The 56,911-nt window shown below is 61.5% G+C and carries 52 protein-coding genes, 1 tRNA gene, 3 rRNA genes, 1 other RNA gene and 1 riboswitch (2 of these 58 cut by a window edge); of the genes, 29 read left to right on the top strand and 28 right to left on the bottom strand.

Features of this window, described 5'->3' with window-relative positions; translation table 11 throughout:
• On the bottom strand, positions 1–691 hold the 5' portion of the coding sequence (locus tag KBP54_RS03565; protein WP_256000360.1) for a DNA-formamidopyrimidine glycosylase family protein. Its footprint begins 137 nt before the window's first position; only the first 691 of its 828 coding nucleotides appear in the window; it begins with the start codon at positions 689–691; the stop codon falls past the left edge of the window.
• Positions 692–701: 10 nt separating this feature from the next.
• On the opposite strand from KBP54_RS03565, the gene KBP54_RS03560 reads away from it, so the two are divergent.
• Both KBP54_RS03560 and KBP54_RS03555 read left to right on the top strand, forming a co-directional pair.
• A complete protein-coding gene (locus KBP54_RS03560; RefSeq protein ID WP_256000359.1) occupies positions 702–929 on the top strand; it encodes a hypothetical protein in 228 nt (75 codons plus the stop codon).
• 75 nt (positions 930–1,004) lie between these two features.
• On the top strand, positions 1,005–2,435 hold the full coding sequence (locus tag KBP54_RS03555; RefSeq protein WP_256006349.1) for an HNH endonuclease signature motif containing protein: 1,431 nt from the start codon (positions 1,005–1,007) through the stop codon (positions 2,433–2,435).
• 14 nt (positions 2,436–2,449) lie between these two features.
• Here the strand turns inward: KBP54_RS03555 and KBP54_RS03550 are convergent, their stop codons facing one another.
• Positions 2,450–7,081, bottom strand: coding sequence for an ATP-dependent helicase (locus tag KBP54_RS03550; protein ID WP_256006347.1), 4,632 nt, complete (start codon positions 7,079–7,081; stop codon positions 2,450–2,452).
• 77 nt (positions 7,082–7,158) lie between these two features.
• Here KBP54_RS03550 and KBP54_RS03545 point away from each other — a divergent pair, with 77 nt between their 5' ends.
• The 5 genes from KBP54_RS03545 (at position 7,159) to KBP54_RS03525 (ending at position 9,654) form a co-directional block, all read left to right on the top strand.
• Positions 7,159–7,935, top strand: a complete 777-nt coding sequence (locus KBP54_RS03545; protein ID WP_070976106.1) for a 3'(2'),5'-bisphosphate nucleotidase CysQ — start codon at positions 7,159–7,161, stop codon at positions 7,933–7,935.
• The gene (locus KBP54_RS03540; protein WP_070976104.1) at positions 7,932–8,732 is read left to right on the top strand and encodes a thymidylate synthase; all 801 of its coding nucleotides are present in this window, start codon (positions 7,932–7,934) and stop codon (positions 8,730–8,732) included. The genes KBP54_RS03545 and KBP54_RS03540 overlap by 4 nt, the downstream gene beginning before the upstream one ends.
• A complete protein-coding gene (locus KBP54_RS03535) occupies positions 8,732–9,223 on the top strand; it encodes a dihydrofolate reductase (protein ID WP_256006345.1) in 492 nt (163 codons plus the stop codon). The genes KBP54_RS03540 and KBP54_RS03535 overlap by 1 nt, the downstream gene beginning before the upstream one ends.
• Positions 9,220–9,501, top strand: a complete 282-nt coding sequence (locus KBP54_RS03530) for a mycoredoxin (RefSeq protein ID WP_070362845.1) — start codon at positions 9,220–9,222, stop codon at positions 9,499–9,501. Before KBP54_RS03535 ends, KBP54_RS03530 begins: the two co-directional genes overlap by 4 nt.
• A gap of 80 nt (positions 9,502–9,581) precedes the next feature.
• Positions 9,582–9,654 (top strand) — tRNA-Arg (locus tag KBP54_RS03525).
• Positions 9,655–9,732: 78 nt separating this feature from the next.
• On the opposite strand, the gene KBP54_RS03520 is transcribed toward KBP54_RS03525, so the two are convergent.
• Together KBP54_RS03520 and KBP54_RS03515 are read right to left on the bottom strand one after the other, a co-directional pair.
• Entirely contained in the window at positions 9,733–12,099 is a 2,367-nt protein-coding gene (locus KBP54_RS03520; protein ID WP_256006343.1) for a bifunctional lysylphosphatidylglycerol flippase/synthetase MprF, read from the bottom strand.
• A 50-nt stretch (positions 12,100–12,149) separates the two neighbouring features.
• Positions 12,150–13,367: an alpha/beta hydrolase gene (locus KBP54_RS03515; protein WP_256006341.1), complete on the bottom strand. Its 1,218-nt coding sequence runs from the start codon at positions 13,365–13,367 to the stop codon at positions 12,150–12,152.
• Between the two features lie 20 nt (positions 13,368–13,387).
• Here KBP54_RS03515 and KBP54_RS03510 point away from each other — a divergent pair, with 20 nt between their 5' ends.
• The 5 genes from KBP54_RS03510 (at position 13,388) to KBP54_RS03490 (ending at position 18,216) form a co-directional block, all read left to right on the top strand.
• Positions 13,388–14,026, top strand: coding sequence for an esterase/lipase family protein (locus KBP54_RS03510; protein WP_256006340.1), 639 nt, complete (start codon positions 13,388–13,390; stop codon positions 14,024–14,026).
• Between the two features lie 95 nt (positions 14,027–14,121).
• Complete coding sequence (locus KBP54_RS03505) at positions 14,122–14,661, top strand: YceI family protein (RefSeq protein WP_256006338.1); 540 nt, start codon at positions 14,122–14,124, stop codon at positions 14,659–14,661.
• A gap of 21 nt (positions 14,662–14,682) precedes the next feature.
• Positions 14,683–16,173 (top strand): gluconokinase, encoded by a 1,491-nt coding sequence (locus KBP54_RS03500; RefSeq protein WP_256006337.1) that lies wholly within the window; start codon positions 14,683–14,685, stop codon positions 16,171–16,173.
• Positions 16,174–16,223: 50 nt separating this feature from the next.
• Positions 16,224–17,390: a YibE/F family protein gene (locus KBP54_RS03495; RefSeq protein ID WP_256006335.1), complete on the top strand. Its 1,167-nt coding sequence runs from the start codon at positions 16,224–16,226 to the stop codon at positions 17,388–17,390.
• A gap of 19 nt (positions 17,391–17,409) precedes the next feature.
• The gene (locus KBP54_RS03490) at positions 17,410–18,216 is read left to right on the top strand and encodes a DUF1906 domain-containing protein (RefSeq protein ID WP_256006333.1); all 807 of its coding nucleotides are present in this window, start codon (positions 17,410–17,412) and stop codon (positions 18,214–18,216) included.
• 88 nt (positions 18,217–18,304) lie between these two features.
• Here KBP54_RS03490 and KBP54_RS03485 read toward each other — a convergent pair whose 3' ends face one another.
• From KBP54_RS03485 to KBP54_RS03475, 3 genes are all read right to left on the bottom strand, one after another.
• Positions 18,305–19,141, bottom strand: coding sequence for an aldo/keto reductase (locus KBP54_RS03485; RefSeq protein WP_256006331.1), 837 nt, complete (start codon positions 19,139–19,141; stop codon positions 18,305–18,307).
• A 9-nt stretch (positions 19,142–19,150) separates the two neighbouring features.
• Positions 19,151–19,510, bottom strand: a complete 360-nt coding sequence (locus KBP54_RS03480; RefSeq protein ID WP_070362854.1) for an FKBP-type peptidyl-prolyl cis-trans isomerase — start codon at positions 19,508–19,510, stop codon at positions 19,151–19,153.
• Positions 19,511–19,609: 99 nt separating this feature from the next.
• Entirely contained in the window at positions 19,610–20,905 is a 1,296-nt protein-coding gene (locus KBP54_RS03475; RefSeq protein ID WP_070362855.1) for a citrate synthase, read from the bottom strand.
• Positions 20,906–21,174: 269 nt separating this feature from the next.
• On the opposite strand from KBP54_RS03475, the gene serC reads away from it, so the two are divergent.
• The 3 genes from serC to KBP54_RS03460 are packed head-to-tail and all read left to right on the top strand — an operon-like array spanning position 21,175 to position 24,141.
• On the top strand, positions 21,175–22,302 hold the full coding sequence (gene serC / locus KBP54_RS03470; protein WP_070362856.1) for a phosphoserine transaminase: 1,128 nt from the start codon (positions 21,175–21,177) through the stop codon (positions 22,300–22,302).
• 54 nt (positions 22,303–22,356) lie between these two features.
• Positions 22,357–23,283, top strand: a complete 927-nt coding sequence (gene sepH, locus KBP54_RS03465) for a septation protein SepH (RefSeq protein ID WP_070479219.1) — start codon at positions 22,357–22,359, stop codon at positions 23,281–23,283.
• A 9-nt stretch (positions 23,284–23,292) separates the two neighbouring features.
• Positions 23,293–24,141, top strand: a complete 849-nt coding sequence (locus tag KBP54_RS03460; protein ID WP_256006329.1) for a DUF6928 family protein — start codon at positions 23,293–23,295, stop codon at positions 24,139–24,141.
• Here the strand turns inward: KBP54_RS03460 and KBP54_RS03455 are convergent.
• The gene (locus KBP54_RS03455) at positions 24,101–24,946 is read right to left on the bottom strand and encodes a TrmH family RNA methyltransferase (RefSeq protein WP_256006327.1); all 846 of its coding nucleotides are present in this window, start codon (positions 24,944–24,946) and stop codon (positions 24,101–24,103) included. The genes KBP54_RS03460 and KBP54_RS03455 overlap by 41 nt on opposite strands.
• A 3-nt stretch (positions 24,947–24,949) precedes the next feature.
• A complete protein-coding gene (locus KBP54_RS03450; protein ID WP_256006324.1) occupies positions 24,950–26,407 on the bottom strand; it encodes an NCS2 family permease in 1,458 nt (485 codons plus the stop codon).
• Between the two features lie 180 nt (positions 26,408–26,587).
• Here KBP54_RS03450 and KBP54_RS03445 point away from each other — a divergent pair, with 180 nt between their 5' ends.
• Positions 26,588–27,244 (top strand): hypothetical protein, encoded by a 657-nt coding sequence (locus KBP54_RS03445; RefSeq protein WP_256006322.1) that lies wholly within the window; start codon positions 26,588–26,590, stop codon positions 27,242–27,244.
• A gap of 4 nt (positions 27,245–27,248) precedes the next feature.
• Here KBP54_RS03445 and KBP54_RS03440 read toward each other — a convergent pair whose 3' ends face one another.
• On the bottom strand, positions 27,249–27,920 hold the full coding sequence (locus KBP54_RS03440) for a DUF3027 domain-containing protein (RefSeq protein WP_369822037.1): 672 nt from the start codon (positions 27,918–27,920) through the stop codon (positions 27,249–27,251).
• Positions 27,921–27,967: 47 nt separating this feature from the next.
• Here KBP54_RS03440 and KBP54_RS03435 point away from each other — a divergent pair, with 47 nt between their 5' ends.
• Together KBP54_RS03435 and KBP54_RS03430 are read left to right on the top strand one after the other, a co-directional pair.
• Entirely contained in the window at positions 27,968–28,753 is a 786-nt protein-coding gene (locus KBP54_RS03435; RefSeq protein ID WP_070976442.1) for a glutaminyl-peptide cyclotransferase, read from the top strand.
• 10 nt (positions 28,754–28,763) lie between these two features.
• Complete coding sequence (locus tag KBP54_RS03430; protein ID WP_070362862.1) at positions 28,764–29,270, top strand: DUF2771 domain-containing protein; 507 nt, start codon at positions 28,764–28,766, stop codon at positions 29,268–29,270.
• A 3-nt stretch (positions 29,271–29,273) separates the two neighbouring features.
• On the opposite strand, the gene KBP54_RS03425 is transcribed toward KBP54_RS03430, so the two are convergent.
• Positions 29,274–29,657 (bottom strand): cold-shock protein, encoded by a 384-nt coding sequence (locus KBP54_RS03425; RefSeq protein WP_070362863.1) that lies wholly within the window; start codon positions 29,655–29,657, stop codon positions 29,274–29,276.
• Between the two features lie 237 nt (positions 29,658–29,894).
• A riboswitch (cyclic di-AMP (ydaO/yuaA leader) is annotated at positions 29,895–30,068 on the top strand.
• 11 nt (positions 30,069–30,079) lie between these two features.
• On the opposite strand from KBP54_RS03425, the gene KBP54_RS03420 reads away from it, so the two are divergent.
• Positions 30,080–30,730, top strand: a complete 651-nt coding sequence (locus KBP54_RS03420; protein WP_070362865.1) for a resuscitation-promoting factor Rpf1 domain-containing protein — start codon at positions 30,080–30,082, stop codon at positions 30,728–30,730.
• A 120-nt stretch (positions 30,731–30,850) separates the two neighbouring features.
• On the opposite strand, the gene KBP54_RS03415 is transcribed toward KBP54_RS03420, so the two are convergent.
• Complete coding sequence (locus KBP54_RS03415) at positions 30,851–31,045, bottom strand: hypothetical protein (RefSeq protein WP_070362866.1); 195 nt, start codon at positions 31,043–31,045, stop codon at positions 30,851–30,853.
• Between the two features lie 53 nt (positions 31,046–31,098).
• Here KBP54_RS03415 and KBP54_RS03410 point away from each other — a divergent pair, with 53 nt between their 5' ends.
• The 4 genes from KBP54_RS03410 (at position 31,099) to KBP54_RS03395 (ending at position 36,141) form a co-directional block, all read left to right on the top strand.
• On the top strand, positions 31,099–33,174 hold the full coding sequence (locus KBP54_RS03410) for a helicase-associated domain-containing protein (RefSeq protein ID WP_256006320.1): 2,076 nt from the start codon (positions 31,099–31,101) through the stop codon (positions 33,172–33,174).
• Between the two features lie 16 nt (positions 33,175–33,190).
• Positions 33,191–34,843, top strand: a complete 1,653-nt coding sequence (locus KBP54_RS03405; RefSeq protein WP_256006318.1) for a DNA repair helicase XPB — start codon at positions 33,191–33,193, stop codon at positions 34,841–34,843.
• Between the two features lie 10 nt (positions 34,844–34,853).
• Positions 34,854–35,504, top strand: coding sequence for a DUF3239 domain-containing protein (locus tag KBP54_RS03400; protein WP_070976074.1), 651 nt, complete (start codon positions 34,854–34,856; stop codon positions 35,502–35,504).
• 130 nt (positions 35,505–35,634) lie between these two features.
• A complete protein-coding gene (locus KBP54_RS03395) occupies positions 35,635–36,141 on the top strand; it encodes a GNAT family N-acetyltransferase (RefSeq protein WP_256006316.1) in 507 nt (168 codons plus the stop codon).
• A 152-nt stretch (positions 36,142–36,293) separates the two neighbouring features.
• Here KBP54_RS03395 and rrf read toward each other — a convergent pair.
• The 8 genes from rrf to KBP54_RS03355 all read right to left on the bottom strand — a co-directional run bounded on the left by rrf (position 36,294) and on the right by KBP54_RS03355 (position 45,968).
• Positions 36,294–36,412: ribosomal RNA gene (gene rrf / locus KBP54_RS03390) — 5S ribosomal RNA — on the bottom strand.
• Between the two features lie 159 nt (positions 36,413–36,571).
• A 23S ribosomal RNA gene (locus KBP54_RS03385) occupies positions 36,572–39,651 on the bottom strand.
• 435 nt (positions 39,652–40,086) lie between these two features.
• Positions 40,087–41,603, bottom strand: a 16S ribosomal RNA gene (locus KBP54_RS03380).
• Together the 16S, 23S and 5S rRNA genes form the textbook arrangement of a ribosomal RNA operon.
• A gap of 42 nt (positions 41,604–41,645) precedes the next feature.
• Entirely contained in the window at positions 41,646–41,807 is a 162-nt protein-coding gene (locus KBP54_RS03375; RefSeq protein WP_256006314.1) for a hypothetical protein, read from the bottom strand.
• Positions 41,808–42,204: 397 nt separating this feature from the next.
• Positions 42,205–42,960 (bottom strand): iron ABC transporter ATP-binding protein, encoded by a 756-nt coding sequence (locus KBP54_RS03370; RefSeq protein ID WP_070362871.1) that lies wholly within the window; start codon positions 42,958–42,960, stop codon positions 42,205–42,207.
• On the bottom strand, positions 42,957–43,979 hold the full coding sequence (locus KBP54_RS03365) for an iron chelate uptake ABC transporter family permease subunit (protein WP_256006312.1): 1,023 nt from the start codon (positions 43,977–43,979) through the stop codon (positions 42,957–42,959). The genes KBP54_RS03370 and KBP54_RS03365 overlap by 4 nt, the downstream gene beginning before the upstream one ends.
• Positions 43,972–44,946 carry an ABC transporter permease gene (locus tag KBP54_RS03360; RefSeq protein WP_070476993.1) on the bottom strand — a complete coding sequence of 325 codons (975 nt, stop codon included), beginning with the start codon at positions 44,944–44,946 and terminating at the stop codon, positions 43,972–43,974. The genes KBP54_RS03365 and KBP54_RS03360 overlap by 8 nt, the downstream gene beginning before the upstream one ends.
• Positions 44,946–45,968 carry a siderophore ABC transporter substrate-binding protein gene (locus KBP54_RS03355; protein ID WP_070362874.1) on the bottom strand — a complete coding sequence of 341 codons (1,023 nt, stop codon included), beginning with the start codon at positions 45,966–45,968 and terminating at the stop codon, positions 44,946–44,948. The genes KBP54_RS03360 and KBP54_RS03355 overlap by 1 nt, the downstream gene beginning before the upstream one ends.
• Positions 45,969–46,232: 264 nt before the next feature.
• On the opposite strand from KBP54_RS03355, the gene KBP54_RS03350 reads away from it, so the two are divergent.
• Both KBP54_RS03350 and KBP54_RS03345 read left to right on the top strand, forming a co-directional pair.
• A complete protein-coding gene (locus KBP54_RS03350) occupies positions 46,233–46,376 on the top strand; it encodes a hypothetical protein (protein WP_256006310.1) in 144 nt (47 codons plus the stop codon).
• A complete protein-coding gene (locus tag KBP54_RS03345) occupies positions 46,373–46,519 on the top strand; it encodes a hypothetical protein (protein ID WP_256006308.1) in 147 nt (48 codons plus the stop codon). Before KBP54_RS03350 ends, KBP54_RS03345 begins: the two co-directional genes overlap by 4 nt.
• 289 nt (positions 46,520–46,808) lie before the next feature.
• Here KBP54_RS03345 and KBP54_RS03340 read toward each other — a convergent pair whose 3' ends face one another.
• The 7 genes from KBP54_RS03340 to prfB form a co-directional block, all read right to left on the bottom strand.
• A complete protein-coding gene (locus tag KBP54_RS03340) occupies positions 46,809–47,495 on the bottom strand; it encodes an NAD(P)H-binding protein (RefSeq protein WP_256006305.1) in 687 nt (228 codons plus the stop codon).
• A gap of 520 nt (positions 47,496–48,015) precedes the next feature.
• Positions 48,016–48,407: a transfer-messenger RNA gene (gene ssrA, locus KBP54_RS03335) on the bottom strand.
• 67 nt (positions 48,408–48,474) lie between these two features.
• Positions 48,475–49,119 (bottom strand): SDR family oxidoreductase, encoded by a 645-nt coding sequence (locus KBP54_RS03330; RefSeq protein WP_256006303.1) that lies wholly within the window; start codon positions 49,117–49,119, stop codon positions 48,475–48,477.
• Between the two features lie 12 nt (positions 49,120–49,131).
• Positions 49,132–49,626, bottom strand: coding sequence for an SsrA-binding protein SmpB (gene smpB / locus KBP54_RS03325; RefSeq protein WP_071572931.1), 495 nt, complete (start codon positions 49,624–49,626; stop codon positions 49,132–49,134).
• A 15-nt stretch (positions 49,627–49,641) separates the two neighbouring features.
• Entirely contained in the window at positions 49,642–50,544 is a 903-nt protein-coding gene (ftsX, locus tag KBP54_RS03320) for a permease-like cell division protein FtsX (RefSeq protein WP_256000959.1), read from the bottom strand.
• A 2-nt stretch (positions 50,545–50,546) separates the two neighbouring features.
• On the bottom strand, positions 50,547–51,239 hold the full coding sequence (gene ftsE, locus KBP54_RS03315) for a cell division ATP-binding protein FtsE (protein ID WP_070362879.1): 693 nt from the start codon (positions 51,237–51,239) through the stop codon (positions 50,547–50,549).
• Between the two features lie 25 nt (positions 51,240–51,264).
• Positions 51,265–52,368 carry a peptide chain release factor 2 gene (gene prfB, locus KBP54_RS03310; RefSeq protein ID WP_256006300.1) on the bottom strand — a complete coding sequence of 368 codons (1,104 nt, stop codon included), beginning with the start codon at positions 52,366–52,368 and terminating at the stop codon, positions 51,265–51,267.
• 57 nt (positions 52,369–52,425) lie between these two features.
• On the opposite strand from prfB, the gene KBP54_RS03305 reads away from it, so the two are divergent.
• Entirely contained in the window at positions 52,426–53,238 is an 813-nt protein-coding gene (locus KBP54_RS03305; RefSeq protein ID WP_256006298.1) for an inositol monophosphatase family protein, read from the top strand.
• The gene (gene hisN, locus KBP54_RS03300) at positions 53,222–54,010 is read left to right on the top strand and encodes a histidinol-phosphatase (RefSeq protein ID WP_256006295.1); all 789 of its coding nucleotides are present in this window, start codon (positions 53,222–53,224) and stop codon (positions 54,008–54,010) included. The genes KBP54_RS03305 and hisN overlap by 17 nt, the downstream gene beginning before the upstream one ends.
• Positions 54,011–54,032: 22 nt before the next feature.
• Here hisN and KBP54_RS03295 read toward each other — a convergent pair whose 3' ends face one another.
• Positions 54,033–54,890 carry a S1 family peptidase gene (locus KBP54_RS03295; RefSeq protein WP_240492730.1) on the bottom strand — a complete coding sequence of 286 codons (858 nt, stop codon included), beginning with the start codon at positions 54,888–54,890 and terminating at the stop codon, positions 54,033–54,035.
• Positions 54,891–55,012: 122 nt separating this feature from the next.
• Between KBP54_RS03295 and KBP54_RS03290 the strand changes: the two genes are divergently transcribed.
• Both KBP54_RS03290 and KBP54_RS03285 read left to right on the top strand, forming a co-directional pair.
• Positions 55,013–56,215, top strand: coding sequence for an amidohydrolase (locus tag KBP54_RS03290; protein ID WP_256006293.1), 1,203 nt, complete (start codon positions 55,013–55,015; stop codon positions 56,213–56,215).
• 22 nt (positions 56,216–56,237) lie between these two features.
• Positions 56,238–56,911, top strand: partial view of a DUF418 domain-containing protein gene (locus KBP54_RS03285; RefSeq protein WP_256006291.1) — the 5' portion only. The gene runs 532 nt beyond the window's last position; only the first 674 of its 1,206 coding nucleotides appear in the window; its start codon is at positions 56,238–56,240; its stop codon lies beyond the right edge, outside the window.

The following is a 56,911-nucleotide window of genomic DNA, read 5'->3' as shown; positions in this document are numbered from 1 at the left end:
CAAATACGTAGCTGGTCTCCCCGGCGCGTTTGATCCCTGTGGTCACTCGCACCGGGGAGTCTTTGTTTGCCCACATGAGGCGCCGCGCGATCGCCACATGCTTTTCGACGTCCACTTCACCCACCGTGCGCGACGGGTGCGTACCAGCGATGAAGTGAATTTCTGCGCGGTACTCATTGCCGATGCCCGCGACGAAACGCTGATTGAGCAGCGCGCGCCCCATCTCGAGGTGCGGGTGCTCGCTGATCCTACGCACGACCTCTTCCTGGTCGAAGTCGCGTGCCAGCATGTCCGGGCCCAGGTAGCCCATCCGCTGCGGGTAGTCGCGCGCGGGGAACACCTCAACGAGGCCTAACGAATGCCCGACGAGCTCGATATCAGGCTTCGGCGCGTCCGCGAGGCGCAGCACCACCCGGGCGGTGTGGCCAGGCTTGCGCCAGCGGGTGCCCGCACGATGGATCGCCCATGTGCCTTCCATCTTGAGGTGCGTGTGTAGCACTTGTGATTCGTGGCCTTCGCGGGAAAACTCCATGAAGAGGTGCTTGCCGTAGGGCCAGACGCGCTCGCAGGTCATGCCGGTGAAATCGACGGTGGCGAAACGCGGCACGCGGATGCTCGTGGCAGTGACTTCACGGTGTTGCATCCACTGCAGGCGCTTCGACAGCTGATAGACGGAATCCCCTTCAGGCATAGTGGTATCCATGTTCCGCTTCTTACAAAACCTTTTCAACTACGGCCCCACGCCGGAAGAGTCGCTTATCGGCTTCTTCCCCGACATGGATGCCGCCACCGAGTGGGCGCGGGGTGTGCTGGCAGAGACCGGCACCGACCCCGAAGCCGAGTTTGTTCGCGCCGTGAAAGACGTGCGCGTGGCGAACCCGCGCATCGGCCTGGCCGCGGCAGCACACCTGGTCAAGCAACTGCTTTAGAATCTTTGTTCGAATCTCATTTTTTCATGTCTGACACGTCTGTATAGTCGCCCTTAGCTACTTGAAGGAGGGGACATGAACGACGTGACCAAGCTCGTTGACCAGGTCATTAACGGCCTGGATCAGCTGCGCACGCTTTTCGACGACCCCTCCTCCCTCCGCCTTTCCGCCATCGCCGAAGACATCGCACGCCTCGAACACGCGATGGACAAGAAGGCCTACATCGATGCCGCCTTCGCGCAGGTCTGCGCTATCGCCGACGCCGGCAAACTCGTCGGCGCCAACTACCCGGATACCTACCTCATGGAGAAGTTGGGCATCTCCAAGGGTGAGGCATATAACCGGCTCGCGCGCGCCAAAGCGATGTTCGCTCCGGTGACGGAGCCGGACCGTGGTGGCCTGCTCGATGTGGAGGAGGCGGAGCGCCGTCGCAAAGACCAGGTCCAAGCTCGCCGCCACGCCGACGCGGTTCCCGCGGCCAAGCAGGACATCATCCGGCGCGAGACCGACAGGCTGCTCAAGGCCGCCGAGGGCGAGCACATGAGCATTTACGCCCACGCCATGGAGGAAGCGAAGACCCGAGACGAGCAGGACCTGCGCCTCACGGTCAAGCGCCTCGTGGATAAGGCGAACCGGCCACACGCGAAGAAGAACCCCAACGCGGGCTTTGAGAAGCGCGAGGCCACCCTGGGCAGGGAAAACTCCGACGGCACCTACCACGTGCGCCTGGACATGACCGCAGGCGACTACGCCCTCTACAAAGCGCTGACCGACAAGGGGCTTGCGCCAAACTCCAACATCCCGCCCGAACACCAGCAGGACCGCGACCCCCGCACCCGTGGCCAGCGCCGCTACGACCAGTTCATGGCCATCATGCGCCAATACGAGCACGGCGAGCAGACCACCAACGGTGGCGCCGCCTCCGTGGTGGTCTCAGTAACGCTCGACGACCTCGCCGACGCCGACGCCACCACACTGTTCCAAACCAACGTCGGCGTGGAGCTGGACGCCTTCGAACTCGTGCGCCTCGGCATGGATGGCACGTCTGACTTCCTGCTCACCGTCGACGGAATCACCGGCGTGCCGCTGCATCTGGGCAGGTCCAAGCGGCTCGCCTCTGTTGGGCAACGCATCGCCATGTTTGCTATCCAGGGCGTGTGCTCCTGGGCCGGCTGCACCACCGCAATGAGCGAGTGCGAAGCCCACCACATCATTTCCTGGCTGCGCCACGGCGGAACCGACATCACCAACCTCACCGGCCTGTGCCCCACCCACCACCGGTGCAACAACGACCACCGGGACGGCTCCTTCAACAAGGGCTACATGGACTACGACTCCACCACCGGCACCGCGTTGTTGGTCAAGGCCGACGGCACCCGCCACACCAACACCTCGGACCCCGCCATGCACTCGGCGGTGAATCGGATCCGGAACAAACGGGCGATGCGGGCAGGGCCACCGGGGACTACTCACCGGCCGGTGCCTCGCGTGATACTGCGACCCTAAACCCAGCCGAAACACTAATCGTCGAAGGAGAGCCCGTCCAGATCCCCTAGGGCCTCCGTCATGCTGCGCCCGCGCCGCTTCGGGGGCGCGGCCTGCTTGCCTCCGATTCTTACGCCCTTGTGCGTCACCGCCACGCCAAGATCGCGGAGCCGGAACGCGGGCTCGCCGTTGACGGTTTCGACGTTGAGCGGGCGCATCCTCACGGCGGCGACGGCATCCGATAGTGCGTCGATGACAAGTGGTAGCGGATCTTCGATGCCTTCCGGGAAGGTCTCGAAGAAGGTGGTGAGCTTCTTGCCGCCACGGGTGATGTGGGCCGCCAACAGCCCGTCCACGAGCACCACCATCGCGCCTGCCGATCTGGTCGGGCCGGTCACGGGCCACGGCAGCGCGGCCCCGTAGGGGTTGGCCGGGTCGGTGGCGGCGAGCACGTACACCTTTGGCTCACGCGCACCCGATGGCCAACCGGCGACGTCGTCGCTGTCCTGCTGGCCACGCAGCCGATCAATCGTCGCAGGGGTGGAGAACTGCGCTGCGCCAAGCCCCTCGATGAGGTAGCCGCGCAGCGCCTTGCCGGAGTCCTCGAACCCGGAGAGCACCTTGTACGCCAACGCGAAGCCGCCGATGACATTCTCTGCGACGACGGCGCCCTTGGTCACCACCCCGTAGCGGTCCAGCCATGCCTCCCCAAGCGCGAGCGAGCGCCGGGTCGGGTCGGTGTCGGGCTGCGGGGTGGCGGCCCAGCGTCCCACCATGTCTGGCGGGGCGGTTTGCGTAAACGAGGTCCTGCCGGAGCGGATGCGGGAGCGGGACGGTCGCCGCTTCGCGCGGTGCGCGGCCTTACCACCGGCAAGGCGTGCGCGCAGCGGCGCGAAGGAATCCGGTGAAACGTGGCCGGCCTCGACAAGGTCCCACATGGATTCGCGTAGCTCTTCGGCAGTCGTCGCTGGCGTGAGCAGGTCGCTGAACAGGTAGCCTCCACCTGCTGCGAGCGTGTCCATGATGTGCTGCTGCGTGAGCGAGAGCAACGGCGGGTCGACTTGCGGCAAGAGCTGCGCGGCGTAGTCACTCGGCAGCAGCATGATCCACGGATCGTTCGCCCCCGCCGACCCAGCGCCCACAATGATGACCTCGCCGGAGGCAGTCAGCTCATCCAACATGATCGGCGAGTAGTCCCCCACTCGCGACGGCAAGATGTGGGACTCCCACGCAGAGGCCGGCAGCCGCACGCCCGCGAGCTGCTCGATGACGGAGTACACCCCGTCGGCGCCGCGTAAGGGAGGCACCGTTCCCGCCGCGGCGACGTTACTCCACGCTGGCAGGAAACGCCCGTACGCCGACGAAGACACCGGCCGGGCCTGCGCCCGCGCGACCGCCAAGGAGCGGGAGCGGATCACGCGCAGGACCTCGTGCGCGACGTACTCCTGGTCGTCAACGCCTTGGCGGAAGCGCCCCTCGATGACGGAGTTGGCGTCGACAAGCGGTTGGAGCACCGCGTAGGCAGCGCCGAGCGCGAGCCCGAAGGCGTCGGCAAGCGCGCGCAGCGTGAAAGGGCCGCGGGTGCGCACCCAGCGACGCACGAGCTGGGCGAGCGCATCGGGGATGGTGGCCACCTGCGCTGCCACCCCGGGCGGAACCGGCACGCCAAGGCCGTCGCGCAGCAGCGGTGCGTCGAGCGCCTGCGCAACGTGTTCCCTGCCGCCGATGCGCACCCGCATCACGCGTGGCCCGAGCGACGCCTCCACTCCCGCGAGCGGCACCGAGGTGTACACCGCGAGCTCGTCCACAGGCACCGGGCCGGTCAGGCGCAGGGTGTCGGCGAACTGCTCCGGTGTCTCGGCGCGGCCGACCCGGCGCAGCGACGCGTCCACCTCGGCGATCACCTCCGGGTCCAGCAGCTCGCGCAGCTCCACGGTGCCCAACAGTTTGGCTAGCAGTGACGGGTCCAGCGCGAGCGCCGCCGCCCGCTTCTCCGCGAGCGGGGTGTCGCCTTCGTACATGAACGCGCCGGTGTAGTTGAACAGCAGCGATGAGGCGAACGGGCTCGGCTGCTGCGTGGTCACCTCCGCGATGCGCACCCGGCGCGTCTGCAGGTCACGGATGACTTCTTGCAGCGCTGGCAGGTCGTAGACGTCCTGGAGACACTCGCGCACCGTTTCCAGGATGATCGGAAACGACGGGTAATTCCGGGCCACATCCAACAACTGCTCGGCGCGCTGGCGCTGCTGCCACAGGGGCGCGCGCTTGCCGGGGTTGCGGCGCGGCAGCAAGAGGGCGCGGGCGGCGCACTCGCGGAACCGGGAAGCGAACAGAGCGGAGTTTCCCACCTGCTCGGTGACGATGTCGGTGATCTCGTCGGCGTCGAATTGGAACAGGGCCCCGGAGGGTTCGTGGTCGCCTTGGGGCAGGCGCAGAACGATGCCGTCGTCGCCGGCCACGGCCTGGGCGTCCATCCCGGTCTCCTGCGCGATCCGCCACCCGGCGGCCAGCGCCCACGCGGCGTTCACACCCTTGCCGAACGGCGTGTGCAGCACCACGCGCCAGTCCCCGAGCTCGTCGGTGAAGCGCTCGAGCACCAGCGTCGTCTCGTCTGGCAGCACGCCGGTGGCCTCCTCTTGCTCCTCAAGGTAGGCCCGCAGATTGTCGCGCGCGTACGCATCGAGCGAATTATCGACGCCCGCTCCGCCGCGCACCTCCCTCCTGAACGCGCCGAGCGCCTTGCCGAGTTCGTACGGGCGCCCGACGCCCTCTCCCGACCAGAACGGCAGCCTGCCGGTATGCCCCGGCGCGGGCGAGACCTGCACTTGGTCGCGCGTGATGTTTTCAATCCGCCAGCTCGTCGCTCCGAGCGTGAACACGTCGCCGACGCGGGACTCGTAGACCATTTCCTCGTCGAGCTCGCCGACGCGGCGCGGCGCCCCGCCCTCTGCTTCGGAGCCGACGAGGAAGACGCCGAACATCCCGCGGTCCGGGATGGTGCCGGCGTTGGTGACCGCGACGCGCTGCGCGCCCTGCAACGCCTTGAGGACGGTGCCGTCGAGCCAGGCGCGCGGTTTCAGTTCCGCGAAGTCCGTCGAGGGGTACACGCCGGTGACCAGGTCGATGACGGCGTTAAAGACATCCCGGTCGAGTGACCGGTAGGGCCAGGCGCGGGTGACGGTCTCGTACCAGTCATCGAGCTCGAGGTCCTCGACCGCCACTGCAGCCACCGTCTGCTGGGCCAGCACGTCCAGCGGGGAGCGTGGCGTGCGCAGCTCCTCGATGAGCCCGTCGCGCATCCGCGGCACGGTCACGGCCGTTTGCACCAGGTCGGAGCGGTGCTTCGGATAGAACGAGCCGTGCGAGATCGCGCCCACCGTGTGCCCGGCGCGCCCGACGCGCTGCAGCCCGGAGGCGACCGACGGCGGCGACTCCACCTGGATCACCAGCTCCACCGCACCCATATCGATGCCGAGTTCCAGCGAGGACGTCGACACGACCGCTTTGAGCGTGCCCTCTTTCAGCATCGTTTCCGTCGTGGCCCGCTCGTCTTTGGACACGCTACCGTGGTGCGCCCGCACGATCACGGGCGCTGCCTCCCCCGCGAGGTCGACCCCTTTGCCCAGCTGTGCAGGGGGGCGTCGAGTAGCGGGGCTAAGCGCTTCGGGGTCGTGCTCTTTCGCCCACAGCTCGTTGAGCTGGCTGGTGAGCCGCTCCGCCGTGCGCCGCGAGTTCACGAAGACGATCGTCGAGCGGTGCGCCATGACCTCCCGGTACACCGATTCCGCGATGTGCGGCCAAATCGACTTCGGCGCCGGTGGCATCAGCGCCGCGGTCTCCCCGTCGAGGTCCAGCGCGTCGTCGACGATGGCGTCCCCAATTGTCGACGCCTCCTCCGGCACCGGCAGGTCACTCATATCGGCCACCGGCACCCGCACCGCGAGGTCCCAGCGCTTCTCCCCCGGCGGCTGGATGATCGTCGTGCGAGGCCCGAGGAAGTCCGCCACGGCCTCCAGCGGGCGCACCGTCGCAGACAACCCGATGCGCTGAAAGTCCCCCGCGAGGCGGCCGAGCCGCTCCAGCGACAGCGCCAGGTGCACGCCGCGCTTCGTGCCCGCGAGCGCGTGAATCTCGTCCACGATTACGGTGTCCACGGTCCGCAGGATGCCCGCGGCCTTCGACGTCAGCATCAAATACAGCGACTCAGGCGTGGTGATCAGGATGTCCGGCGGCTTGCGCACCTGGCGGGACCGCTCCGCTTGCGGGGTGTCGCCCGAGCGCACCGCCACCGACACATCCGGTATGTCCAGCCCCATGCGCTGCGCCACGCGCCCAATCCCGCCGAGCGGGGCCCGCAAATTATTTTCGACGTCCACACCAAGGGCCTTCAGCGGCGAGATATATAAGGTGCGCACCCCGCCGTGGCTGCTGGCGTTCGCCCCATCGATTGGCAGGGCCTGTTGCCCGTCGCGCTCCACGAGCGAATTCAACGACCACAAAAAGGCCGCTAACGTCTTACCAGAACCGGTAGGCGCTACCACCAGGGCGTTGCCGCCGTCGGAAATCGTGGCCCACGCCTGCTCCTGCACTGGCGTTGGCGCCTCGAATACTTCTTCAAACCAGGTCGCCACCTGCGGTTTGAAGCGTTCGAGGATTCCTTTGGCCATGCCCGCCAGAATACAGATAGTGCAGGCAGGCGAAAAGAAATGGTTCCTTTGGCTGGTTTCGCGCTAAAGTCGAAGCCATGACTGCTCAGTATTCAGACTCTCGGCTGACAAACTTAATCGCGCAAGGCACCGGCGAGATCCTCAAGGGTATTCGCGGTGTTGGCCTTCTCCGCGGACGTGAACTTGGAGAAGCCGGCGACGACCTGGCACAGAACTGGATCGCGCGCGTGCTTGAGCAGCACCGCCCGGGCGATGCATTTCTGTCCGAAGAGGCAGCCGACGACCACTCCCGTCTCAGCAACAACCGCGTCTGGATTGTTGACCCGCTCGACGGCACGAAGGAGTTCGCAACCGGCCGCCAGGACTGGGCCGTGCACATCGCGCTCGTCGAAGACGGCGTCCCGACCCACGCGGCGGTAGGTCTGCCGGACCTTGGCGTCGTATTCAAATCTTCCGACGTACGCCACGTCTCGGGGCCGTTCGCGAAGAAGATCGCAATGTCGCGCAACCGCCCGCCGGCGATCGCCCCGTTCGTTGCTGATGCCCTCGGCTTCGAGACCAACCCCGTCGGTTCCGCTGGCGCGAAGGCAATGCATGTCCTGCTCGGCGATTTTGACGCCTACGTACACGCCGGTGGCCAGTACGAGTGGGACCAGGCAGCACCAGTTGGTGTGTCCATGGCTGCGGGCCTGCACTGCTCGCGCCTCGACGGCTCGCCGCTGAAGTACAACAACAAGGACACCTACATCCCGGATCTGCTCATCTGCCGTCCGGAGCTTGCCGACGACATCCTGGAAGCCTGCGCGAAGTACTACGACGAGCACGGCTCCTTCGAAGGGGTCGTCGCGAAGTGAGCCTGGTGACTCCGTACGAAGACCTCCTGCGCGACGTCCTGGAAAACGGCACCGATAAGGGCGACCGCACCGGCACCGGCACGCGAAGCGTCTTCGGCCGCCAGCTGCGCTACGACCTTTCCGAGTCCTTCCCCCTGCTGACCACCAAGAAGGTGTACTTCAAGGGCGTCGTGGGCGAGCTGCTGTGGTTCCTCCGCGGCGACTCCAACGTGACCTGGCTGCAGGAACACGGCGTGCGCATCTGGAACGAGTGGGCCGACGAAAATGGCGAGCTCGGCCCGGTCTACGGTGTGCAGTGGCGTTCCTGGCCTACCCCCGATGGGCAGCACGTGGACCAGATTTCGCGCGCGCTCGAGCTGTTGAGGGAGGACCCAGATTCGCGCCGCAACCTGGTGTCCGCGTGGAACGTCTCCGAGCTCGAGCACATGGCGCTGCTGCCGTGTCACCTGCTGTTCCAGCTGTATGTAGCTGACGGCAAGCTGAGCCTGCAGGTGTACCAGCGCTCCGCCGACATGTTCCTGGGCGTGCCGTTTAACATCGCCTCCTATGCCCTGCTCGCGCACATGTTTGCACAGCAGGCAGGTCTCGAGGTCGGCGAACTCATCTGGACCGGCGGCGACTGCCACATTTACAACAACCACTTCGACCAGGTGCGCGAGCAGCTCTCCCGTGAGCCTCGCCCCTACCCGCAGCTCAAGCTGCGGAAGGCAGAGTCGCTGTTTGACTACGACTTCTCCGACATCGAAGTCGTCGGCTACGACCCGCACCCGACGATCAAAGCGCAGGTGTCCGTCTAATGCTGGGCGCGATCTGGGCCGAAAGCATCGACGGCATCATCGGCGACGGCGTGGGCATGCCCTGGCACCTGCCTGAGGACCTGCGCCACTTCAAGGAGATCACGCTGGGCCACCCGATCATCATGGGGCGCAAGACTTGGGACCACCTCCCCATCAAGCCGCTGCCGGGCAGAACAAACCATGTGTTGTCCTCGCGCGAGCCCGGCGAGTGGTCCGACGGCGCCTTCGTGTCCCGCGACATCCCAGATTTGAAGACGTCCGCCTGGATCATCGGCGGTGGCCAGATTTACGAAGCAACCATCGACGAAGTAGACGTCATTGAACGCACGATCGTCGATGTCCACGTCGCAGACAAGCTCGGAGCGTCCGCCGTCCGCGCGCCCCGCGTCACCGATGACTTCGCTATCGTTTCTGATGGACCGTGGCATACCTCCGCCAATGGCACCCGTTTCAAGTACCAACGCCTCGAAAGGTTAGGCCCAAAATCATGACCACTCCCGAAACCTCTTCCCACGTCACCATCTTCGCAACCGATTGGTGCCCGTTCTGCAAGAAGCTTCGCGAGCGCCTCGACCGTACCGAAACCCCTTACGACGTCGTTGACGTCGAAGCCGAAGGCGCCGAGGACGCCGCCGCGTGGGTCGAGTCCGTCAACGACGGCAACCGCGTCGTCCCCACCGTCCTCTATTCTGACGGCACGCACGCGACCAACCCTGCCGCGTCCGCTGTTCGCGCGAAGCTGCGCGAACTGACCGGCGAAGAGGCCTAGCACCCGGGCAAATAGCGATGCCGTCGCGGGCGCCCGCGACTTTGGCATCACTTCTGTCCTGCGGTACTGTTAGTCGAGTTGCCCCAGTAGCTCAGGGGATAGAGCACGGCTCTCCTAAAGCCGGTGTCGGAGGTTCGAATCCTCTCTGGGGCGCAAAACACCCCCGCGGCCTGCGCAAATAGGCTGCGGGGGTTTCGCATTTCTGCAAAGAACGCGAATGCACTAACTTATCTACCCTCTTTGCGCAAGATTTGGCCGGCCCAGGAACTCCTTGACCACGGTCATCATGTCCGACTTCTTCATGTCCGGCAGGTAACAGTGAATGACTGCTAGCGAGATATTAGCGAGTGACATTTCGTCTTCGTACAGCAGGTACCAGCCTTGGTGCGTCGGGTGGAATTTGTGCTTCGAGGCAGCGAGTGAGCGGAAGCCGTAGAGTGGCTCGATCGTCGCACCGGCCTTATCCAGGATGATTTCTACGAGTGATTCCGGCGCATCCGTTCGAGCCAGCGGCGCTCCGGAGAGGGAGACCCATCCAAGTCCTTGCTCGGCAGCGATGCGGGCGCTTTCCGCGAGAAGGAATTCGATGGCTGGCCGGAACCCGTTCGCGTCGCGGCGCATGAAGTCAAGGGTGTAGCCGACGAGGGCGCCGCCTTCGTAGACGGGCAGCCAGCTCGTCACTGCGTGCAGGCTGCCGTCGTCGCCCACTGCGAGGAGGAGTTTGGTGTCCGGGTCGCGGAGCTCGTCGAGCCCTCCCAAGGTGAAGCCCATTTCTGGAAGTGCTTTATCTGCGACCCATTGTTCTGAGAGCGCGACGATGCGCTCACGCATTTCCACTGGGCTTTCGGCCCAGCTCGTCCACACGGCGCGCACGCCTTCTTTCGCCGCACGGTTGCGCGCGGTTCGGATGTTCTGGAATTTCTTGCCTTTGAACTCGATGTTGTCCGTCAGCAACATGGATTCTTCGGCGACGTGGATGCGTCGGAAGTCGGGACGAGCAAAGGTGCCGGGCACTGAGTACCACGCGATTCTCCAGCCTTGACGTGCGGCGAACTCTTCAAACGCACTGGCAACGGCTTCTTCTGTCATCGTGCCTCGGTGCACGGGACTTCCGACCGTGACAGCGACGTTGTAGGAGACGCGGTACGCGACGACGCCTTCTCCGTCGCCGGAGTCCGTCCCGCAGAAAAAGTAGCGGTTTCTTTCCCACAGCCCCATCCACGCGAGGTGGTCACCGGACCCATGGACCAGAATCTCCCGGGCTCGCTGGCGGTCCTGCGCGTGCGCTTCGGACGGCGGCGCGGACAGCACCTCAAACAGTGCAATCAACGCGGTAATCCAGAATATGATTCCCACCCATTCGTAGAAGATCCACGCCACGGAGCTGATGGGGAACGCATGCGTTGGAGCCAGCACAGCTACCACGGGTGGGAGGTACCTGTTCGGCAGCTCAGCAAGCAGCGCGCTTATCGATGCTCCTCCGAGGAAGCCGTCTCGCACAACCCAGGCTCCGCAGGTCCACAGTGCTGCGGTTGCTAACCACGTCCCTCCTATGATCGCCGCGCCACGGTACCAGTTGGACGGAACCGTGAACCGGCGGCGAGTGGCAATGAGGACTGCAATGGTGACCAGCCACGGGAGAACTACCAGTATTGTGTTCACAGCGGTAGAGCCGTCTGCTCCCCCACCGATTGTTTGCCAGCAGATCACCGCAATGGATCCAACGCTGACGAGGACGGCTGCCCACCATGCCAGTTTCCTGCCATGCACGAGCCCCAGCGCAAGGATGGCTGACAAAACGATAGGCAAGGCATTCATCAGCAAGGGACCGAGGCCATGTTGACTGTTTACCGCCATCGCTTCCGCGCAGGCGACGGATGTAGCGTCAGCGCACCGCTGGGCTACTAAATGCCCTGCGACTGTCGGCTCCCACATCAGCTTGCTCACTCCTGCGAAAGGCCCCTGTGCAGCGGGGTTGATCGCCGTGATAACTGGTCCGATTGCAACACTAAGAAACAGGGCAGCCACCAGGACCCGTGCTTCCCGCAGCGACATTCTGCGTGGCGTACCTGTGTCCGTGACAAGGACGCCAGCGACGGTCCCTGCGACAATGGCGACAAGTGCAACGACGCCTGAGAGTGAGCCGTCGTAGAGCACAAGGGTCGTCATCATCGCAAGCAACACGAGGCGGAGGCGACGTCGCCACAGCACGCCCATGAAGGCAGTGGCGAATGCGGCGGGCCCGAAGATCCACGCGACCGGAGACACAAAGGTCTCGTTGGCAAGGTCTGGGCCCCACAGGTTAAAGCCTGCTCGCTCGATGGCACTACCGATAATGAAGCCGAAAGGAAGCGCTACAAACTCGGAAGCCGTCGCCACAACCGCGAAGCGAGCAGAGCCAAGTCGCACCTCGGCTGGAACTGCGAATAGCAGCGCTGCGACAGTGGCCAGGATGAGCCCGACGAGGTTACCTGCGGTCAGCCCTGCGGTGGCCCAGTGCCAAAGGTCGGGATCAACGGGAAGGCGCAATCCGAAAGCCTCCCGCGGGGCCGCACCCGACAATACGCAGGCTAAATACGTGGCCCACGCAATACTCAAGAGGCCGAGCGTGACTGGAACTTTCCTCAAACAGGTGCTGATCAAGTGTTTCATTGAATTCCTCCGCGTTGAGCAACGAAGTCAATGTCTTGGCGCAACGCCACTCGCCACACTTCGAAGCTGTGCCCACCTGGCAGCGAGCGAAATGTGGTGCTCATTCCGGCTTTCTTCGCGAGCTCGTTTTGGTGCGGAAGCGCTGCCATAGCCTCTTGGTCACGCTTGCCGGCGGCAAACCTGCCAGCGATTCCCTTGTAGGTCACAGTCCCGATTGCCTCCTGAAGGAGCGTTTCCGGGTTCACGGATTGGAACGCGGCCTCGTCGCCGCCGAACAGCACGTCGACGGTCCGTTGGTGCCCGCCTAGGTTCGGTTCCGCCTCACCCGAATAGTCGAGGAACGTCCCGTAGGCCGTGGGATCGTTGGTAATCACTTGGAGTGCGCACGTGCCGCCGTAGCTTAACCCACCGATTGCCCACGTGCGTTGGTCTTCCTTCACACGGAAATTGTCCTTGACCAGCTGTGGAATTTGCTGGGCCAGGTAGGTTTGGATTTGCAGATCCGGGCCGTCCACGCACCCGGGATTCCCCGTGGTTGTTCCTGTGCCGTCCGCGCTGACGACAATGGGGGCTACGCCGTCGTGTGCAACTTGGTAGTCGTCGAGCGTCTGTTGCGCCCCGCCTTCGTCAAACCACCGGATTGGGCTGCCGGGGCTTCCCGCGAGCAGCACGAGGACCGGTAGGTGCTCGCCATGCCAGTAGGCGGGCGGAACGTACACAATTGCATCGCGCAGCGGTGGGGCAGGCAGGGTCACTAGGGCGCCCACTTCCCTGCCGTCGAGGGTCGGGGCGGTCGTCGTTTCGCGGAACTGATCCAAATTCATGGACACGGTGACCGGGACCGGGCGGAAGGACCCGAGGGTCGGGTACTGCTCATAAACAAGGTTGACCGCGAGGTACGCCAGCATCAAAGGAATCACTGCGAGCGGGGCGAGGCGCCACCGCCACCGCGGCGCCAAGAAGATGGTCGCCACCACGAACACGGCAGCTGCACAGCTGGCGTAGATGTGCCACGGAATTGCATCCGGGAACGGCTTCGGCCACACCGCGAGCAACAGGTACGCCGCTACGAGCAGCGCTGCCGCGATTGCGAGTGCAATGCGCCGGTGCTGACGGCCGTACCACAACGCGACAACCACGGAAGCAGCTAAGGAGAGGTAGATCGCCCAGGTCGCGCCTGTGCTGACCACGGATAACGAACGGATTGCATCCACGGCGAGTAGTTTAAGACGCTATGGCGTTGCTTTCCTACGTGCCACGGATACTTCCATCGCCTTCAACAGCGAACTCCCAGACAACAGGCCGCATCGTTGTGGCCCTCCATGGCACTGGCTCCTCCCCTTTTGTCTTCCGCCGCCTTGCACACGAACTGGAAAAACATGGGATTGGGTTGATTGCGCCTGGCTACGGCCATCGGGCAACGGCAGGTATCGACGCCTCGTCCCAAGAGATTGCGGCGTTCCTCGACAGCCTGGCTGCGCAGCAGGTCGATGTTGTGGGGCACTCGTATGGCGCGCTGATCGGGCTGAGGGCTGTTCAGCTGAGCGCAATCGCCGCGCGCTGCGGCACGATCGTGGGCCTCGGAGCCTCGTGGCGTGGCACGCACGGCATTGCGCGTCTGTTTCCGCCTGGACTTGTTCGGGCAGTGGTTGGCGACGCGTTCGTCGAATTGGAGCATTTCCGGGAGGAGCCAGTGGCCCCTTCCGGTACCGAAATCGTCTCCATCGTTTCGGATGCTGACCGCATTGTTCCAGCGTGGTCGTCACGGTGGGGAGACGTGATCGAGGTGTCTGGTGTATCGCATGCGGCGCTGGCGTTGCGGACGAATGAGATCCTGGCGGCGCTCGGGGTATGCCCTTCCGGCACCGGCTGAACAGCAACAACCCTACATTGTTGATACGTCACCAATAATCACCTACACTCGCACCTGCAATCATTTTTGATGACACGTCAACGAAAGTAGGAATCATGTCTCAGCTCACCGGTACATACAAGCTCGACCCGGCACACTCCTCCATCGGCTTCACCGTCCGCCACGCGATGGTGACGAAGGTCCGCGGCGAGTTTACCGACCACGACACCACCATCACGCTCACCGACGATCTGGCAGCAAGCACGGCACAGGGCACGGTCCGGACCGCGAGCGTCGATACCCGAAACGAGGACCGCGACGCACACGTGCGCGGCGAGGACTTCTTCGATGTGGAGAAGCACCCGGAGATGACGTTTACCTCGACGGCGTTCAACGTAGACGAGGCCGGCAACGGCACGGTCACGGGTGATCTGACCATCAAGGGCACCACGAAGCCAGTCACGTTCGAGGTTGAGACCTTCGGCGTCGAGGAGGACCCGTTCGGCAACACGCGCATCGGGTTCGAGGCCAGCACGTCAATTAACCGCACCGATTTCGGTATCGATTTCCAGGCTCCGCTCAACTCGGGCGGCATGCTCGTGAGTGAGAAGGTCGCCATTGAAATTGAGGGCTCCGCGATCAAGCAGGGCGCCTAGTCTCTGCCGTACCATCGGGGTATGAGCGCTACCAAGATCCCAACCATGTCGGTCCCTGTACGGGACTCTCGCGGGCCATACGTCCTCGGCATCGACGTCGGCTCGACGGCGAGCCGCGGCGGCCTTTACGACGCCACCGGCCGCCCCGTCAAGGGCGCGAAGCAGCGCGTTGCGCACGCGTTTACTACCACCGCTGACGGCGCGAGCACCATCGACGCCGACCAGGTCGTCGCCGAGGTCCGCAAGGTTATCGACGACACCGTCGCGTTCGCCGCAGCGCATGACCTGCGCATTGAGGCCATCTGCATGGACTCGTTCGCCTCGAGCCTCCTCCTTGTCGACGCCCACGGCGACGCCCTGACCCCGCTGTACACCTACGCGGACTCACAATCCCGCGACTACGTCGAACGGCTCCGCAACACAATCGACGAGGCCGAGTACCACCAGCGCACCGGCGTGCGCCTCCACACGAGTTACCACCCGGCGCGCCTCGCCTGGGCCAAAGAACAGCTGCCAGAGTTTTCGCGCGCAGCCACGGTCATGACGATCGGCGAGTACGTGTACCACAAGCTCGCGGGCATCCATGGCCTGGCCGTCTCTACCGCGGCGTGGTCGGGCGTCGCCAATGCGCACACCGGGGAGCTCGACACCGAGATTCTCGACGCCATCGACATCCCGCACGACATGATCCAGCCGCTGCGCTTCCCCGACGAACCCGACTACCCGGATGACACCGCGTGGCCCGCGCTCAATGGGGTTGCGTGGTTCCACTGCATCCCAGACGGCTGGCCGTCCAATGTCGGCCCCGGCGCGACCGGCCCCGACACCATCGCGGTAGCCGCGGCAACCTCTGGCGCGATGCGCGTCATCCTCCCGGAGGTGCCAGCTCGCATCCCAGAGGGACTGTGGTGCTACCGCATCGCGCGCGACAAGGCCATCTTGGGCGGCGCGCTCAACGATGTCGGCCGCGCCGTCACCTGGCTTGAGGAAACGATCCAGCCGGTGGCCCCGGACGACATCGTCGCCGTGCTTTCCTCCGGACCGGGGCGCGCCCCACTGGTGCTTCCGTTCTTCACCGGCGAGCGCTCCACAGGCTGGGCAGCCACCGCGCAGGCGCAACTCTTGGGCGTCACTGCGGCAACGACGCCAGCTGACCTGTGGCGGGGCGTTTTTGAGGGCATCACAATGTCGTATCTGCGCGTCTACGAGCAGCTCAAGGAGGCGGGCGCGGTCCCCGAGCGCGTCGTGGCCTCCGGCCGTGTCACGGCTGACCACCCGGCGTGGCTGTCGGTGCTCGCCGATGCGCTTGGTTGCGACGTCGTCCCCCTGGAGATGAAGCGCGCCACCCTGCGCGGTACCGTGCTCATCGCTCTCGACGCCATCGCCCCTGAGGCACAGCGGGCAACGCCCCCGTTCGGCCAAGGACACCGCAGCGTGGATGCACACGCCGAGTACTTCAGGAAGCTCCGCGACCGCTTCGAGGCTGCGTACCGCACGTTAGTTGTACAGTAGCTCTACAATCAGTCTGATTGTCCCAGTACTGTTCTCACAAGGGAGCTTCGTTGGCACGCCACGCAACCCAGTCATCGCCATCTCCGCTGCGCACGGCACGCGGCGCGCTAGTAGCGTTCCTCGCGATTGCGAGCATCGCCACGGTAGTGGGCCTCGCCCTACTGTGGCCGGGCGGCAAGCAGCCAGAGGTCCTGCCCGGGTTTGAGCAGACCCAGACGTCGACGGCGGAAACCGTCAAGGCCACCGTCATTGAGCACTCGGTGGCTCCCTGTGGTGGCGTCGCAACGCCGAACCACCCTGAGTGCGACTTCCTGCGCGTCGAGCTCAAGTCCGGAGGCACCACCACGATCGAGACAGCGCAGCAGCCGGGTACCCCGGAGCTTTCGGTCGGTGACCGCGTGGTGCTCTCGGTGCACCACAGTCCCGAGACTTCGTACTCCTTCCTTGACATGGATCGCTCGATACCGCTTGGGCTGTGGCTCGCACTCACGCTGCTGGTCGTCGTCGTGGTTGGGGCATGGCGCGGGGTGCGCGCGATTTTCGGCCTACTGTGCACCTTGCTCGTCATCTTCGGCTTCCTGGTCCCCGGGCTGCTGCTCGGCTACAGCCCCGTAGGGCTTTCCCTGGTGACAGGGGCGGCGGTGCTCTTCCCTGTCATCTTTGTTGTGCACGGCAGGAATTGGAAGTCCGCGTCAGCCCTGGCTGGCACCTTGACCGCGCTGGGGCTCGCGGCGCTCGCGGCACGCCTCGCCATCGATACGACGCAGCTGCGCGGCCTTGCCGACGAAAACAACCTCCTCATCCACATGTACCTCCCCCAGGTGCAAGTGCCAGGCATCATGCTCGCCGGATTCATCATCGGTGCCCTCGGCGTGCTCACCGACGTCACCATTGCGCAGGCTTCAACGGTGCAGGAGCTGTATGAGACTTCGCCCGACGCCCGGCCCCGCACCGTGTTCACCTCCGCGATGAAGGTCGGCCACGACCACATTGCGTCGATGGTCTACACCCTGGTCCTGGCGTATATGGGCGCTGCCCTCCCCCTGTCGATGCTGCTCCAGGTCGCCGACCGGCCGCTGACCCAGGTGCTCACCTCCGACGTGGTGGCCACCGAGATCATGCGTTCGAGTATCGGCGCGATCGCGTTGGTCCTGGCAGTGCCGATCACCACGGCGATTGCCGCGTGGACAATCCGCGCTCCCCAACCCCAACAGTAATGTTGCTAGAGTTGCGGGTGTGACTTCTTTTAATCGACGCCGCTTCCTTCAAACCACCGCACTCGCACTTGCGGGCGCAACCCTTGGCTCCACCGCGCAAGCCCACGCCCAGGGCCGCGTCCTCGGCACTGTGATCGACTACGCGGGCGGGGTTCCGTCCGGTCGCGCAGTAAAGGCCGCCGGGCACCTCGGCGCTGTCCGCTACGTGTCGGAGCGCCGCCCCGGCGCGAACTGGATGCTGGGCAAGCCCGTCACGCTGGGCGAAACACAGGACTTCGCCGCGAACGACCTCGCCACGGCGTCCGTCTACCAGTTCGGCCGTGCCGAGACCGCCGATTGGCTCGGCGGCGCCGCTGCTGCCGCCCGCCACGCACCGGAGGCGATGCGCCTCCACGCCTCCGCCGGCGGCCCAACCGGCCGCCCGATCTACATCGCGATCGACGACAACCCCTCGCGTTCCCAGTACCTGAACCAGATCCGCCCCTACCTCCGGGCGTTCTCCGCGGCACTGGCGCTTGGTGGCTACCAGACCGGTGTGTACGGAAACATCAACGTGATCCAGTGGTGCATCGAAGACGGCATCGGCTCGTTCTTCTGGCAGCACGACTGGGGCTCCGGCGGCAAACTGCACCCGCGCGCAAACATCCACCAGAAAGCAAAGTGGACCGGAGTGATCGACGGCGTCACGGTGGACATCAACAACGTCTACAGCGCCGATTGGGGCCAGTGGACCCCTGGGCGACGCGGCCCCGGCTTCACCCTTGGCGACCTGGGCAGCTCCCAGCTTTCATCGCGCTTTGATTGGCGCGCGCTGCTGCCGAAGTAGCGTCACGCAAAGTAGCGTCACCAGGACATGGCAAAACCCCGGTGCACAGAGCGTTAAGGCTCGCCGCACCGGGGTCTTTGCGTTTGTGCTAGCTAGGGTCTCCCGGGAACTCGCGCGGGTCATTCGACATCCGCTCGCCGCTCAACGCGTCGAGCGCTGCGATATCTTCCTGCGAAAGCTCGACCTCGACCGCCCCGAGATTCTCCTCGAGGCGAACTGGATTCGCCGTCTTCGGCACAACCGAGCATCCCAGGCTCATCACGTACGCGAGCGCAATCTGCGCCGGGGTCCGGCCGTGCTTCTCGGCGAGGCGAGTAAACACCGGATCGTCAAGGTTCGCGCCTCGCGCGAGCGGCGCCCACGCCTCGGTGACAATCCCCTTTTCCTGGTGATAGGCGCGCAGCTCCTGCTGAGTAAACCCTGCGTGCAGCTCCACCTGGTTGAGCACTGGCGCGACGCCGGTGTGCGCGATGATCTCATCGAGCACCTCTTCATAGAAGTTCGCCACGCCTACCGACTGCAACCGGCCCATGCCCTGCAGCTGCACCAAAGATTCGTACGCTTGCACGAAGGTCCCGTGCTGCGGCCACGGCCAGTGCACGAGGAAGAGATCGATAAACTCGAGCCCCATCCGCTGCAGCGACTCCTCGTAGGCTTCCGCTGCACGAGTCTGGTCATCGTTCCATAGCTTCGAGGTGATGAATAGCTCTTCGCGAGTCACATCACCGGCCGCAATCGCGTCGGCGACCGCGCGCCCAACCTGCTCCTCATTGCCGTAAAAGGAGGCAGTGTCGATGTGGCGGTAGCCCAACTCAATAGCTCGCCGCACGTTGTTGACGCAGTCTTCACCTTGCAGCTTGTAAGTGCCCAGACCTAGCAGCGGAAAATCATAACCGTCGTTGAGTGTTGTCACTGGAATGCGCATATCGAATCCTTAGCGCGCGTCAAGCAGGTCGATAATGAACACCAGCGTCAGGCCAGAGAGCGGGTGGCCGCCACCAGCAGGGCCGTACGCCTTCTCCGGCGGAATCGTCAGCTTGCGGCGACCGCCAACCTTCATCCCCGGGATGCCCTCTTGCCAACCCGCGATGAGGCCAGCCAACGGGAACTCCGCGGCCTCGCCGCGGTCCCACGAAGAGTCGAACTCTTCACCGGTTGCATAGTCAACACCCAGGTAGTGCACCTGCACATAACCGCCTGCTACAGCTTCGGCTCCGTCGCCGACTACGAGATCCTCGATGACAAGGTCCGTTGGGGCAGGTGCTTCAGGTACCTCAATCGTGGGCTTTTCCATACGTGAATACTCCTTGCGTCGTTCATTCATGGCGAAACCGCCGGGTACATATCCCCAAAGTATAAAGGAAGATACGTACCCGGCGGTGAACGCTAGAGATTATCGCTGGTCACGCGGCACAAAGTCGCGCTTCGTGTAGCCGGTGTAGATCTGGCGTGGACGGTTGATCTTGGAGTTCATCGCCAGCTGCTCGCGGTACTGTGCGATCCAGCCCGGGAGACGGCCGATGGCGAAGAGCACGGTGAAGAAGTCCGTCGGGAAGCCCATCGCGCGGTAGATCAGACCGGTGTAGAAGTCTACGTTCGGGTAGAGCTTGCGCGAGATGAAGTAGTCGTCCTTCAGCGCGATCTCCTCGAGCTTCATCGCCAGGTCCAGGAGCTCGTCGCCACCGAGGTGCTCCAGCACCTCGTGTGCGGTCTCCTTGACGATCGCTGCGCGTGGGTCGTAGTTCTTGTACACGCGGTGGCCGAAGCCCATTAGGCGGACGCCCTTTTCCTTGTTCTTCACGCGGTTCATGAAGTCGGTGGCGTCGCCACCGTGGTTGTCCTTAATGTCCTCGAGCATCTCGAGCACAGCCTGGTTTGCACCACCGTGCAGCGGGCCTGCCAGCGCGTTGATGCCGCCTGCAATGGAGACGAACATGTTCGCCTGCGCGGAAGCAATCATGCGGACCGTGGAGGTGGAGCAGTTCTGCTCGTGGTCTGCGTGCAGAATCAGCAGCTTGTCCAGAGCCTTCACCAGGATCGGGTCAACCTCGTACGGCTCGGTTGGGTAGCCGAACATCATGCGGAGGAAGTTCTCGCGTGCGTTCAGCGAGTTGTCTGGGTACATGTACGGCTTACCGCGGGATGCACGGTATGCGTACGCCGCCAGCATCGGCACCTTCGCCATCAGGCGAACAGTTGCCTTGTCTAGCTGCTCCTCGTCGAGCGGATCCAGCTGGTCCTGGTAGTAAGCAGAAAGAATGTTCACGGACGACGCCAGCACCGCCATTGGGTGTGCGTTGCGCGGGAAGACGTTGAACGCGGCCTTGAAGTCTTCGTCGAGAAGCGTGTGGTGACGAATCTCGGAGTTGAACTTCTTGTACTCATCCGTCGTTGGAAGCTCGCCATTGATGAGGAGGTATGACACCTCGTTGAACGTTGCATTCTGCGCCAGTTCAGCGATGTCGTAGCCGCGGTAACGCAGAATGCCGTTGGCGCCATCGATGTATGTGATCTTCGACTCGGTCGAGCCAGTGGACACGTAGCCCGGATCGAAGGTGACAAGCCCAGTCTCCCCGAGGAGGTTGCCTAGCACCACTCCGTCGTTGCCCTCGGTGGCGGACTTGATGTCCATTTCGAATTCGCCACCTGGGTAGTGAAGTACAGCTTTGTCTTGACCTTCAGAAGCCATAGCAAACCTTTCTCAGAAGTTTCGGAAACCCTATTCCTTGCGGGATGCAAGGAGGTTGCAATTTACTCCCGCAATGCTAGCAAAAAATGTGACTCGCCCGACACAACTCAATAAATCTATTGACCACCACACCCCCATTTGTTCGATTTTCAAGTATCCGGAAAAGAGCTGGCGAAAGGCGCCCCGGGCGCGTCGTTGGGTAATAAGATGCAGTGAGACGCGAGTGACGTCGTCAAGTTTCTCTACCCCCTGTTACAGGAAAGGCTGTCATGCAAACATTTCCGGTTCTTCCCCCAGCTCTGCTTCCTAGCGATGGGCGTTTTGGCTGCGGCCCTTCAAAGGTTCGCCCGGAGCAGCTAGAGGCTATCGCGAAGGGCGCGGACATCATTGGTACCTCTCACCGCCAGCCAGCTGTGAAGAATCTTGTGGGTGAGGTCCGCCAAGGTTTGCACGACTTCTTCAGCCTTCCAGAAGGCTACGAAATCGTGTTTTCGCTCGGAGGCGCGACCGCCTTTTGGGACGCCGCTACCTTCGGCCTCATCGAGACGAAGTCTGCACACCTGACGTTCGGTGAGTTTTCTGGAAAGTTTGCGAAGGCCTCGGCCGCCGCACCATGGCTGGCTGATCCGCAGATCGTGGACTCCGCACCCGGCACCGCACCTTCACCACACGAGCTCGACGGCGCCGACGCCGACGTCGTTGCGTGGGCACACAACGAGACTTCCACCGGCGCGATGGTCCCAGTTCGCCGCCCGGACACCGATGCACTCGTAGTTATCGACGCTACCTCCGGCGCCGGCGGCCTCCCCGTCAATGTGCACGAGGCGGACGTCTACTACTTCTCGCCACAGAAGTGCTTCGCTTCTGACGGCGGCATGTGGTTCGCCGTGATGAGCCCAGCCGCCCTGGAGCGCATTGAAAAGATCCAGGCGTCTGGCCGCTTCATCCCCGCGTTCCTGAACTTGCAGACGGCCGTCGATAACTCACGGAAGAACCAGACGTACAACACCCCGGCAATCAGCCCTCTGTTGATGCTGGCGGAGCAGGTTCGTTGGATGAACGAGCTCGGCGGGTTGGATGCGATGGTTGCTCGCACGACGGCTTCGTCCTCCCTGCTGTACAAGTGGGCTGACAACCACGAGTTTGCAACGCCGTTCGTCGAGGACCCTGCTGCCCGTTCCAAGGTCGTCGGTACGATCGATTTCGACGAGCGCATCGACGCAGCTGAGCTGGCTAAGGCGCTTCGCCAGAATGGTTACCTGGATACGGAGCCGTACCGCAAGCTTGGCCGCAACCAGTTGCGCATCGGTCTGTTCCCTGCAATCAAGTCCGAGGACGTCAAGCACCTGACCAAGTCTATTGACTATCTAATCGAACAGGGCGTGGGCCAGAAGTAGTCCAGAACAAATGGGCTAAGCTGGTGGAGGTATTTGTCAGCGGAAAGGAGCCACATGCGCGAGTTGTACCTCATGGATGAGGAGTCCACGGAGACTTTTTTCGTCCTCCGAGATGACGAGGGCATCCGTTACCAGCTCGCGCGTTCCGAGATGCAGGCCGTGGCTGAGGAGGAATCCACCAAGCCTGAGCTTGAGGTTGCACCGGACGCGCAGGAACCATCCGCAGACGCTGACAATGCACACGGTGATGAGCACTCCGAGGACGCTACAGAGACAGCCTCCGAGGAGAAGCCCCGCAGCCTGCCGGAACCGGACCCGCTGTACTCCACCCCGCTTTCGATGCGCCCGAACCAGATCCAGGCGCGCATCCGCTCCGGCACCCAGCCATCCGAATTGGCTGAGGAGATGGGGGTAGCTGAAAGCCGGATCGACCCGTACGCCCACCCGGTGCTCCTGGAGCGCTCGCAGGTTGCCGAGGCCGCAAAGCAGTCGCACCCGATGCGCGAGGACGGCCCAGCGAAGCTGACGCTGTTCGAAATCCTCGCCACCGCTTTCGCTGCCCGCGGGCATTCGCTTAGCGATGCCACCTGGGACGCAACCCGTGAGCCCGGCGATGATTGGGTGGTGCATGTCCGGTGGCAGGCAGGCTTGAGCGAAAACGAGGCCCTGTGGTCCTTCCACCGTCAGATGGGTTCCGCACCGACGACGGAGGCGCGAAACTCCATCGCTGCAGACCTCACAGACCCGGATTTTGTGCAGCCAGTTCGTTCACTCACGGCTATCGATCAAGACGTCGATGAGGGCGAAGACGCCACCGATGCCCCCGCTGCTTCGGACGAGGATGCAATCGCGACCGGTGACTTCTTGCAGCACCCGGATGAGGCACCGCAGCCGCAGAAGAGGCGTCGAAAAGCTGTAACTCCGCACTGGGAAGATGTCCTGTTGGGGGTCCGAACAAACACGAAGCGGCCGCGAAAGTAGGGCCCCGCTATGTCTCATAACGCCGTGGTTACCTGCTGGTTTGTCAACGTCGCACACCCGGAGGACGTGCTCGAGGGCGAGCCGAAGGCGGACCGTGGGTTCGGCCGAAAGCTGCTCGCACAGGTTAACCCGGCGTGGCCTATTACCCCGATTGGCCAGTTCCCGCTGAATCGTTCCTCGGTTCCTGGTGTGGACGAGTATTACATCGCGGGGTACCCGGGAGTTGCGGTTGTCCGTTTCTTTGTCAGGGACGCGGAGCGCATCAGCGAAACCGCCAAGGCGCTGCGCACCGCACTGCCTAGCGCTGACACCTACGTCTACGCGGAAGGCACCGATTCGGACTACGCGGCGATCGCCCACTACCAGGGTGAGACGCTGCGCCGCGCGTTCTCTGCCACCCGCGACCACGTCTTCGAGGACGTCGGCTTGCCGGACCCGTTCGAGGCCCCGTACTGGGCCGGGGAAACCGCACCCCAGCTCGGCGGCATTTCGCTACCGTTCGAGCCGCCAGCGCTGATGCGCGAGGCTGAGCGCGCGTGGTTGGGTATCGAGGTCGGCGAGGACGGTCCGGATGTGCACATCATCGGCTACGCGGTGGATGGCCGCCCGGAGCCGAAAGTCGAGGCTCCTGCCCCACGCACCAAGACTGTCAACGAGGTGGCGGCAAAGTTCGCCGAGCAGACCAACACGTACGACGATTACGAGCAGCACGACGAAGAGGCAGAGCGTGACGAGTTTTCCGAGCTTGCCGACGCCTCCGTCGCAGCAGCAAAGCGCGTTGGCCGCGGGCTACGTCGCCGCGCCCGCGACCTGAAGGCTACGATTGCGGAGAAAATCCGCCACGCAGACCGCGGCTGATGAGGTCGCGCTGGCGCTCGTAGAACGCAATCGCCGCAGCCGTGGCCACGTTGAGTGAATCCGTTCCGGGCGCCATGGGGATTTTCGCGCGCACATCGGTCGCGCGCATTGCGTGCTGCGTGAGCCCAGGGCCTTCCCCGCCGACGAGAAATGCCACCTTCTCGTGATCGTTAAGTGCCTCTGAGAGGTACACGGCATCGTCCGCAGGGGTCAGTGACACCAGCCACCAGCCCTGTTCCTGCAGCTGTGCGAGCTCGCGCTGCCACGTGGTTGGGGTGCCGCCAAAGTGCGCAAACGGGGTGCGAAGCACATGGCCCATCGATACGCGGACGCTGCGCCGGTAGAGCGGGTCGGCGGTGGCGGCACCGAACAGCACGCCATCAACGCCCATGCCGGCGGCGTTGCGGAAGATGGAGCCGATGTTCTCGTGGTCCCCTACTCCCTCAAGAATTACCAGGGTGCGGGCATCTGCCACGACGTCTTCGACGCTCAGCGGTTCGGGTTTATCCGCGGAGACTAACAGCCCACGGTGCATGTCGTAGCCGGCGACCTCCCCCATCACTGCGCGGCTGATCTCGTAGACCGGTATTCCCTCCGCTTCGAGGCGCTCGCCGTACTGTTCCAAAAAAGACTGGAGGCGGCCACCGAAGCCGAACACCGCGCGGACAGGAAAGCGGGACTCCACAAGGCGTCCCGCAACAAGAGGCCCCTCCGCAAACACCAGGCCTTTCTCGCGGTCTGAGTGCTTCAGGTCGCGGATATCGTCAAGCCGGGAGTCGGAGGGGTCGTCGATAACTATGCTCACGCTTTACGAGATTAGCGACATCAACGGTCCTTGTGCGAAATAGATCAAGAACAGGGCAGAAATCAGCCACATGATCCAGTGAATGTCCTTGCGCTTGCCAGCGAAGAGCGCCATCACGGTAAACGCGATGAAGCCGACGCCGATGCCGTTGGCAATCGAGTAGGTCAGCGGCATCATGATGATGGTCAAGAAGGCCGGGAAGGCAACGTCGAAACGGGTCCAGTCAATGTTGCTGACCTGCATCATCATCAGCGCGCCAACCACGACGAGGACCGGTGCGGCGGCCTCGATTGGGACGATTTCGTACAGCGGGGTGAGGAACATCGCCAGCAGGAACAGGATGCCGGTGACCACGTTTGCGAGGCCGGTGCGGGCGCCGTCAGCAATGCCGGCGGACGAGTCCACGAACACCGTGTTCGAGGAACCAGAGAACGCGCCACCGACTACTGCGCCGAAGCCTTCAACAACAAGGGCTTTCTTCATGCCTGGCAGGTTGTCGTTCTCGTCGGTCAGGCCGGCCTGGCGGCCGAGCGCCGTCATGGTGCCCATTGCGTCGAAGAAGTTCGCCAACACGAGGGTGAAGACCAGGAGGCTGGCGGCGACGACACCGACCTCAACGAAGGCACCAACCATGTCGATTTTGCCCACGAGGGACAGATCCGGGATGCCACCCAAAGAATCCGGAAGCGCAGGGACCGCGAGCGACCAGCCGTGGTCATTCTCAGCGGACGAGCCTGCACCGACGAAGGACTCCACAATCATCGAGATGATCGTCGTCGCGACGATGCCGATGAACAGCCCACCCGGAATGTTCCGGATCACCATGAAGCCACAGATGAGCAGGCCGGTGACAAACACAGCCGTCGGCCACGAGGCGATCGAACCACCGAAGCCCAGCTGCACCGGGACAGTGGTGTGTGCCTCGTCAGGGATGCGGCGCACGAACCCGGCGTCCACCAGGCCGATCATCGCGATGAACATGCCGATGCCGACACTCATTGCCACCTTCATCGAGTTCGGGATGGCCTCAAAGACGGCGGTACGGAACCCGGAAATCGCAAGAATGCAGATGATAATACCGTCAATCACGATGAGGCCCATGGCCTCTGGCCAGGTCAGGCCCTGTTGCCCAACGAGTGTCACTGCAACGAGTGTGTTCAGGCCAAGGCCCGCAGCAATACCAAACGGATATTTAGCAATAACGCCGAACAAGATACACATCACACCGGCGGCAAGGGCCGTCACCGCAGCTACCTGCGGGATACCAAGCACGACACCTTCGCGGTCGGGGCTCGTGCCCAGGATCAAAGGATTCAGGAGCACGATGTACGCCATCGCAAAGAAGGTCACGATACCGGCGCGGATTTCGCGGCCGACGCTCGAGCCTCGCTCACTGATATGGAAGAATTTATCAAGCCCGCTAGCGGGCTGCTTCGTTGAAGATTCGCTTGGAATACTCACTGCGAAGATCCCCTTTAGTTCGTTGAGGAAGTTATGAAAGAGAGCAAAGTTGTTGCATGCATCGGCTGAAATCTATCTGCCAAAAGCCTGCAATAGACTTTTACCTTAGTGCACACACTTCCTAATAATTTCGACTTGGAGCCCAAAGTGGATGTATTCAGCTTTGTCATTTCGCAAGGCATGGTTGCAGATGCAGATCTGCTCACCTCGAAGCTTCGAGGCTGCGGCATCCCACACTCGGAGTTTGAACGCCTCCGCGTTACGGTCAGCCAGGTTACGGGCCCTCGCAAAGCGGTCGTCCACGTCACGGGAGGCCATGCGTCCTTGACGCTTCGCCCGGCGCCTGCGCCCTCCACGGAGATCACCATGTTCGCGGAGCCAATCCGGGATCAGCGCGCGCAGCCGAACAGGCACGGGCCGGACCTCGGGTGGCAGTTGCACGCATCGGCAACGCTGGGCACCAACGACGGATTGCTTGCCGACGCCAGCGGCCGCATCATCTCCGCACTCCTCCAACCACTGATCACATTTCCAAGCGCCACGCGGGCGGTCATCTCCGGGCACCCTGCTACCGCGGGGTCATACGCGCTGGAGGGGGTTGTGCGTGTGTTGGAGGAGGCGGGCGTCGAAACGCATGAGGCGCACGACGGCTTCTCACGCTTCGACCTGATGCACCAGGAGACGTGGGCCGTCGATGCTGTGCAGGGTGCCCGGCTTGTCGAGCAATGGCAGGAGTACGGCACACCCAAGCCTGGCCCCCGAATGATTTCGCGCGGTCTACTGCCGACGCACCGCGAGATCAATAAGACCCGGCAGCTGCGGGCATCACTGCTCTAGCGGGTTACTTCCCGTCGTGGCGCGGCGCCTTGGTATCTGCGTGGGCACCGCAGCCGTAGGATGCAGCGACGATGCGGCCATCAGCAGAGTATTCGTTGGTGCACACCCCGAAGTTCTCCCCCACTGGGTGCTCCATTGGAATGTAGAACGCGCAGGTCCGGCAGTGCAGCGTTGCCTGCTCGGCGAACGCAGAATTAGGGCCAAACTTGCCCTTCCGCCACCGCGTCTTCGCCGCGTTGAGGCCTTCTTGCGTGAGGTAGTGGTCAGTTTCCCTGCCTGGGAACGTCACTGCATCCTTTGCAAAGGAGTCTGTGGTCAGGCGCTCGTCGTCAGGCGCTGGCTCCATGATGTCGCCGGGGCCGAGGTCGCCGGGGCGAAGACGCTCGGAGTACGGCACCCAGTCCGGCGCCTGCAGCGCGTCACGAGCCGGCATGAGCGCGACCTCGTTGACGGTCACCCATGTTGAGCCCGTGGCACACGCGACGACCGCGTTCCATTCCCACCCGTTGTAGCCAGGCACGCTCGCTTCGAAGCGGTGCGTGGCCACGTTGCTCGAGAGCCCAGCGACACCGATGTGCGCGCCGACCTCGCCTTCCGCGATCTCGAGGATGGCCTCTCGCGCGACCTCAATTGCTTTGTCGCTCAGCAGTGGTGAAGAGTTCTTGTTCTGAGACACGCTCTCCATTATGGCCCATTTCTGGGGAAATGCTGCATGATGGACGTATGCGTGTTCACTCCCGACGGTTTTGGTCCATCCTGATGTGTCCTTTGGTGCTGCTCACTGTGAGTGGTTGCGATGAAGCTGCCACCGAGGTGGAGCAGCTGAAACCCGAAATCGTACAACGCTACGACTACGACCCTGCCCTGTTCACCCAGGGCCTCGAAGTCGATGAGGACGGCACGCTCCTCGTCAGTACCGGCCAATACGGAGCGTCCGGTATGTATCGGCTCACGGCAGAAGGCGACGTGTTGGGCGAGGTTGCCTTGCCAGACGTGTTCTTCGGCGAAGGCATGACCCGCGTCGGAGATTCGGTTTGGCAGCTGACGTGGCAGGAGGGCACCGCGTTTCGCCGCGATGCAGCGTCCCTAGCAACTGTCGATACCGCCCACTACGACGGCGAAGGGTGGGGGCTGTGCGCCACCGATGATGCACTTATTTTCTCCGACGGTTCCGCCGAGCTGCGCCGCATGGACCCGGACACGCTCGCCGAGCTTGCGCGGTTCGAAGTCACCGACCAAGGCAAACCCGTCGAGGGTCTCAACGAGTTGGAGTGCGTCGGCGACGACGTCTACGCAAACATCTTCACAACCACCGACATCGTGCGTATCGACGCCACCTCCGGCCACGTCACGGCCAGAATCGATGCGTCGTCTCTTCCCAACAACGCCGACGAAGACATAAACAATGTGCTCAACGGGATCGCGCATATCCCTGGCACCGACGAGTTTTACCTCACCGGCAAGCGTTGGCCTGACCTCTACCGCGTCCGGCTGGTCCCGTCCCAGTAGAATTTCGCTCATGACTGCTTCCCGCCGTGCTTCCTCTCGCCTTGCACTCCAACTCGGTGCGACAGTTCTCGCCGTCGCTATCCTGCTCGCTGGGGTGTACGCGTTCATGAACTGGCAGCGCTCGCAGCCAGGTCTTCCCGTAGAAGACCTTCGGATTCACGTCACTGCATCCGACGGCGAGCACGAGATCGCCCCCTACACGCTCTGCCCCCTCGATGAGCAATGTGACGGCGGTGAGCCACCGGCACTCACACGTGATGGCTCCGACGAACTCACATTCCGCATCGACCCAGATATCGCTGCGGGCAGCTGGCGCCTCCTCCTCATTTACGACGACCCCTCCGCCAACGAAGAGCGCCTCCACCAGGCGGGCGAGACCACCGAAGAGACCGCTCCTGCCGTCAAAGAAGGCGGGGCGAAACTCCTCGTTGCTGAAGTCTCGACGCTGGCCGTAAAAAATGACGACCACGGGGAAGAAATCCCGGTGGTCGCCACATGGTCGGTCGCGTTTGAATAACGCTTAGGCGTCAAGCTCCTTCGCCACTGCGCGCAGGATGCCCGCAACCTGTCGAGCCTCTTTGCGCTCAGGGTAGCGCCCAGCCGTCAACGCCGGTTGCACGTCGGACTCGATGAGCGTCATCACATCGGCAAGCATGCTTCCGAGTTCTTCTGGCTTCCTACGGTGCACGGGGCGACGCTTCGGCGTCTCCAAGATGGCGACGCGCAGCGCCTGCGGGCCCTTTCGGCCTGCGGCAAAGTCGAACTCGATGCGCTGTCCAGGCACAAGCTCATCCACACCATCCGGGAGCACCGACTTAGAAATAAATACGTCGTCGTCTCCAGGGTTGGATGCGAAGCCGAAGCCCTTGTCGGCGTCGAACCACTTCACCTTTCCAATTGGCATTAGTCTTCGTTCCTTCTCTGTTCTCTATGCAGACTCAGCAGTGGCTATCCATCATAGTCGTATCGCCCGTTCGAGCCCCAACACGAAAGAAAGTGCCACAAATCACACTCGCGCCAATTTGGCTCGTGAACAGGACAAACAGCCCTACCAGTCTCCCCGCGTCCGCGACACCGACCCCAAAAAGTGCCCGGAGCGTGACTAAATCGTTATAAAGCGTTAGGCTGTCCCGCAGCAAGAAAACGAGGCACGCTGAGTTCTGTTCGCCTCGCACAATTACACAAAGAACAGAAGCGGAGGACCCAACCTTCGGAAACTCCCTCCCGGAGCTTCCTTGGGGTGAAGTTGCTACTGCAACCGGACACCTCAGCCCGAACCCGACAGCTTACTTCGCAAGCGACAACAAGAGAGGACATCGTATTTTCATGGGACGCCATTCCAAGCAGACCACTTCCCTGACCAAGAAGGCACTCGCCGGCGCAGCCGCAACCGCGGCGTTCGCTGGACTGATGGCCCCAGAGGCCACGGCAGCGCCTGACTCTGACTGGGACCGTCTCGCACAGTGCGAGTCCGGCGGCAACTGGGCAATCAACACCGGCAACGGCTACCACGGCGGCCTGCAGTTCTCCGCGTCCACCTGGCAGGCATTCGGTGGCGGCCAGTTCGCTCCAACCGCGAACCTGGCAACCCGTGAGCAGCAGATCATCGTTGCAGAGCGCACCCTGGCACAGCAGGGTTGGGGCGCATGGCCAGCATGCTCCGCTCGCCTTGGACTGAACTCCGCTGCGACAAATCGCGACGCACAGGCTGTCTCACCGGCACCTGCTCCTGCACGCGCTGCCGTTGCATCCCCGGACGCAGCCCAGCGCCAGGCAGAGAACCCAGTTGACGCCCTGTACCGTCAGCTCGGCAGCTCCCTGAGCAACTATGGTTTCGCGATTCCGGCGCACATCCAGCAGTCCTACGCTGCGAACCGCGCGAACTACGATGCGTTCTACAGCCAGAACGCTGCACTGATCAACGCTGTTCGCTCGGGCGATCTCGCCGCTATCGGCGCAGCACTGCTGAACCGCTAAGCACTCAATAGAACGTGCCCGCCACAGAAAGCTTGTGGCGGGCACGTTTGTTTTGCTTTATGAAAGGGGCATAGGGACTGGCCAGCCCACTCTTTCAGGGCTGGCCAAAAGGTTGAACACTTAGCGGTTGATTCGCGTCGTTGGGTGGACGTACCCGATTTCTTCCGCCGGGAGTGGGAGCACGAGCTCGTCCCCAAACGGGCTAGATGCACCGGTAAGCTGCGAGGACAGCTCGGTGACAGGCGAACCATTACCAGGGGTGTTGGTGGGCCACGCCGGGTTCGCGCGACCGATCTTCTCTACGTCTTTAGCCATGCGTACTATTCTTTCACGCCTGGACAAAAATCGCACGTACACTAGCCAACGCTATGACTACGTTCCAGGAAGCGCTCCGCACGATGCGCCCCGAACAACTCCGGGAGCTCATTTATCTCAGGCCAGACGCCTTTTACCCCACCCCGCCATCCTGGGGTTCGCTGGGGACGCGGCTGTCGCTGGCTGGGTCTGCAGCACGAGCGTTACGCCGTCTCAACGCTGCCGAGTTGCGGCTTCTGGAAGCGCTCGGGGACGTCGGCGCCGAGCTCTCTCCCGTCGACACCAACAGTGTCCCCGCAGCGCGTGTTCCCGGGGCCGTCGAGCGTCTCCGTGCGATGGCGCTCATCTATGGCCCGGATACTGCTGTACGGGTCGCACCAGGGGCACTTTCCGCGCTGCCGTCGGGCTGGCGCCTCGGGGACCAGGCCCCACCGAACCTCGACGGGCTGCTGGAAGGACTCAGCGCCCGCGAGCGCTCAGTGCTGGATACGCTAGCGGCGTCAGGTTCCGTCGGCACGACGAGGGCCGCCGCGGCGGACGCGGATCCCACGACGCCAGTTGCAACACTCATTGCGAAAGGGCTGCTCATCCGCGTCGACGCCACAACGGTTCGCCTACCTCGCCCCGTCCGCGACGTCCTCCGTGGCCTGCCACCGCGCGAGTTCCCCGAGCACGCCCCTGCCGTCAACGATCCAGATCAGCCGACGATCGACCGCAACGCTACTGGCGCGGGCCTCGACGCGGTGCGCAAGCTCCGCCAGCTACTGCTCCTGTTACTTGAGTCCCCGGTCGCACTGAACAAGGACGGCTCCCTGGGGGTCCGCGCACATGCGGGGTTAACGCAGGCCCTCGGTTTCGATCCTGCGCTCCTCATTACCACGGGCGAATCCGCCGGCCTTCTCGGCCGTGGAAGCACCGACGAGGCCGACGTACTCGCGGCCACCCACGACGCTCTTTCCTGGTTGGACGCCACGCTCGCCGACCAGTGGGCTATCCTCCTCGCCGGCTGGCTCGCCTCGCCCTGGCGCACCGACAAGACGCCGGAGCACCGCCTCCTTTCGGAGCCCACCCACAACCCCGACGTCAGGCATGCCCGGAGGCGCATCGTCGAGTACGCAGGCCCCGACCAAGAGGCCCGATTACTGTTCCACGTACCGCTCATAGCAGCGAATTTCTCGCCCCAACTTATCGAAACCACCATCGCCGAAGCCGCATTCATCGGCGCGATTGGCGGCGTGGGGAGCTCGGCGTCGACACCCCTGCAAGCACTTCTCAACGACGGCGACGTCGTCGAGGCCACGAAGCAGCTCGTCCCCGCGGAGGTCTCGCAACTCATCGCGCAGGGCGACATGACACTGCTCGCCCCGGGGCCGCTCGATGCGGCGACCGCCGCCGTCGTCGAAGATATCGCCGACCTTGAATCGCCGGGCCTTGCCAGCATGTGGCGCATCAGCGACGCCTCCCTGAAGCGCGCCCTCGACCGTGGGCACGACGCCGACTCACTGCACACATGGTTGAAACAGCACATCATGGGCGAGGTTCCGCAGGCCATCACCTTCCTTATCGACGACCTCTCCCGCACCCACGGCGCAATCCGCGCCGGCAGCGCGCTGAGCTACATCCGCTGCGCCGACCCTGCCCTCCTCGCCGTGGCGGCTGAGCACGCCGATCTGCGGATCTTGGCACCCACCGTCGCCGTCAGCCCGCTTCCGCTGCCACGCTTGCTCCACGAGTTGCAAGCCGCGGGCCTGCAGCCAACCGCCGAAGACGACCACGGCGCCTCCATCACACTTGCGGAGGAACCAACACTGGTGCGAGCAACACCGTCCTCGCTCCCCCGAACCGCCTCTCTGAGCGAAGGGGACGTCGATAAGATTGTTGCGGCCCTCAACTCGGATACGAGCCAACCTTCCGGGGTCAGCGAAACGTCAACGACTGATATGCTTCGTGCAGCAGCCCGCGCCCGTCGCCGCGTCAAAGTTGAGTACGCGGACTCGCAGGGCGCGCAGCACACCCTAACGGTCATCCCGTTGACGGTGAGTGTCGGCGTCATTGATGCGCAGGACACGGCCACGCAGCGCGTGATCCGCATACCACTGCGGCGCGTCACCACTGTGACGCTGGTGTAGAAAGAAAGGTCCAACAATGACGTTTGGGGACGGCCCACTGATCGTGCAGTCCGATAAAACCGTACTGCTTGAAATCGCGCACCCGGACGCGGCGAAAGCTCGCGCAGCGCTTTCCCCATTCGCTGAACTCGAGCGCGCCCCCGAGCACGTCCATACCTACCGCATCACCCCACTTGCGCTGTGGAATGCCCGCGCCACCGGCTTCGACGCCGAGACCGCAATCGATGTCCTCGAGCGCTATTCCCGGTTCCCCGTCCCCCAGTCGCTCCTCATCGACATTGCGGAGACGATGGCGCGCTACGGGCGCGTCAGCCTACTCAACGATCCACAACGCGGGCTCATCCTCGCCACGGAAGAGCCCCCAATCCTGGATGAGATTACGCGCAACAAGAACATCATCCTGTTTCTTGGCCAGCGCTTCGACGAGCACACGGTAGGCGTACACCCGTCCGCGCGCGGGCGCATCAAACAAGAACTCATCAAGACGGGCTGGCCGGTGGCGGACCACGCCGGATACGTCGACGGCGAATCCCACCCAATCGCGCTCGACTTTGACGGTTGGGAGCTTCGCGACTACCAGCAGTACGCCGCTCAAGCATTCTGGGAGGGCGGCTCAGGCGTGGTGGTCCTGCCGTGCGGTGCGGGCAAAACCATCGTTGGCGCCGCCGCGATGGCGCAGGCAGAGACGACCACGCTGATCCTTGTAACCAACACTATCGCCGGGCGGCAGTGGTGCGATGAGCTGCTGCGCCGCACCACGCTCACCCCGGAAGAAATCGGTGAGTACTCCGGCGAAAAGAAGGAGATCCGCCCGGTCACCATCGCGACCTACCAGGTCGTCACCCGGAAAACGAAAGGCGAATACCGCGCCCTCGAGCTTTTCGACACCACCGACTGGGGCCTCATCATCTACGACGAAGTCCACCTCCTCCCCGCCCCCGTTTTCCGCATGGCGGCCGACCTCCAGTCCCGCCGCCGTCTCGGCCTGACCGCAACGCTCATCCGCGAGGACGGCCGCGAAGACGACGTCTTCTCCCTCATCGGCCCCAAGCGTTACGACGCCCCCTGGAAAGAACTCGAAATGGCAGGCTTCATCGCCACCGCCGAATGCATCGAGGTCCGCACCACGCTCACGGAAGAAGAGCGCCTCAGCTACGCGACGGCCTCCGCACGCGAGCGCTACCGCCTGGCCGCCACCGCATCAGCCAAGCTCTCGACGGTCAAGGACATTCTCGCCCGCCACGAGGGCGAACCGACGCTCATCATCGGAGCTTACGTCGATCACCTGCGCCACATCGCGCAGCAGATCGACGCCCCACTCATCGACGGCCGCACCAGCACCAAAGCCCGCGAAGAAGCCTTCGAGTGCTTCCGCCAGGGCGAGCTCCGCACCCTCGTCGTATCGAAGGTGGCGAACTTCTCCATTGATCTACCCCAAGCAGCGGTGGGCATCCAGGTGTCGGGCACCTTCGGTTCCCGCCAGGAAGAGGCCCAGCGCCTCGGCCGACTCCTTCGACCCAAGCCAGACAGCAGCGAGGTCTTGTTCTACACCGTGGTCACACGAGACACCCTGGACGCCGAGTACGCCATGCACCGCCAACGCTTCCTCGCCGAACAGGGCTACGCTTATCGCATCATGGATGCCTCAGACCTCAAACGCGGCCTATAGACTGTGGCCTATGACTGAACAACCATTCCGCTTCAACGTCGACGAAGAATACGCCAAAGAACACAACGAACTTATTCGAAATACCAAGAACCTCGTTACCTCAAGCATCGCTCTGTTCGTCGTCTGCCTCATCGCGGGCGTCATAGTCTGGTTCCTCGTCGACCCGACCTCCCCCTGGCGCCTACTCGGATCCCTCTCCCTTATCTTTTTCGGCACCATCATGCTGATCGTCGGTCTTGCTATTCCTCGCGCGGTTCCACGTACCCAAGCAATTTACGACGCCAACCCCCTCTCTCCCGCTGTCATCACCGATGACAAGGGCACCACAGTTACCCTCACCGCGTTAGTAAACACAGTCGTTGACCAGCAGTCCCCTGCCGAGTGGGCGCTCACCTCAACTGTGGTGCAACGGATCCCCGGCGTCACTCCTAAGGTTGGCGCTGCAGTTCCGTGCGTCGCTGTGGGAGGCCAGCGCACATCCCGCGACAAGGCACACTGGGCAACGATTACTCCGATGCCAATCGCGTGGGGCACCCCTTCAGAGGAAGTTATCAAACAAGCCACGGACTACATCCCCGACGATCAGTGGCGCGCCCTCAAGCAAGCTATCCGCGACGAGGATCTAGTCAAGAAGTCTAGAAATGAGCTCATAGCTCTTTAGGCCGACATCCTCGCCTCAGCGTACGCCCCAGGGAATGCTTATGTCCCCTGGGGCGTATTGCTTGCGCCATGCCTCAGCCATTGAGGCCAGGTAGCCTGAGAGGCCTAACACTTTGAACGGAGATTCCAAGATGAACGATGCTTTTCCCCTTCGCACCCCTCGCCTTATCCTCACTCCTCCCACGGACCAAGATATAGACGCCATTTTTAGGATCCACGCCGACGCCCGCACCTATCAACACCGTCCCGACCTCGCGATGAAAAACCGCAAAGAGGCAGAGGAGTTGGCAAGCACATGGCAAGAAAACTGGGATGAACAGGGTCTTGGCTACTACGTAGTGTCCATGCTTGACGGAACAACCATCGGGTTTACTGGAGTACGCCACAGTGAGGAAGCCGGTGAACAGGTACTCAACCTCTATTACCGATTCGCCCCTGAATCTCAGGGCCAGGGATACGCAAAGGAGGCTGCATCTGCGGCGATTGCCAATGCACAGGAACGTTTCCCGCAGCTTCCAGTCATCGCTATCATCGACCCCACTAATGAGGCATCGATCGGTTTAGCATTGAGGCTCGGATTCCAGCACGTCCATGGTGCGGGTGTACCGAACGATTACGAGGTCTACCGCCTCTCCTGAATTCTGGGCTCAACGCGGCGGGGTTCTCGATACGAGCTTCTCTGTATACGCCCTGTTGTTTGTTGTGGGTGCATAAAAAAGAGTGTGGTGGGTACCACCACCCCCACACCGGGAATAATGGAACCCACCACACACAATAAAATGAAGTTATAGGCCGGCGGTAACCTACTCTCCCACACCCTCCCAGGTGCAGTACCATCAGCGCGGGCGGGCTTAGCTAACCGGGTTCGGAAAGGGACCGGGCGTTTCCCCGCCGCCATCAACCACCGACACGACCAAAAACGTGCCAACACAATACTGTTGATAACAACGACAATATTCAAATAATCAGCACAGGCATGTCATGCCAGACACTGCACAGTGGACGCAAACACTCTCTTCTCGCGGAAGAACACTCAATAATTTGACCATAAACAATGCACACCATGTGTTTTGTTTTAGTCTCGGTGTAATTAGTACCAGTCACCTTACACACCTCACAGTGCTACCAGATCCGGCCTATCAACCCCATCATCTCTAGGGAACCTCAAACGAAACCTCATCTCAAAACAGGCTTCCCGCTTAGATGCTTTCAGCGGTTATCCCTCCCGTACGTAGCCAACCAGCCCTGCTCCTGGCGGAACAACTGGCACACCAGAGGTACGTCCGTCCCGGTCCTCTCGTACTAGGGACAGCCTTCTTCAAGTTTCAACGCGCGCGGCGGATAGAGACCGAACTGTCTCACGACGTTCTGAACCCAGCTCGCGTGCCGCTTTAATGGGCGAACAGCCCAACCCTTGGGACCTACTCCAGCCCCAGGATGCGACGAGCCGACATCGAGGTGCCAAACCATCCCGTCGATATGGACTCTTGGGGAAGATCAGCCTGTTATCCCCGGGGTACCTTTTATCCGTTGAGCGACACCACATCCACAAGTAGGTGCCGGATCACTAGTCCCGACTTTCGTCCCTGCTCGACTTGTAAGTCTCACAGTCAAGCTCCCTTGTGCACTTACACTCACCACCTGATTGCCAACCAGGCTGAGGGAACCTTTGGGCGCCTCCGTTACATTTTGGGAGGCAACCGCCCCAGTTAAACTACCCACCAGGCACTGTCCCCAACCCAGATCATGGGCCAAGGTTAGACATCCACTACGGTCAGAGTGGTATTTCAACAACGACTCCACAATCACTAGCGTGACCACTTCACAGTCTCCCACCTATCCTACACAAACCGCACCGAATACCAATACCAAGCTATAGTGAAGGTCCCGGGGTCTTTTCGTCCTGCCGCGCGAAACGAGCATCTTTACTCGTACTGCAATTTCACCGGGCCTGTGGTTGAGACAGCAGGGGAGTCGTTACGCCATTCGTGCAGGTCGGAACTTACCCGACAAGGAATTTCGCTACCTTAGGATGGTTATAGTTACCACCGCCGTTTACTGGGGCTTAAATTCTCCGCTTCGGACATGAGTCCTAACAGGTCCTCTTAACCTTCCAGCACCGGGCAGGCGTCAGTCCGTATACATCAACTTAACCGTCTTCGCACGGACCTGTGTTTTTGATAAACAGTCGCTCCCCTCTATTCTCTGCGACCCCCACCAGCAACACACCGAAAAAGGTATGCAACCAGCAAGGGCCCCCCTTCTCCCGAAGTTACGGGGGCAATTTGCCGAATTCCTTAACCACAGTTCACCCGACCGCTTTAGTATTCTCTACCTGACCACCTGTGTCGGTTTCGGGTACGGGCCATACACACACATCGCTAGAGGCTTTTCTCGACAGCAAAGGATCACCACCATCACCCACAATTGGGCTACGCATCACGCCTCACACAAAATATCGACCGCATTTCACAAGTCGACGTGCCACACGCTTACACCAAGTAATCCAACACTTGGCGCGGCTACCTGACTGCGTCACCCCATCACTGAACTACCACGGATCAGGCCCCACGCATCACCAACAACCACACACCACAAGTGGTGCGCATGTTGCCAGTTCAGGGTGGTTAGTATCACCGCTTCACTCTTTGTCGCATGCATACGGGTACGGGAATATCAACCCGTTGACCATCGACTACGCCTGTCGGCCTCGCCTTAGGACCCGACTCACCCTGGGAAGACGAACTTGACCCAGGAACCCTTAGTCATCCAGCGGATACGATTCTCACGTATCTCTCGTTACTCATGCCTGCATTCTCACTCGCACACAGTCCACCACCCCTTACAGTATGGCTTCACCCCATGCACGACGCTCCCCTACCCATAGTAAAAACTATGCCGCGGCTTCGGCGGTGTACTTGAGCCCCACTACATTGTCGGCGCAGAACCACTCGACCAGTGAGCTATTACGCACTCTTTCAAGGATGGCTGCTTCTAAGCCAACCTCCTGGCTGTCTTCGCGATCCCACATCCTTTTCCACTTAGTACACCCTTAGGGGCCTTAACCGGCGATCTGGGCTGTTTCCCTCTCGACTATGAAGCTTATCCCCCACAGTCTCACTGCTATAGAACACTTAACCGGCATTCGGAGTTTGGCTGATGTTGCTAAGATGATAGTCCCGCTCAACCAACCAGTAGCTCTACCTCCGGCAAACTACTATAACGCTGCACCTAAATGCATTTCGGGGAGAACCAGCTATCACGGAGTTTGATTGGCCTTTCACCCCTACCCACAACTCATCCCCTCAGTTTTCAACCTAAGTGGGTTCGCGCCTCCACAACCTCTTACAGCTGCTTCACACTGGCCATGGGTAGATCACCCCGCTTCGGGTCCAGGACATGCCACTTACAACACCCAATTAGGATTCGCTTTCGCTACGACTACCCCACACGGGTTAACCTCGCGACATGCCGCTGACTCGCAGGCTCATTCTTCAAAAGGCACGCCATCACACACACGCGGTGCTCTGACGGATTGTAAGCGCACGGTTTCAGGAACTCTTTCACTCCCCTCCCGGGGTACTTTTCACCATTCCCTCACGGTACTTATTCACTATCGGTCACACTTAGTATTTAGGCTTACCGGGTGGTCCCGGCAGATTCACAGCAGATTCCACGAGCCCACTGCTACTCGGGCAAACAATCACCACAACACGACACGCCTTCACGTACAGGGGCTCTCACCCTCTCCGGCACACCATCCCAGGTGACTTCCGCTAACACGCCGCATCATAGGGGTACATGGCAGCATACCCACAATCATCGCCCACAACACCACACGCGCAACCCCTGCCAGGTATCACACACGCATGGTTTAGCCTCATCCACGTTCGCTCGCCACTACTAGCAGAATCACAATTGTTTTCTTCTCCTACGGGTACTGAGATGTTTCACTTCCCCGCGTAACCCCCACACAGACTATACATTCATCTGCAGGTAACACTCCATAACAAGTGCCAGGTTTCCCCATTCGGACATCCTCGGATCAACGCTTTGTTGGCAACTCCCCGAGGCATAACGCAGCCTCACACGTCCTTCATCGGCTAAGCATGCCAAGGCATCCACCGTACGCCCTTGTAACAAAACAAAAACACACAACAAACAAACAACAAACAACCACCACACACAAACAGCATGACAATCACTTGTTGTTAGGCAAACTTACAATCAAAAAATTCTTCCACAAGAATAAAGATGCTCGCGTCCACTATACAGTTCTCACACAACACACCCCACACACCAACCACCAACCAAACCAGTCAGTGATCAACACGCGGAATCATTCAAGACAACACAACTGCTGCCTCAGACACCCAACAGTGCACCAACACACAATAATTAACACTTCTTTTTGACTACACAACCCGGTCACACTGCAACCACAACCACAACCACCACACGAATGCGTGGCAACCTTGTAGCTGGTGTGTCTCCACCCGGAAACAACAATTGGCAGCCACACCCACGGTGACTCAACCAACAAAAAACAGCCCACAACTGTGGGCCAACATAAAACTCCTTAGAAAGGAGGTGATCCAGCCGCACCTTCCGGTACGGCTACCTTGTTACGACTTCGTCCCAATCGCCGATCCCACCTTCGACAGCTCCCATGACAGGCCACTGGCTTCGGGTGTTACCAACTTTCATGACGTGACGGGCGGTGTGTACAAGGCCCGGGAACGTATTCACCGCAGCGTTGCTGATCTGCGATTACTAGCGACTCCGACTTCATGGGGTCGAGTTGCAGACCCCAATCCGAACTAAGGCCGGCTTTGTGCGATTAGCATCCCCTCACAAGGTAGCAAACGCGCTGTACCGACCATTGTAGCATGTGTGAAGCCCTGGACATAAGGGGCATGATGATTTGACGTCATCCCCACCTTCCTCCGAGTTAACCCCGGCAGTCTCTCATGAGTCCCCACCATTACGTGCTGGCAACATAAGACAAGGGTTGCGCTCGTTGCGGGACTTAACCCAACATCTCACGACACGAGCTGACGACAACCATGCACCACCTGTATAGCGACCACAAGGGAAACCACATCTCTGCGGCGATCCGCTACATGTCAAGCCCAGGTAAGGTTCTTCGCGTTGCATCGAATTAATCCACATGCTCCGCCGCTTGTGCGGGCCCCCGTCAATTCCTTTGAGTTTTAGCCTTGCGGCCGTACTCCCCAGGCGGGGCGCTTAATGCGTTAGCTACGGCACAAATCCCGTGGAAGGGACTCACACCTAGCGCCCACCGTTTACGGCATGGACTACCAGGGTATCTAATCCTGTTCGCTACCCATGCTTTCGCTCCTCAGCGTCAGTTACTGCCCAGAGACCTGCCTTCGCCATCGGTGTTCCTCCTGATATCTGCGCATTTCACCGCTACACCAGGAATTCCAGTCTCCCCTACAGCACTCAAGTTATGCCCGTATCGCCTGCAGTCCCACAGTTAAGCTGTGGACTTACACAAACGACGCGACAAACCACCTACGAGCTCTTTACGCCCAGTAATTCCGGACAACGCTCGCACCCTACGTATTACCGCGGCTGCTGGCACGTAGTTAGCCGGTGCTTCTTCTCCAGGTACCGTCACAAAAATGCTTCGTCCCTAGCGAAAGGAGTTTACAACCCGAAGGCCTTCATCCCCCACGCGGCGTCGCTGCATCAGGCTTGCGCCCATTGTGCAATATTCCCCACTGCTGCCTCCCGTAGGAGTCTGGGCCGTATCTCAGTCCCAATGTGGCCGTACACCCTCTCAGGCCGGCTACCCGTCGACGCCTTGGTAGGCCATTACCCCACCAACAAGCTGATAGGCCGCGAGCTCATCCCATACCGCAAAAGCTTTCCACAACAATATCCAAAAAGTTGTCCTATCCGGTATTAGACCCAGTTTCCCAAGCTTATCCCGAAGTACAGGGCAGATCACCCACGTGTTACTCACCCGTTCGCCACTCGAGTACCAGTGCAAGCACTGGCCTTTCCGTTCGACTTGCATGTGTTAAGCACGCCGCCAGCGTTCATCCTGAGCCAGGATCAAACTCTCCACAAAAACTATTTCAGAAAGAAACAAGGCCGTGAAAAGCCCGAAAACCTAACCAAAAACAAACCAACCACCAACAACAACCACAACAGTCATCGCCAGTGTCTGGCAAAATCCTAAAATTACAAAAAGTAAAGTACAAACAAAACCGGTCCCAACCCGACGGGGCAAAACAGGACCAGTCACAACCACATCAACCAATACAGTCAACATAACCGTGTAAAACTTGTACCAGTAACTAGTGACACCCAATCATAGGTTCAAGCATCACCGCCGGCACACACCAAAACATGGCACACAGCACGCAACCAAAAGTCAATGCAATCAAAAAAATAAAAAGTACATTGGCACACTATCGAGTTCTCAAACAACAACCGCACACCCAACAACCAACCCCAACCAGAGCCAGCGTCAAGCAGCTGAAACAAAGTTACACACCCGTAAACACAAAGTCAAATCCAACCAAACCAGCCAGACCCGAAACCGCCCACAAGCAGCAACTTTATTCACTTTGATCATTCCCTCCAAGCGGCCAGGCCGCTCGTCGGCAACGAGGGATAACTTAACCACGAACCAACAAACAACACAAATCGCCTGCGTAACGAGCATTTTAGTGATATGTAGCGAGTGGCCCATCCGGGCCCTCAATTACATGCACGGGCGTGTTGAAGATTTGCGTGAGCAACTCGTCGTTCATGATTTCGCGCGGAGTCCCAAACGCGGCGATCTGACCATCCTTGGTGGCGCAGATGTAGTCGGCGTACTTCGCTGCGAAGTTGATGTCGTGCAGCACGATGATGATGGTCCGCCCGAAGTCCCTCGCGGCGGAGTACAGGTGCTTCATCATTTCCACCGAGTGTGCAATGTCGAGATTGTTTAGTGGTTCGTCGAGAAGAACATAGTCAGTTTCCTGGCAGAGCACCATCGCAACGTAAGCGCGCTGACGCTGCCCTCCTGAGAGCTGATCCAGGTAACGGTTTTCGAGTTCGTGGAGACCAAGGAAGTCGATGTACTTCGAGATGATCTGCTCGTCCTCGGGAGTGAGACGTCCATGGCTGTACGGGAAGCGCCCGAAGCCGACGAGCTGGCGCACCGTCAGGCGCGTCACAAAGTGGTTCTCCTGACGCAAGATCGAGATGATCTTTGCGAGATCTTTTGATTTAGCGCTGGTGACGTCCATACGGCCGATTTCGACGGTGCCGGAGTCGATAGCTAAGAGACGCCCAATCATCGTGAGGAGCGTCGACTTGCCCGCACCGTTCGGTCCAACGAGCGCGGTGATGCCACCAGCGGGAATCTCGATGTTGACGGGTCCGATTTTGACGTCGTCGCCGTAGTCTTTGCGGACTTCTTTCAGCGTGATCATAAGCGTCCCTTCTTCAAGATGACTGCCAAAAAGGTGATGCCACCGACGAGCTCAATGATGATTGACACGACGCCCTGCGCATAAAACACGTGGTTCATGATGAAGTAGGCGCCACTGAGTACGCAGAATCCCAGCAGTACTGCCATTGGGAAGATGTAACGGTGGTCGTAGGTATCGCAGAATTGGTACGCGAGCGTCGCTACGAGGAACCCCAGGAACGTCATCGGTCCGACGAGCGCGGTCGAGACCGCCATCAAGACGGAAACCAGCACCAATGTGAAGATCGAGTGGAATCGGTGGCTAACTCCGAGGTTCACGGTGACATCTCTGCCGAGTGCGAGGACGTTGAGGCGGCGTGAATTGAAGACCAGTAGTGCTGTGGCGCCGACCGCGAGTGGGATAGCGACCGGATAGTACTCAGGATCCGCGTTGTTGACGGAGCCAAACAACCGCGCGGTGAGGACGTCGAACTCGCTTGGTGTGAGGAGGCGCTGCATGAACGTCGACACGCTGCCGAGTCCGCCACCGATCACGATGCCGACCAGCAGCATCGCGTGCATATTTGCGTGCTTTCCGGACAACAGCCACGCGTACAGCACAAGGCTCAGGCCAACCATGAGCACTAGCTGCAGCACGAACATCTGGAGCGTATATCCATTGTTCAGGCCAGCGGCACCGAGGAAGAACACGGTCGAGGTGTGAATCGACACGTAGAGGGCTTCAAAACCCATGATGGACGGCGTAATGATGCGGTTGTTCGTCACCGTTTGGAACGAAACGGTCGCCACCGCCTGGCACAGCGCCACAATCGCCATCGCGATAACCGAGTTCAAACGGCGCTTCGCAATCAGCCAGTATCCGGTGGTGCCGAAGTCCATGGGGTTGCCGTACGCCAACAGACCGGCAGTAAACCCTACGGCGGCGATGATAAGGCACGCAAGAATTATCCAGTAGCGGGTTTTGCTCTTGGTGGATTGGAAGGCTCCGACGAAGCGGGCGTCGATAAGCTGTTTAGGCACGGCGACTCTGCCTCACGATCAAGAAGACGAAAACCACCGCACCGATGATGCCCAAGATGACGGACACCGGGATCTCGAACGGGGCGATGATCGTGCGGGCCAGCAAGTCGCACACCGTGACGATGCCTACGCCGAGGAGGCAAACCCACGGAAGGTTGGAGCGGAGGTCGTCGCCACGCATCATGGAAACAATGTTGGGGACAATCAGCCCAAGGAAAGGAAGATTGCCGACGACCACCGTCACGACGCCCGCTGCGACCGCAACGAGGCTCGTTCCGACCAAGATGATGCGGCCGTAGTTAAGGCCAATGTTCGTGGCGACGTCCTCCCCCAGGCCGGCGGCCGTAAGGCGGTCGGCGTAGAAGAACACGGCAATCACGACCGCGACGACGATCCAGAGTACCTCGTACTGCCCGGAAATCACTGAGGTAAACGAGCCAGCGAACCAAATCCCGAGCGACTGAAGCAGGTCAGTTTGAAGCGCCCAAAACGTGGAGAATGCGCTGACAACGGCGCCGAGCATGATGCCGACGATCGGGACGATCAGGCTCGAGCGCAGCGTCACCCTCCGAAGGAACGCAAAGAAGACCATCGTCCCGATGAATGCGAAGGTGACGGAAATGATCATGCGCTGCAGGATCGTGCCGTCGGGCAAAAATACGTACGACGCCAGCAAGCCCAGGCCAGCCCACTCGGTGGTACCCGTCGTGGTGGGCTCGACGAAGCGGTTCTGCGTGAGCATCTGCATGATCAGACCGCTCATCGCCATCGCGGCGCCAGCAAGCACCAGCGCGATAGTGCGCGGAACGCGGGTGGTTTTGAACATGTCCCAGCCGTCGCTTGATCGAAAAACGTCGTACTGGCCAACCAATAAGGACAGGGCCAGCAGCACGATCACAATGACGAGACCCACCCCAAGCTTCCAGTTAAGAAGTTTGGGGTGGGTGCGCGTACCCGGTTGCGCCATTACTTGGCGGCCTCCAGCTGGTCAGCAATGCCGTTCAGGATTTCGGTGTAGGTCAGGATGGACTCGTTGATGTAGGTGTCCTGCGGAGCCACATAGATGTGGTTCTCCTTGACTGCGGTGACATTCTGCAGTGCGGCAGAGTCGCTCAGCACGCTCAGAGCAGCCGGGGACTCCCCTTCCTTCTTAATGGCCGCGTCGCGGTCAAGGGCGAAGATCCAATCTGGGTTGGAGTCGGCGATAGCCTCAACAGAAATATCGTCACCCTTGTGGTCGCTCGAGGCGTTTTCTACCTTCAGCGCCGGAGTGAAACCGATGAGGTCAAAGAGGGGGCCAAAGGTGCGGCCGATGCCCGGCGCAACATATCCGATTTCCCCACCAGAAACGTTGACAGCCATCACGGTCTGCGCTGGGTCGTATGCGTCGCGAGCACGCTGTACTGCCTTGGTGAAGTCTTCGACGGTTTTCTCCGCTTCGGCCTGCTTACCGAAGATTTCGCCGAGCTCGAGGGTCTGACGGATCAACTCACGGTCGAAGGGTTCATCGTCACGTGGTTCGAAGTCGACGAGTACTGCGTTCGGAACAAGTTTCTGAATCTCGTCGTCGTACTTTTCAAAACGCTGGCCCGAGATGATTACGTCCGGGTCAGCTGCAACGATGATCTCCAGATTCGGCTCCTTGTGATTGCCGATGTCCGCAATATCGTCATTGTCTCGCAGGCCCGGAACATCTTTCGAAACCAACTTCTTTGGCGCCGCAACCGGCTTCACACCCCAGGAGTCCAGGAGCTCGAAGGTGCGGTTGTCGAGCGCAACGACGCGCTTCGGCGGAGTCGGCACAGTCTTTTCGCCATAGTTGTCGGTCACGGTCACGGTGCCGTTTTCCGCGGCAGTCGTCGTAGCGGAGGCGCTAGCCTGGGTCTCCGAAGTGGACGCGTTGTTCGACTCTGCTTCAGAGCAGGCGGTCAGCGTCATCGCTGCGGCGGCCGCAACAGCCACGATGGTCTTACGTGAAAAACGAATCATGTTGAAAAGTATCCTTGCTACTCATATCCAAGGGTAGGGTTACCTCACTCACCCTAAGCTACTCATGAGAGTTAGGCAAGGCTTAGAGAAGAAAGTGATTATCGACATCCCCCTCCCCTTACCCCCGTGTCATGCATCTACGCAGCTTAGATCGCATCGAATCAGCCATTGGCCGCAGCCCCATCTGGTGCAAGCACACCTTAGCTGTGACAGAATACTCGGAGCACTGGATCTCACCGCGTCAGTACAATAGGAGGACTCCAAATGTCCACAATCGCAGTCTTCGCATTCTTTCTCGCCTACATCGTTGCCCCTAGCAGTCCCATCGTATGGATCTTGCTCGCGGTCGCGTTCGTCGCCCTCACCTGGGACACAGTTGTGCTCGTGCGAAAGGCTGCTGCCCGATGAACTCACCACTCAACAACGCGGCCGTCTACGTCCTCGTCACTGTTCTTGCATATCTCGCGACCGGCTGGACCTGGTCGATTGCCGTAGGCGCTGCCGTAGCTCTTTCAGCGTTCTCCCGTCATTTGTACACAGACAAGGCGTAACGCCACTGAGGGGAACGGAAGAGATTCTACCGATCGTCAATAAACGTGAGATCCCCTCCAAGCCAAAAGCCGCCACTCACAGTGACGGCTACAACTAGCTATGTGCTTTACTCTTCGGTGAACGAGTCCCACGGAGCACCAACCATATCGGCAAGTTCAATATCCGCTTCATCTTCCGAAACCAGCTTCATATTCTAGGGCCAATACTCACCACGTATTCGAGCAAATCTTCACCCGTGTTCAACTGGCTCGCTCATCACGCTTTACCTTTCACTTGGGGCTCTGGCCTCTAGATGTCTTTGACGCTGCCTTCGCCGTCAATGAACTCCAGCGGCGACGCTGGGAGGATCTCGCGACCGACCACCTCGGTGACAACGTCCGCAACAAGCTCCCGGGAGGTCGTCATAATGCCGGTGGGCTCAGCATCCTTGTCCAGCACGGTAATGCCCCGTGCAAGCTCTTCGGTCAGCGCCGCCGGGCCAAGGATGAGGTAGTTGAGATCCGTCGAATTCAGTTTGTTATCGACGGCCTTCTTCGACTCAACATACGCATACCACGACTCATCGGAAGGATCAGTCGTGTTCTCAGTAGCGCCGACGTAGGAGATCATCACGTATGCCGGTGCTTGTTTCCCCTCCGCAGCCAGTTTCTCTAGCCCAGCGATGGAGGCCAGGGCGGCGTCGCGGTCGACTGCCCACGTCACTTCGGCACCAGCGCGTCCACCGTTGCCGGCGCCCCACACGGCGACGTCATACTGGGCAAGGAGCTCAGCCCAGTCCTCAACGGAGATCTCGGTTAGGTCCCGCAAGACAGGGGTAGCTCCAAGCGCTTCAATATCGGCAGCCTGGTCGGGGTTGCGTATGAGGGAATGGACAGTATGGCCAGCGGCGACGAGCTTTGGCGCTGCCAACAGCCCCACCTTGCCATGGCCACCGATGTACAGAACGTTCTTGCGTGCAGTCGTCGTTTCAGTCATGGGCGCCACTGTACGCGTCATCTGCTTTCTCTAACGGTTGGCCGAAATTTGGGTCATACCCAGACCCTCAACTTGTAGTTACTCTCCTTCACAATCGCCCACAATCGAAAACCAAGTCCATGCAACGTATCCGACATATGCGAGCGGAAGAACCAGCGGTAAGAAAATGCCAGCAACCGCGCACATCGTAAGTACGCCGATGGCCACCCGTGCGAATGACGGTTCAGAACCTGAAGCAACGAGCCTTACCGTCACTACGGCGGTAACGAAGCAGAGGACAACAGTCAGCTCCCACGGGATCCCGCTTCTGGTGGCCAAGATCACCGTCGCAATACCAACACAAATCCACAGGACCTTTGGAAGACTCACACTAGAACCCGATCCATTCCTTAGGGACAGTCACACTGAAGCGTAACAAGCTCGGTCTACCGAGCACCAGGTATGCAACCTGAAGCCGATGGAATAGCCTCGGCAAGATATGAAGAAAATGACCCTCTACCTGCTTAAACAAGTAGAGGGACAGTGGAGCCGCCGGGAATTGAACCCGGGTCCTTCACCACCGCGCCAGGGCTTCTCCGTGCGCAGTTCGCGCACTGCCTCTGCTCGGCCCTCCGGATCAGGCAAACATGTCCGGATGACGGGCCCAGTCAGTGAAAAATGTCCCTCCCAAGGCCCCACTGACAGGGCCGGAAGGCAAGCCCCCTAAGTCGACGCCAGGTACCGGGTCGGGGGCATCCCCGGCCTGACGGACACGCAGGTCGCTGAACCTTTCTAATTAGGCAGCGAGGGCGTAGTCACGCTGAGAGTTCTTCTCTGCGTTTATTGGTTGCTACGACGCTTACGGTGGTCTCTAGCCTGCACCGGCACGCTTCCCCTGGCTTAGTCGATGAAGTCGAAACCAGAATCGACCCCTCGTACTACGGGAACCGTAGAAGCACCACTGTAGCCGACAATCGCGCTCCCGCGCAAGGGCCCCGACCTAGGCGGTTGGGGTGATGCGCAGGAATTCGACGACGGCATCCGGACCGGCGTCGACGGCGAGGCGTGCGGCCTTCGCCACGGACTGTGGTGTCATCTTTGGGCCGTTCGTGTCACCGTGGAGCATGTCGGTGTCGGTTCGTCCTGGGTGCAGGGAGGTCACGCGGACGGAACCGGCTTCCTCCAGGCGAAGGGAATCGGTGAAACCGCGTAGGCCGAATTTGGAGGCGCAGTAGGCGGAGTTGCCGTCGATACCAAAGAAGCCGGCGCCGGAGTTGATGGTCAGGATGAGGCCGTTGCTGCGTCGCAGCGCGGGCAAGAGCGCCTTCGTGAGCAGCATTGGTGCGATCACGTTGACTTCCATGGTGCGGCGCAGGTCGACCTCGGAAAGATCGGTGAGGCGGGCGGGCGTCATGACGCCTGCGGCGAGCACGAGCACGTCGAGCTCTTGAATGTTCGACGCAGCCTCCACCAGCACGGCGCTGTCGGTGAGGTCGACCTCGAAGGGTTCCGCGCTGGGCAGTGCGCTGACAACCTCGGAAGCGTCGCGGGAGGCGCCGACGTAGATGTGGTGGTCGCGGCCGAGTTCCTCGGCGATCGCGTGGCCGATACCGCGGGATGCCCCGGTGACGAGTGCGTGCTTCATCGTGAATCCTCCTTAGGCTTTGATGCCTTTGAACTTCCGGCCGAGGTCGCGGGCGATTTCACGGTCCTCGGTGCGGCGTTTGATGGCTTGGCGTTTGTCATAGTCCTGCTTACCCTGCCCCAGGCCGAGCTCCACTTTCGCGCGGCCGTCCTTGAGGTAGAGCGAGAGCGGGATGAGGGTGCGGTTGCCGTCGCGAAGCTTGCCCTGCAGAGAGTCGATTTCGCGGCGGTGCATGAGCAGCTTGCGGGTCCGGCGTGGAGGGTGGTTCGTCCAGTGCCCCTTGGAGTACTCCGGGATGTGCATGTTGCGCAGCCAGACCTCACCGTTATCGATGGTCGCAAACGCCTCGACCAGCGACACCTTGCCTTCGCGCAGCGACTTGATCTCGGTGCCGACGAGCACGATGCCGGCCTCCCAGGTGTCCAGGATGTTGTAGTCGTGGCGCGCTTTCCGGTTGGTCGCAAGGACCCCGGTGTTGCTCAGCTTTTGTTTCTTCTTCTTGCCCATAGGCGTTCCACCCTACTACTTCCGTACATAGCTGCGCAGTGCCACCTGAGCTGCGAGGGCGCCAATGACGACGGCCCCAAGACCGACAAGCGGCATCACTGTCATGACGGCGGAGTCCGGAACGCGGGCGACGAGTTGGGAGGCGTAGAGGTCACCGAGGATCGGGTCGACGAGCGAGCGCTTCCCCACCCACGCCAACACGGTGGCAAGCACCGCACCGATCAGCACGGAGAGCACCGCCTCCAGCACAAACGGCGCCTGGGTGAACCAGCGGGATGCACCCACCATGCGCATAATGGCGATCTGCTCGCGGCGGTTGTACGCGGCGAGCTGGACCATGTTCACAATCAGGAACAGCGATGCCAGTGCCTGCGCCGCGGCGACGACGAAAGTCACGTTGCGGAAGGTGTCCATGGTGCCCGCGGCCTCGCGTACGGTGTCGGCCTGGTCGCTGACCATGGCAACCTGCGGCATGTCACGGATGGCGTCGATAGGTGCGATGTCGGACGGGTCCTTGAGGCGCACGTGCAGCGCGGCGGGCAGCGCGTCCGGGGAGGTTTCGCGCACGAGGTCCGGCTCGGAGTCCTGGAAGAGCTCCACGAAGCGTTCGTAGGACTGCTCGCGGGAACGGAAGGTCACCTGTTCGACGCGGTCGTCGGCTTGCAGGGTGTCGCGGACCTCGCGGCAGGCCTCCGAGGAACAGTCGTTGTCCTCAGCGGAGATGGTCTCGTCGAGCTCCACCATGACTTCGACGCGGTCGAGGTAGAGGTCCTTCGTCGCGCTCGTCGCCTGTGAAATGAGGATGCCGGCACCAACCAACACGAGCGAGAGCGCGGTGGTGATGATGAGCGCGATAGTCATGGTGAAATTGCGCCCGAGGCCGCGGAGGCCTTCGCGGAAAATGAAGTTCCAGTTCATGCTTATCCCCTCACGGTTCCGTAGACGCCGTTGGCGTCGTCGCGAACAAGTTTGCCCAGGTGCAGTTCCATGACGCGCTGGCGCATCTCGTTGACGGCGCGTGCGTTGTGGGTGGACATCACAACGGTGGTGCCAAGGCGGTTGATCCGCGCGAGTAGCGCCATGATCTCGTCGGAGGTTCCCGGGTCGAGGTTGCCCGTGGGCTCGTCGGCGAGGACGAGTGGGGGCTTATCGACGAACGCTCGCGCGATCGCGACGCGTTGCTGCTCGCCGCCTGATAGTTCGTGTGGCATGCGGTTCGCTTTCGCATCCAGTCCGACCAGCTCGAGGGCCTCTGGTACCAGTTTTGCGATGCGCTGCTTCTTCTTCCCGATCACCTCGAGCGCGAACGCTACGTTGTCGTAGACGTTTAGCTTGGGCAGCAGCCTGAAGTCCTGGAAGACGTAGCCGATGGATTGACGCAGCAGGTTTACGTTGCTGCCCTTTAATGCGTTGACGTGGAAGTCGTCGAAGTAGATATCCCCCGAGGTCAGGTTTTCCTCACGGATCATCAGCTGAAGCAACGTCGACTTGCCGGACCCGGACGGGCCGATGAGGAAGACGAAGTCGCCGTCGGCAATTTCGAATGAGACATCGTCGAGTGCTGGGCGTGTGGACGTCGGGTAGACCTTCGTCACGTTGGAAAAAGTGATCACCCGCTACACACTACTACTTCTTCTGTTACTCCTGTGACTGGAGTTGCTCCATGCGCCAGCGGATACCGGCCTCCAGGAAGCCGTCGATGTCGCCGTCGAGCACCTTCTGCGGGTCCCCCACCTCGTAGTTCGTGCGCAGGTCCTTCACCATCTGGTACGGGTGCAGCACATAGGAGCGCATCTGGTTGCCCCAGCTGGCGTTGCCGCCAGCACCAAGTGCGTCCATCTCGGCCTTTTCCTCCATGCGTTTCTTCTCTAGGAGCTTGGACTGCAGCACGTTGAGCGCGGACGCCTTGTTCTGGATCTGCGATTTCTCGTTCTGGCAGGTCACCACGATACCGGTCGGGATGTGCGTGATACGCACCGCCGAGTCCGTGGTGTTGACCGACTGCCCGCCAGGGCCCGAGGAGCGGTACACATCCACGCGAATCTCGCTATCGGGGATTTCGATCGAGTCGGTGTGCTCTACGACCGGCAGCACCTCTACTTCTGCAAACGAGGTCTGGCGTCGCGCCTGGTTGTCGAACGGCGAGATGCGCACCAGGCGGTGCGCGCCCTGCTCGACAGAAAGCTGACCGTACATATATTCACCGTGCACCACGAAGGTCGCCGACTTGATCCCGGCTTCCTCGGCGTAGGAAATGTCGTACACATCCACCTTGTGGCCGTGCTTTTCCGCCCAGCGGATGTACATGCGCATGAGCATCTCGGCCCAGTCAGCAGCATCAACACCACCGGCGCCGGAACGGATGTTGACGACGGCCTCGCGCTCGTCGTACTCGCCCGACAGCATCGTCTGCACTTCCAGGGAATCGACGTCCGCTTCGAGCGAATCGAGCTCATCGTCGGCGAGCGAAGGATCGCCTTCCTCTTCGGCGAGTTCGTACATGACGGGGAGGTCGTCGATACGCGAGCGCAAGCTCGTGACCTTCTTCAGGCGAGCCTGGACGCTGGAGAGCTCCGAGGTGACCTGCTGCGCGTGGGCGGGGTCGTCCCAGAGGCTCGGGTCGCCGGCTTGCTGCTCGAGTTCTTTGATGCGCAGGGCCATTTCGTCGAGGTCCATGACTTTTTCGATAGTGGTCAACGTGGCGTCAATACGTTTGATTCGAGCGAGCGTCTCCGGTTGCATACCGTCGAAGTCTAGACGACGCTCCACAAATCGCGCGCACAGCCCCATAATGGGTACATGACTTCTTTCATTGAGCAACATCGCGACTCTGATGACGCAACACTGGCCGCCGCGCTAGTTGAGCATGCTGGCTCGCTTGCGCTGCGAATGCGGGAGGAAGGCCTTTCGACGGATTACAAGACCTCAATTTCTGACGTGGTGACGGAGGCGGACCGTGTCGCCGAACGCTTCGTCGCGGAAACGCTCGCCGAGCTGCGCCCACACGACGGCGTCCTCGGCGAAGAGGGTGCTTCCAAACATGGCGATTCCTCACGGACGTGGGTAATTGACCCGGTTGATGGCACCTTTAACTTCACGCAGGGCTCCGACTACTTCTGCTCGGCGCTCGCGCTGGTAGAGGGCGACCCCTCGGACCCTGCGCGGATCCTGATTGGCGCGGTGCACCGCCCGGCGATGAATACGACGTGGCTTGCCCACGATGGCGTCGCGACGCGCAACGGCGAGCCATTGCCCGACCTCGAGGCGGCGTCGCTGGCCTCGCAGGGCCTGGTGACGTACCTGCACCCGACGTTCATGCGCGATGACGCCATCCGGAACGCGTGGTTGCGCGCGGTGCGCGACGCGGCGACGATCCGCATGTGGGGCGCTGGCTCCGTCGACCTGTCCAATATCGCTAGTGGCCAGCTGGGTGGGTGGCTGCAGCACTCCGTCGCCGATTGGGACTGGCTGCCGGGCAAGGCGCTCATTGAGGCAGTTGGGGGCGTGGCAAAGAAGGTGCCTGCGGGCGGGGTGACCTGGTGCGTTGCCGGAAACCCACAAATTGTGTCGGACATTGAAGCTAGGCTTACTGAGCATGACGAATCTTTATGACGATGACCTCGCCCTTGCCCTCGAACTCGCAGATGCTGCCGACGCGATCACGCTCGACCGCTTCGAGGCCTCCGACCTGAAGGTGAAGTCGAAGCCGGATATGACCCCGGTCTCCGACGCCGACGTCGCTGTCGAGGAGGTGCTGCGTGAGCGCCTCGCAGAGGCCCGCCCGGGCGACTCGATCGTCGGCGAAGAGTTCGGCGGGGAGACCGTCTTCGAGGGCCGCCAGTGGGTCATCGACCCGATCGATGGCACGAAGAACTTCGTCCGCGGTGTGCCCGTGTGGGCGACGCTGATTTCACTGCTTGTCGACGGCCAACCAGTCTTGGGCGTCGTCTCTGCCCCGGCGCTGGCGCGCCGCTGGTACGCGGCGAAAGGCTCCGGCGCGTGGCGGACGTTTAACAAGGGCAGCCTGAAGCGCCTCGTGGTCTCCCACGTGGGCGAGCTTGCGGACGCCTCCCTGGCGATGTCTTCGCTTGAGGGCTGGAAGGCCCGTGGCCTGCAGGAGAACTTCATCGCACTCACTGAGCGCACCTGGCGCCTGCGCGGCTACGGGGACTTCTTCGGCTACTGCCTGGTGGCCGAGGGCGCCGTCGACATCGCGGCAGAACCGGAGGTATCTGTGTGGGACCTTGCAGCCCTGTCTGTCCTGGTCACGGAGGCCGGTGGCACGTTTAGCTCACTCAACGGTGAGCCTGGACCGCACGGCGGCGACGCGATCGCCACGAATGGTCTGCTGCACGACGCCGCCCGGAAGGTAATCGGCGTCTAAGGAACTTCAAGCGCTTAAAGCCTTAGGGCAGGCGGAAGCCGTTGTCCAGCGTGGACAGCACCGCGTCCATCCGGACGGCGCCCGTCGGCGCGTGAATCACGCCCTGCAGCGGGCTGTGGCACGAGACATCGAACGGTGATGGGAGGACCCCGCCGTTCAGGATGCCGACGAGGCGGTCGCCCACCACTACGGGTGCGCCCGAATCGCCCTGCATGGCGCAGGTGTGGGAGATGTTCATAGACTCCCAGTCGTGCAGCGTCACGCCGCACGTCCTGCCGGAGGCCACGCCCTGCTTGCACACCACGTTGCCGGGCTTGATCGGCTTGCTGCCGAGATGGTTAATGTGGACGCCGTTGTAGGAGCGTGTGACCTCCGCGTTCGAGCCCAGCTCGATCAGTGCGTAGTCGAGGTCCCGGTTGACCTCCACGATGGTGCCGGAGGGCCCGACTTGCCAGGAGTCGGCGGAGGTGACGGCGTCGCCAACTTCGCCGCAGTGCCCGGCGGTCAGCGCGTATTTGTGCCCTTTATCGTCGTAGCCCGCCACGGCGACGGTGCACATTGATTCGGTGCCGTTCGTGCGCTTCACGTAAATCGGGGTGCTGGGCCCGTAGAGGGAATTTCCCCGAGTGAGCGCCTGGTTCGAGGCCTCCGGAATCCGCGGGGCATCGTGGAAGGAACCGGGCACGCGGTGCAGCACGTAGTCGGTCCAAGGTTTTCCGGCGAGTAGCTTCGAAGCGGCGTCGCTACGCCAGACATAGTTTGGGTCGACGTTGCCCTCGTACTCCGAGCGCACCTGCGCTGTTGCCGGTGGCGCGAACCCCACCCCTGCGACCGCGATTCCAACCCCAGCAACGAGCGCACACACTCGGCGAAGCAACATAGGCACCCTTCCACTCCGACCACAGACGTTTCTTGAGTACACAATGCCACCTTTTGCCCTAATTTGCCCCATCGGCACGGCAGCCAGCACAAAAGGTGTGGGTGCGGAACTATGCTCAAGCCATGCGCCTAGAAGAAAAGTTCACGCCGTTCCTACAAAGCCTGGAAGCTCACCGCGGTGAGCTAGAGAATTTGTACAAGTGGTTCCACCAGAACCCTGAGTTGTCAATGCAGGAATTTGCCACCTCCGCTCGCATTCAGGAGGAGCTGGAGGCGCTCGGCGTCAAGGTGGTGCCCGTCGGCACAACGGGGCTCGTGGGCGTCGTGCGAAACGGCGACGGCCCAACTGTCGGTTTCCGCGCCGACTTCGACGCCCTCCCAATCAAGGAAGAAACGGGGCTTGAGTACTCGGCTTCGCCGGAGCTGGGCATCATGCACGCCTGCGGCCACGACATGCACACGACCGCACTGTTGGGTGCGGTTCGCTTGCTGCAGGAAAATACCGACGCGTGGAGCGGCACCTTCCTTGCCATCTTCCAGCCTGGTGAGGAGACCGGCGCCGGCGCCCAGGACATGGCCGACGCGGGGCTAGCCACGAAGGTCCCTACCCCCGAGGTAGTGCTTGGCCAGCACGTGGGACCGATGCTGCCGAACTACGGCCTCGGCGCACTACCAGGGCCGGTGTTCGCTGCGGCCGAACAGACGAAGGTCACCATTTACGGGCAGGGTGCCCACGGCTCGCAACCGCACAACGGCATCGACCCGGTGGTGATCGCGGCGAGCATCATCACCCGGCTGCAAACGATCGTTGCACGCGAAGTGGACCCGCAGGACATGGCCGTAGTCACGGTTGGCGCGGTCCACGCGGGTAACTCGGCGAACACGATCGCCGCGACGGCCGAGATTTCCGTTTCCACGCGCGCGTTTACCTCCGAGCTTTCGGAGAAGCTCAACGCCTCCATCAAGCGGATCGTTCGCGCGGAGTGCGAGGCCGCTGGCACGCCAAAGCCGCCCGCGTTCGAGTGCATCGGTGGTGCGCCGGAGTTCCACAACGACGAGGCGACGGCCGACACTGTCATGACCGCGTTCCGGAAGAACTTCGACGAGGTCGGCGACTTCGGCAGGCTTTCCGGCTCCGAGGACTTCCCCACGATTGGCAATGCGTTCGGCGCCCCGTACTTCTACTGGTTCTTGGGCAGTGTCAAAGATATCGACGGCGCCCCTTCGAACCACTCGCCGTACTTCACCCCTGACCTGCAGCCGGTGCTTGACCGCAGTATCCAGGCCATCTTGGTCTCCACGTCTCCGTGGTTGATGCGAGGGTAGGCCTGCCGTACGCTTTCGTTGCATGCGTACCGTAGAGCAACAGCAACGTACACGGCTCGTCGTCCCGGATATCGCGCGGGGTTTGGCGCTGCTCGGCATCGCCGTAGCCAACGCGATTTCGTACTGGCTCACTCCTTTAAGCACAACCGTGACAGGCGAGCACCCAGGCACGGCGGCCGACGAAGCCGCGACGATCTTCGCGGCGATGTTCGTGCACGTCCGTGGTCTGCCGATGTTCTCAACGCTCCTCGGCTTCGGCTTCGGTCTGGTCGCGGCGAGTCTGGCACGCAAAGGGTACCCGGCAGGTGCTGCCCGGCGCGTGCTAGCGAAGCGCTACGGGATGCTCGCGCTCTTTGGCCTGGCACACATGTGGCTGCTGTTTAGCGGCGACATCATGTTGACCTACGGGCTTATTGGCGTGCTGATGGCGCTGTTCCTGCGCGTGCGCTCGGGGGTGCTCTACGTCATTGCAGGCATCATTCTGGGACTGTCGTGCATTGTGTACTCGCTGGTTGCGGTGTTTTTCTATGGAACACCCCTGGACCTTGCAACGCCGGCACCGGATGCTAGCTCCTTTGCCACGTACTTTGCCGGGAACCAAGAGTTCGCGATCTACATGTTTTTCTCGCAGCCCCTCGTTGTGATCCAGCTGGGCGCGCTTTCCCTGATTGGTTTTGCGTGGGCGCGTGACGGCGT

The organism is Corynebacterium pseudogenitalium, assembly GCF_024453815.1.
Taxonomy (GTDB): Bacteria; Actinomycetota; Actinomycetes; order Mycobacteriales; family Mycobacteriaceae; genus Corynebacterium; species Corynebacterium pseudogenitalium.
The sequence above is the reverse complement of the archived record's forward strand: the minus strand, read 5'-3'. Positions and strand labels throughout refer to the sequence as shown.

What these genes read in the sequence shown, in the direction of transcription:
- KBP54_RS03560 (WP_256000359.1), top strand. Translation starts at nt 702, where the DNA reads ATGTTCCGCTTCTTACAAAACCTTTTCAACTACGGCCCCACGCCGGAA.
- KBP54_RS03555 (WP_256006349.1), top strand. Translation starts at nt 1,005, where the DNA reads ATGAACGACGTGACCAAGCTCGTTGACCAGGTCATTAACGGCCTGGAT.
- KBP54_RS03550 (WP_256006347.1), bottom strand. Translation starts at nt 7,081, where the DNA reads ATGGCCAAAGGAATCCTCGAACGCTTCAAACCGCAGGTGGCGACCTGG.
- KBP54_RS03545 (WP_070976106.1), top strand. Translation starts at nt 7,159, where the DNA reads ATGACTGCTCAGTATTCAGACTCTCGGCTGACAAACTTAATCGCGCAA.
- KBP54_RS03535 (WP_256006345.1), top strand. Translation starts at nt 8,732, where the DNA reads ATGCTGGGCGCGATCTGGGCCGAAAGCATCGACGGCATCATCGGCGAC.
- KBP54_RS03530 (WP_070362845.1), top strand. Translation starts at nt 9,220, where the DNA reads ATGACCACTCCCGAAACCTCTTCCCACGTCACCATCTTCGCAACCGAT.
- KBP54_RS03510 (WP_256006340.1), top strand. Translation starts at nt 13,388, where the DNA reads ATGGCGTTGCTTTCCTACGTGCCACGGATACTTCCATCGCCTTCAACA.
- KBP54_RS03505 (WP_256006338.1), top strand. Translation starts at nt 14,122, where the DNA reads ATGTCTCAGCTCACCGGTACATACAAGCTCGACCCGGCACACTCCTCC.
- KBP54_RS03500 (WP_256006337.1), top strand. Translation starts at nt 14,683, where the DNA reads ATGAGCGCTACCAAGATCCCAACCATGTCGGTCCCTGTACGGGACTCT.
- KBP54_RS03485 (WP_256006331.1), bottom strand. Translation starts at nt 19,141, where the DNA reads ATGCGCATTCCAGTGACAACACTCAACGACGGTTATGATTTTCCGCTG.
- KBP54_RS03480 (WP_070362854.1), bottom strand. Translation starts at nt 19,510, where the DNA reads ATGGAAAAGCCCACGATTGAGGTACCTGAAGCACCTGCCCCAACGGAC.
- KBP54_RS03475 (WP_070362855.1), bottom strand. Translation starts at nt 20,905, where the DNA reads ATGGCTTCTGAAGGTCAAGACAAAGCTGTACTTCACTACCCAGGTGGC.
- serC (WP_070362856.1), top strand. Translation starts at nt 21,175, where the DNA reads ATGCAAACATTTCCGGTTCTTCCCCCAGCTCTGCTTCCTAGCGATGGG.
- sepH (WP_070479219.1), top strand. Translation starts at nt 22,357, where the DNA reads ATGCGCGAGTTGTACCTCATGGATGAGGAGTCCACGGAGACTTTTTTC.
- KBP54_RS03460 (WP_256006329.1), top strand. Translation starts at nt 23,293, where the DNA reads ATGTCTCATAACGCCGTGGTTACCTGCTGGTTTGTCAACGTCGCACAC.
- KBP54_RS03445 (WP_256006322.1), top strand. Translation starts at nt 26,588, where the DNA reads ATGGTTGCAGATGCAGATCTGCTCACCTCGAAGCTTCGAGGCTGCGGC.
- KBP54_RS03435 (WP_070976442.1), top strand. Translation starts at nt 27,968, where the DNA reads ATGCGTGTTCACTCCCGACGGTTTTGGTCCATCCTGATGTGTCCTTTG.
- KBP54_RS03430 (WP_070362862.1), top strand. Translation starts at nt 28,764, where the DNA reads ATGACTGCTTCCCGCCGTGCTTCCTCTCGCCTTGCACTCCAACTCGGT.
- KBP54_RS03425 (WP_070362863.1), bottom strand. Translation starts at nt 29,657, where the DNA reads ATGCCAATTGGAAAGGTGAAGTGGTTCGACGCCGACAAGGGCTTCGGC.
- KBP54_RS03420 (WP_070362865.1), top strand. Translation starts at nt 30,080, where the DNA reads ATGGGACGCCATTCCAAGCAGACCACTTCCCTGACCAAGAAGGCACTC.
- KBP54_RS03415 (WP_070362866.1), bottom strand. Translation starts at nt 31,045, where the DNA reads ATGGCTAAAGACGTAGAGAAGATCGGTCGCGCGAACCCGGCGTGGCCC.
- KBP54_RS03410 (WP_256006320.1), top strand. Translation starts at nt 31,099, where the DNA reads ATGACTACGTTCCAGGAAGCGCTCCGCACGATGCGCCCCGAACAACTC.
- KBP54_RS03405 (WP_256006318.1), top strand. Translation starts at nt 33,191, where the DNA reads ATGACGTTTGGGGACGGCCCACTGATCGTGCAGTCCGATAAAACCGTA.
- KBP54_RS03400 (WP_070976074.1), top strand. Translation starts at nt 34,854, where the DNA reads ATGACTGAACAACCATTCCGCTTCAACGTCGACGAAGAATACGCCAAA.
- KBP54_RS03395 (WP_256006316.1), top strand. Translation starts at nt 35,635, where the DNA reads ATGAACGATGCTTTTCCCCTTCGCACCCCTCGCCTTATCCTCACTCCT.
- KBP54_RS03375 (WP_256006314.1), bottom strand. Translation starts at nt 41,807, where the DNA reads ATGTTGACTGTATTGGTTGATGTGGTTGTGACTGGTCCTGTTTTGCCC.
- KBP54_RS03370 (WP_070362871.1), bottom strand. Translation starts at nt 42,960, where the DNA reads ATGATCACGCTGAAAGAAGTCCGCAAAGACTACGGCGACGACGTCAAA.
- KBP54_RS03360 (WP_070476993.1), bottom strand. Translation starts at nt 44,946, where the DNA reads ATGGCGCAACCGGGTACGCGCACCCACCCCAAACTTCTTAACTGGAAG.
- KBP54_RS03355 (WP_070362874.1), bottom strand. Translation starts at nt 45,968, where the DNA reads ATGATTCGTTTTTCACGTAAGACCATCGTGGCTGTTGCGGCCGCCGCA.
- KBP54_RS03350 (WP_256006310.1), top strand. Translation starts at nt 46,233, where the DNA reads ATGTCCACAATCGCAGTCTTCGCATTCTTTCTCGCCTACATCGTTGCC.
- KBP54_RS03345 (WP_256006308.1), top strand. Translation starts at nt 46,373, where the DNA reads ATGAACTCACCACTCAACAACGCGGCCGTCTACGTCCTCGTCACTGTT.
- KBP54_RS03340 (WP_256006305.1), bottom strand. Translation starts at nt 47,495, where the DNA reads ATGACTGAAACGACGACTGCACGCAAGAACGTTCTGTACATCGGTGGC.
- KBP54_RS03330 (WP_256006303.1), bottom strand. Translation starts at nt 49,119, where the DNA reads ATGAAGCACGCACTCGTCACCGGGGCATCCCGCGGTATCGGCCACGCG.
- smpB (WP_071572931.1), bottom strand. Translation starts at nt 49,626, where the DNA reads ATGGGCAAGAAGAAGAAACAAAAGCTGAGCAACACCGGGGTCCTTGCG.
- ftsX (WP_256000959.1), bottom strand. Translation starts at nt 50,544, where the DNA reads ATGAACTGGAACTTCATTTTCCGCGAAGGCCTCCGCGGCCTCGGGCGC.
- prfB (WP_256006300.1), bottom strand. Translation starts at nt 52,368, where the DNA reads ATGCAACCGGAGACGCTCGCTCGAATCAAACGTATTGACGCCACGTTG.
- KBP54_RS03305 (WP_256006298.1), top strand. Translation starts at nt 52,426, where the DNA reads ATGACTTCTTTCATTGAGCAACATCGCGACTCTGATGACGCAACACTG.
- hisN (WP_256006295.1), top strand. Translation starts at nt 53,222, where the DNA reads ATGACGAATCTTTATGACGATGACCTCGCCCTTGCCCTCGAACTCGCA.
- KBP54_RS03295 (WP_240492730.1), bottom strand. Translation starts at nt 54,890, where the DNA reads ATGTTGCTTCGCCGAGTGTGTGCGCTCGTTGCTGGGGTTGGAATCGCG.
- KBP54_RS03290 (WP_256006293.1), top strand. Translation starts at nt 55,013, where the DNA reads ATGCGCCTAGAAGAAAAGTTCACGCCGTTCCTACAAAGCCTGGAAGCT.